This window comes from Amycolatopsis arida (genome assembly GCF_900115565.1).
In the GTDB taxonomy this organism is placed as follows: domain Bacteria; phylum Actinomycetota; class Actinomycetes; order Mycobacteriales; family Pseudonocardiaceae; genus Yuhushiella; species Yuhushiella arida.
In genome coordinates this window covers 369,074-423,447 of record NZ_FOWW01000001.1, presented here as the reverse complement: position 1 = coordinate 423,447, position 54,374 = coordinate 369,074, and the positions used below count along the sequence as shown (strand labels likewise).

Below are 54,374 nucleotides of genomic sequence, written 5' to 3'. Positions count from 1 at the left end.
GCGGCGACCGCGCTGGAGTGGGGCCTGGTGAACCGAGTCGTCCCGGACACCGAGCTGGACGACGCCGTCGCGGACCTGCTGGCCAGGGCCACCCGGGGCAGCCGGGCCAGCAAGGCCATGGGAAAGCAGACCCTGTACGCCCAGCTGGACCGGCCGGAGGAGGATGCCTACGCCATCGCGCTGGAGGTGATGGCCTCGGCCTCCCAGCTGCCCGGCGCGCGCGAGGGGATGGCCGCGTTCCTGGAGAAGCGCCGCCCGGAGTGGCCCGACTGAGCCCGCGCGCCGACTCGTGCCCGGGCGCGGCCGCCGGGCCGCGCCGAGTCCCTCGGCTCAGCGGCGCTCGTGGAGGAGCAGCAGGGTGTAGGCCGCGAGGGACTGCGCGTCGGTGAGCTCGCCGGCGGCGATCATCTTCTCGAACTCCACCCGGGAGAACCACGCCGACCGCATGTCCTGCTCCTCGGCCTCCCGCTCGGGCTCCCCCTCGGTCAGTTCCGTGGCGAGGAACACCCGGCCCCGCTGACTGGTCATCCCGGGTGCGGCGTCCAGTCCGCCGATGTCCACGATGGACCGAGCGGTCAGTCCGGTCTCCTCGCGCAGCTCCCGCGCGGCCAGCTCGGCCGGCGGCACGTCGGCCCGCTCCGGTGCGGTGCCCTGCGGGAACTCCCACCGCCGTGCGCCGACCGGGTAGCGGAACTGCTCCACCAGCCGGAGCCGGTCCCCGTCGAGCGGGATCACCAGGGCATAGGTCGGTTTGTCGACCACCGCGTAGATCCCGGGTGAGCCGTCCGGCCGGCGGATGCCGTCCTCGCGCAGGACCAGCCAGTCGTTGCGGTAGATCTCCCGGGAGCTGGTGCGTTCGATCGAGTGCATGAGGCCCAGTATGTCCGCCGGAGGCGCTCGCCTACGCTTCCCTGCGTGCGTCTCGTGATCGCTCGGTGTCAGGTCGACTACGCCGGCAGGCTCACCGCCCACCTGCCGATGGCTATCAGGTTGCTGCTCGTCAAGGCCGACGGCTCGGTGTCGGTGCACTCCGACGACCGCGCCTACAAGCCGCTGAACTGGATGAGCCCGCCCTGCTGGCTGATCGAGGACGGCGACCTCTGGATCGTGGAGAACAAGTCGGGCGAGAAGCTCGTCATCACCATCGAGGAGGTGCTCGACGACGTCTCGCACGACCTCGGTGCCGAGCCCGGCCTGGTGAAGGACGGCGTCGAGGCGCACCTGCAGGAGCTGCTGGCCGAGCACATCACCACGCTCGGCGAGGGGTACTCGCTGGTCCGCCGGGAGTTCCCGACCGCGATCGGGCCGGTCGACATCATGGCCCGCGACGCCGCCGGCGCCTCGGTGGCCGTGGAGATCAAGCGCCGCGGCGAGATCGACGGCGTCGAGCAGCTCACCCGCTACCTCGAGCTGCTCAACCGCGACCCGCTGCTCGCCCCGGTCAAGGGCGTGTTCGCCGCGCAGCAGATCCGGCCGCAGGCCCGCACCCTGGCCGAGGACCGGGGCATCCGCTGCGTGACCCTCGACTACGACGCGCTGCGCGGCATCGAGTCGGACGAGTTCCGCCTCTTCTGAGCCTGCTCAAGCCGTCAACCACCCCGACCAGTCGGGTGAGACCGCCGAACCGGACAGGATCACTCACTCGGATTCACCCCGCTGGACTGATCCAGTAGTGTGCGCTCCCAGCCGGTTGTTGGTCGGTGTTGTTGGATGGTGTTGACTCAGGAGGTGGGTCGGGTGCACGTGCTGGCCGAGGCGAACCTGCGCCTCGACGCGAACGCGATCGACTACGTCTTGCTCGCGTTCTACTTCACGCTGGTGCTGGGCATCGGCTACCTGGCTCGCCGGCAGGTGTCCACCAGCCTCGACTTCTTCCTCTCCGGCCGCTCACTGCCCGCCTGGGTGACCGGCCTGGCGTTCATCGCCGCCAACCTCGGCGCCATCGAGGTCATGGGCATGTCCGCCAACGGCGCGCAGTACGGCATGCCGACCGCGCACTACTTCTGGATCGGCGCCGTCCCGGCGATGCTCTTCCTCGGCGTCGTGATGATGCCCTTCTACTACGGCTCCAAGGTGCGCAGCGTCCCCGAGTTCATGCTGCGCCGCTTCAACCCCACCGCCCATTTGGTCAACGGCATCAGCTTCGCCACCGCCCAGATCCTCATCGCCGGCGCCAACCTGTTCCTGCTCGCCAGCGTGATCAACCTGCTGCTCGGCTGGCCCATCTGGGTGTCGGTGATCCTCGCCGCGGTGATCGTGCTGACCTACACCGCGCTCGGCGGGCTGTCCGCGGCCATCTACAACGAGGTGCTCCAGTTCTTCGTGATCGTGGCCGCGCTGCTGCCGCTGACGATCGTCGGTCTCCACAAGGTCGGCGGCTGGCAGGGGCTGGTCGACCGCGTCTCGGGCGGGCCCGGCGGCGCCGAGCAGCTGTCCACCTGGCCCGGCAACCAGCTCACCGGCTTCGGCAGCAACTTCCTCTCCGTCCTGGGGCTCGTCTTCGGCCTCGGCTTCGTGCTCTCCTTCGGCTACTGGACCACCAACTTCGTCGAGGTCCAGCGCGCGATGGCGTCGAAGAGCATGTCGGCGGCCCGGCGCACCCCGATCATCGGGGCGTTCCCGAAGATGTTCATCCCGTTCATCGTGATCATCCCCGGCATGATCGCCGGCGTCACGGTCACCGAGCTGATGGGCGAGAACAAGGCCGCGCTGCTGGCCGGGGAGGGCGCGCCGAGCGGGGCGACGTTCAACGACGCGCTGCTGCTGCTCATCCGCGACCTGCTGCCCAACGGCATGCTCGGCATCGCCATCGCCGGCCTGCTCGCGTCGTTCATGGCGGGCATGGCGGCCAACCTGAGCTCGTTCAACACCGTGTTCACCTACGACATCTGGCAGTCCTACATCAAGAAGGACCGCCCCGACGGCTACTACCTGCGGGTGGGCCGGGTGGTCACCGCCGTCGCGACCATCCTCGCGATCGGCACGGCGTTCATCGCCTCCACCTACGCCAACCTGATGGACTACCTGCAGCAGCTGTTCTCCTTCTTCAACGCGCCGCTGTTCGCCACGTTCATCCTCGGGATGTTCTGGAAGCGGATGACCCCGACCGCCGGCTGGACGGGCCTGGTCTCCGGCATCCTCGCGGCGGTTGGCGTGTTCGCCCTCGCCGAGACCGGGGTGTGGGACCTGCCCGGCCAGGGCGCGGCGTTCGTGGGCGCCGGCGCCGCCTTCGTGGTGGACATCGCGGTGAGCGTCGCCGTCACCTCCGTCACCGCACCGAAGCCGGACGCGCAGCTCGTCGGTCTGGTGTACTCGCTGACCCCGAAGGAGACGCGCCAGCACATCGGCAGGGGCGAGGACGCCGTCTGGTACCGCAGGCCGGTCCTGCTCGCCGGGATCGCGCTGGCGATCACGATCCTGCTCAACATCATCTTCTTCTAGGAGGGCCGAGCAATGGCGAGGAAAACCAGGACGCGCCGGGCCGGCGCCTTCGACATCCGCCTGGTCATCGCGCTGCTGATCGGCGTGTACGGCCTGGTGCTCACCGTGATGGGGATCGGGTTCACCAGCGACGAGGACATCGCGAAGGCCGCCGGGCTGAACATCAACCTCTGGGCCGGCATCGGGATGCTGATCTTCGCCGGGCTCTTCGTCGTCTGGGTGGTGCTGCGCCCGATCGCGGTGCCGGTGCCGGAGAGCGAGCAGGAGCAGCGGTACCGCCCGGAGTGACCCGCGGGTTCCGCGCACCCCGGCCGGACGATCCCGCTACCGTGCACCCGTGCTGACCTCCGCCCGACTTCGCCGTGCCGTGCCGGCCGTGCTGCTCGGACTGGCGCTGGCCGCGTGCGCCGGACCCGACCTCGGCAAGGCCAACTTCCCGCGCACCACCGTTCCCGTCGAGCCCGGCGCCGGCGGCCAGGGCAGGGCTCCCACCGGCCCGATCACCGACCCCGCCGTGGCCACCGAGGCCCTGCGGCTGGTGGACCCGTGCGCCCTCGTCGAGGCCGACGTGCTGCGGGAGCTGGGGCAGGCCGACGAACCGCGGCCCTCCGGCTGGGACCGGTGCGCCACCCGGATCCGCGACGCGGGCGGCAAGACGGCGCGGATCTCCCTGCAGCTCGGCGATCCCGTCGCCAACGCGCGCGACGCGACGGCCGCCATCGCCGGGCTGCCGCTGGTGGAGCGCGAGCAGGACGACGGGACGTGCTTCGCCAGCGCGGTCACCTCGCGCGACCCCAACCTCGGCATCAGCGCCCAGGTGACCTACGAGGGCGGTGACCCCTGCCGGGCCGGACGTACCGTGCTGGACAAGGTGATCGCCACGCTGGGCGACCAGCCACCCAGGCGATCCCCCGAACCGGGTTCGCTGCTCGGCGTCGACCCGTGCGCGGTGCTGGACGCCGGAGTGATGTCGGCCGTGGGGGTGAGCGAGAAGCACCAGGCCAGCGGCCTGCACGGTTGCTCGTGGCGGGACACCGGGCCGGCGGTGCTACTCGACCTCCGGCTCGGCGTCCCGCCACGGGGCGGCGACGGCAAGGAGCCGGTGGATCTCGGCGGCGGGGTCACCGGCTACCGGGAAAGGGGCGTCGCCGGCCTCGGCAAGTGCACGATCACCTGGCAGCACCGGCCGGCCGGGGACGACCTCGGCGAGCTGGTGGCGGTGGACTACTCGTGGCCCGGCGCCGAGGTCGACGACGTGGATCCCTGCGGCAAGGCCCGCACGCTGGTCGACGCCGTCCGCGCCGCCCTGCCCCGCGCCTGACGCCGACCCTCGCCCGCCATGGCGCGCGCGGCCGATCGGCGGTAGGAAGGGCAGGCGATCAGTCGTCGGCGAGCTGGAGGTCCGCGTGAAGAAGATCATCAACGATCCCGCGACGGTGGTCGCCGAGTCGCTGCGCGGCCTCGCCGCCGCGCACGGCGACATCCTCGACGTGCGCGACGAGCCCGCCGTCGTGCTGCGCGCCGGTGCGCCGGTCGGCGGCAAGGTGGCGGTGATCTCCGGCGGCGGATCCGGGCACGAGCCGCTGCACGGCGGGTTCGTCGGCCGGGGCATGCTCGACGCCGCGGTGCCGGGGGCGGTGTTCACCTCGCCCACGCCCGACGCCGTGCAGTCGGCGATCCAGGCGGTCACCGGTGACAAGGGCGCACTGCTGATCGTGAAGAACTACACCGGCGACGTGCTCAACTTCGAGACCGCGGCCGAGCTCGCCGCGGCTGAAGGGCGGGACGTGCGCAGCGTGGTGATCGACGACGACGTGGCGGTGGCCGACTCGACGTTCACCGCGGGCCGGCGCGGCGTGGGTGGGACCGTGCTGCTGGAGAAGCTGGTCGGCGCCGCGGCCGAGCGCGGGGACTCGCTCGACGAGCTGGAGTCGTTGGCCCGCAGGGTGGTCGGGCAGGTGCGGTCGATCGGCGTGGCGCTCACCGCGCCCACCGTGCCGCACGTCGGTGAGCCCAGCTTCGCGCTCGGCCCGGACGAGATCGAGTTCGGCATCGGCATCCACGGCGAGCCCGGCCGGGAGCGGATGACCGCCGAGCCGGCCGACGCGCTGGTCGAGCGGCTGGTCGCGGCGGTGGTCGAGGACCTGCCGTTCGAGCGCGGCGACGACGTGCTGCTGTTCACCAACTCGATGGGCGGCACGCCGATGCTCGAGCTCTACCTGGCGCACGGCATCGCCGAGCGACGGCTCGCCGAGCGCGGCATCGGCGTGCGTCGGCGGCTGGTCGGGCCCTACATCACCAGCCTGGAGATGCAGGGCATCAGCATCACGCTGCTGAAGCTGGACGACGAGCTGACCAGGCTGTGGGACGATCCGGTCCACACGGCCGCGTTGCGTTGGGGGGTGTGACATGGCCTGCACCGCGAAGGATGTCGCGGCCGCGCTGCGGACCGCGGCCGAGAAGGTCGCCGAGCACCGCGTCGAGCTGGTGGAGCTGGACCGGGCGATCGGCGACGGTGACCACGGGGAGAACCTGCACCGCGGCTTCACCGCCGTCGTGTCCACTCTGGACCAGGCTGTGCCGGAGACGCCGGGCGCGGTGCTGAAGCTGGCCGCCACCACACTCATCTCCAAGGTCGGCGGCGCGGCTGGGCCGCTGTACGGCACGGCGTTCCTCCGCGCGGCCACCGCGCTCGGCGACCGGGCCACCATGGACGGTGCCGGGGTGGCCGAGGCGTTGCGCGCGGCGGTCGACGGTGTGCGGGCGCGCGGCAAGGCGGAGGTGGGCGACGCCACGATGATCGACGCGCTGGAGCCCGCCGCGAAGGCCGCCGCGGACTCCGCACGGGACGGGGACGACGTCGCGGTGGTGCTGACCTCGGCCGCCGCGGCCGCCGACGGCGGCGCACAGTCCACCGTGGACATGGTGGCGCGCAAGGGAAGGGCGTCCTATCTCGGGGAGCGCGGCGTGGGGCACCTGGACCCGGGTGCCCGCTCGTCGGCGCTGCTGCTGCGCGCGTTCGCGGAGGCGGCCCGATGAGCGTGGGGCTCGTGCTGGTCTCGCACAGCGCCAAGCTGGCCGAGGGGGTGGCCGAGCTGGCCGCGCAGATGGCGCCGGACGTGACCGTGCGGCCGGCCGGCGGGTTGCCGGGCGGCGGGATCGGCACCGACCACGATTCGGTGGTCGACGCCGTGCGGGCGGCCGACACCGGCGACGGCGTGGTCCTGCTCTACGACCTCGGCAGCGCGCAGCTGACGGCGGAGATGGTGGTGGAGACGCTGGAGTCGGCGGCGATGGTCGCCGACGCGCCACTGGTGGAGGGCGCGGTGGCGGCCGCGGTCGCCGCGCAGGGCGGGGCCGACATGGCGGCCGTGGCCGAGGCCGCCGCGGGCGCGGCGGCGCCGGTCGACCTGGACCGGCCGGAGGCCGATGCCGGGGCCAGCACGCTGCGGCTGACCCTGCGCAACGACGTGGGCCTGCACGCGCGGCCGGCGGCGCTGCTGGCCCGCGGCATCGCCGGCATCGAGGCGGACGTCCGGGTGCGGCTGGGCGACGAGGAGGCCGACGGGCACAGCGTGCTGGCGTTGATGTCCCTCGGCGCCCGGCAGGGCGACACGATCGAGGTCAGGGCCAGTGGCAAGCGCGCGGACGAGGCGCTGGAACGGATCCGCGGCCTGGTGGAGCGCGACTTCGACGAGTAACGACTTACCCCACCGGGTGATACACGGCGCATGGGACGGATCGGGCGCGTGGCGCTCTGCGCACTGGTGGGCGCCGTGCTGCTGGCGGGGTGTGCGGTGGTGGAGCGGGGCACGGCGGTGCCCGACGCACGGGAGATGGAGCGGCTCGCCGAGCCGCTGACCGCGCGCGACGTGCTGGGGGAGCTCGCCACCATCGACTACTGCACCACGCTCGACCTCGCGGTCATGGAAGCCACCGGCGGGACGGTCAGGTGGACCCAGGAGAGCTTCGGCTGGTGCGAGTTCGGAGTGGTCGCCGAGGAGGGGCGGGTGGTGCTCCGCGTCGGTGACCTGGCGGAGGTGTCCACGAGCGTGCTCGGCGAGCCGGACGGGACGGTCGCGCAGCCGCACGGCTGGCGGATGGAGCGCTACGCCGACCTGGACCCGGAGGCGTGCTACCGGTTCCTGGTGTTCCCCGACGGGATCAGCCTGCAGGTCGAGGTCACGCGCACCGACGTCGACCCCGACGTTCCGGTCGCCGCGCTGTGCCGGGTCGCCGAGGTCGCCGTGGGGGCGGCCCGCGCATGGTTGGTCGAGAAGCCGCCCACCCGGCTGCCGCTCCGGGAGGGCTCGCTCGGCCACCTCGACGCGTGCGCGCTCGTGCCGCAGCCGGAGGTCGAGGCCGCGGTCGGCGGCCCCGCCCCGGCTCGGCCCACGCCTACCGGCCATTCCTGCCTGTGGGGGCGGTGGGATCTGCCGGGGCCGGCCGCGTTGGTGGCGTTCACGGTCCGGGTGGTCGAGTCGGAGGAGCGCGAGGATGAGTTCCCGGAGACCGTCGCCGGCCGGGCGGCGGCGGTGCTCCCGGCCGACGACACGTGCCTGGTGGAGACCCCGCACATCGACTTCGACCCGGACGTCCCCGGCGAGGTGGAGGTCGTCGGCGTCGAGGCGCGGCCGGCCGAGGGTGATGCCTGCGCGGCGGCCAGGGCGCTCGCCGAGCGGGTGTGGGCGGCGCTGCCGGCGGCGTAGCCCGGTAACGGCGTCGTGGATCAGCCGGATACACCGCGCATGGGACGGATCGGGCGCGCGGCGCTCTGCGCACTGGTGGGCGCCGTGCTGCTGGCGGGGTGTGCGGTGGTGGAGCCGGGGAAGGCCGTGCCGAACGCGCAGGAGGTGGAGCGGCTGGCCCGCCCGCTCACGTCGAAGGCCGTGCTCGGCGACCTCGCCACCGTCGACTACTGCACCCTGCTCGACCTCGGCGCGCTCGGTGACGTGCGGTTGGAGCGGGTGCGGCCGGACTTCGCCGCCTGCATGGCGGAGGTCACCGCGGCGGAGGGCCGGGTCCTGCTGGGCATCGGGCATCTCTCCGAAGCGCCGACCAGCGTGCTCGGCCAGCCACCGGACGAGACGGTCTCCCTGCCGCACGGTTGGAAGGTCGAGCGCTTCGACGGTCTCGAACCCGGCGTCTGTTATCGCTTCCTGGAGTTCTCGGACGGAGTGAGCCTGCAGGTGCACGCGACGTACCCGGAGGGCTATCCCGTCGTGCCGTCCGCCGCGCTGTGCCGGCTCGCCGACGCGACGATCGACGGGGTCCGGTCGTGGCTGACCACCAGGCGGGTAGGGCGGTTGACCTTTCGCGAGGAGTCCCTCGGCCGGCTCGACGCGTGCGTGCTCGTGCCGGAAGCGGAGGTCGAGGCGGCGCTCGGCGGGGCGGCGCCGGTGAGCCCCGAGCCGACCGGCCACCTGTGCGGGTGGGGCAGCCGATGGGACGAGCCAGGGCCGGCCGCGTTCCTCGAGTTCGCGATCCAGGAACTGGGCGATGCGGACGAGTTCGCCGAGACCATCGGCGGGCGCCCCTCCCGGGTGACCCCGCTCGACGGTGGTTCCTGCCTGGTCGAGACCCCACACGTCCACTTCTCGGCGACCAAGCCGTACGACCGGGAGTTCGCGAGGGTCGAAGTGCGGCCCGCCGGCGGCGATGCCTGCGCGGCGGCCAGGGCACTCGCCGAGCGAATCTGGCCGGCGCTGCCGGCGCGGCCCGAGTAGGGCTGCCGCGTCGTGGCTTGGCTCCCGCATCCGTGGATCACTAGTGGGGGATGGGGACAACCTGCTGCCGAGTACGCACCGCCTCAGGCGAGGAGCTCGCGACGCAACACCCCGCTCCACCATCGCTCGACCCGGTCGGCCGACCAGCCGCGCTCGACGGTGAGGGTGGTGTAGACGTCGATGTTGCACAGTCCGGCGTAGATGTCCACCGCGGACTCGACGTCAACCCCGGAGCGGAACGCCTCGGTGGGCCAGGCGGTGAACACCCGCACCCTGGTCTCGTCGGCGCGGCGGCGGGCGTCGGCGTAGGTCGTCGCCAACTCGGGCTCGGTGCGGCCCGCCTCGCGCACCAGCGCGATGACGTCACCCTCCCGCTCGAACAACCGTCGGTCGTAGGCCGCCATCGCCGCGAGCTGCCGCGCCGGGTCATCCGCCGCGTCCTCCAGGTCGGCGACCATCCGTGGCACGTCGGCGGCCAGGTCCGCCGCGTCGGCCAGCGCCATGGCGAGCCCGGCCTTGTTGGCGTAGGCGGAGTACACCGTCGGCACCGAGACGCCGGCCTCGCGTGCCACGTCGCGCACGGTCGTCGCCGCCCACCCCCGCTCGACGAAGCACCTCCGGGCGGCGCGTGCGATCTCGGCGCGCGTCTCGCGCGCCTGCGCGGCCCGGCGCAACGAGTCGTAGCGCCGCCGGCCGTCCTTCGCGCTCATCGGCTCCCCACCCTTCGGTCTTCTCCATGTTCGCCATCACTATATTGAATATATGTTGCGTAAAATGAATGCTGGATTCGGCCAGCTGGGTGGACTCGCCGCGGTCGGCTTCGCCCTCGTGATCGTCCTCGCCAACGTGGTCGCGGTGCCCGCCGGCCTGCCACCCACCGGTGCTGACCTCGGCCAGGTCATCACCTTCTTCGGCACGCGGGGCGACGTCGTCGCCGTGTCGTCCGCGCTCACCCCGCTCGCCTGGGTGCTGGCCACCCTCTTCGGCGCCGCCGCGGTCGCCGCCGCGCGCCGATCCGAGCGGGACCGAGGCGAGGCCTGGTCGCTGGTCGGGTTCGCCGGCGTGGCCCTGCAGAACGCCGCCTTCGCCGGGGTCGTCGCGATCCGGCTCGCCCTCGCGGCCGCCCCCGCGGACGCTGCCACCGGGCTCTGGGCGTTGCACGAGGCGCTGTTCACCCTCAACGGCACCTTCCTGGCCCTCGCCCTCGTCGGTTTGTCGGTCAGCGGGCGCCGGGCCGGTCTTCTCCACCCGTGGCACGGCATTGTGGGACTGGTGGCCGCCGCGCTGCTGTTCGGCTCGGCCACCCTCGCCCCGGTGGTCATGGACCACGGCGGGCCCTTCGGGCTGCTCGGCCTCGTCGGCTGGCTGCTGTGGGTGGTCTGGCTGGTGGCGTATGGGGCCGCGTTGATCCGCGGGGGAGGCCGGACCCCGGCGGCGGTCAGCTGAGGTCGCGGCGGGCAAGGACGCGGGGTCAGCCGCCGCAGCAGCCTCCGCCGCAGCAGCCGCCGCCAGCGGGTGCCGCGCCGCCACCGCTGGTCGTGCCGGTCAGCGCGACGGTGGTCAGCAGCTTGACCGTGTCGCGGTGGCCGTCCGGGCACGTCGCGGGCGCGCTCGACTCGCTCATCGGGCGGTTCAACTCGAAGGTCGTGGTGCACTCGCGGCAGCGGTAGGCGTAGGTCGGCATGGGGCGATTATCCCGGCCACCCGTTCGGGGTGAGAAGCTCGTGGCCGTGACTCCCACCGATCTCGCCGATCCCGTGCTCGACGACCGAGTGCCCCACCTGGCCCAGGTCGTGCCGTCCCTGCTGGCCACGCTCGGGGTGCCGACGTTCGTCGACACCCTCGACCTGCCCGAGGCCACCCGTGGCTGCGTGCTGCTGGTCGACGGCCTCGGCTGGGACCTGCTCGACGAGTACGCCGCCGACGCGCCCGTGCTGAGCGCGCTGCACCGCCGGCCGCTGAAGGTCGGTTACCCGTCCACCACGGCCGCCGGGCTGTCCGCAATCGGCACCGGCGTGCCCGCCGGCGAGCACGGGATGGTCGGGTACTCGTTTGAGGTTCCGGGCGCGGGCGTGCTCAACGCGTTGACCTGGTGCGCGCAGCCGGGCGGGGAGGATCTGCGCGGCGCGGCGCCACCCGAGCGGGTGCAACCACTGCCGACCACGTTCAGCCGGGCCGAGGCCGCCGGGCTGGCCGTCAGCGTGGTGTCCGCCGCCCGGTTCGCCGACACCCCGCTGACCCGCGCGGTGCTGCGCGGTGGCCGGTACGTGGGCGTGCACGCGCTCGGTGACCTTGCCGCGGGCGCCCTCGCCGCGCTCGCCGAGCCGAACAGCTTCTGCTGGGCCTACCACGGCGACCTGGACATGCTCGGTCACCTGCACGGCCCCGGCTCGCCGGCGTGGCGGCTGCAACTGCGCCAGGTCGACCGACTGGTGGAGTCCCTTGTGGACGGACTGCCGGCCGGAGCTCTGCTCGCCGTGGTCGCCGACCACGGCATGGTCGCCCTCGACGAGTCCGTCGTGGACATCGACGACACCCCGGAGCTGATCGCCGGCGTGCGGGCGCTGGCCGGGGAGGTGCGGGCCCGGCACGTCTACCCCGAGAAGGGTGCGGCCGCCGACGTGCTCGCCACGTGGCGGGCCGTGCTCGGTGACCGGGCGTGGGTGCTGCCGCGGGAGGAGGCGATCGCCGCCGGCTGGTTCGGCCCGCGGGTGGCCGACCACGTGCGGCCGCGGATCGGCGAGATCGTGGCGGCCGCCCGGGGCCGGTTCGGCGTGCTGCGCGGGCTCGCCGAGCCGGTCGAGTCGTCGCTGGTCGGCCAGCACGGCTCGCTCACCCGCGCCGAGCAGCTGGTGCCGCTGGCGCTGGCATCCGCCTGAGCGTCACGGCCGGCGCGCCCGGAACCGCTGCACCCGACCCTCGACCACGCTGGTGGTGACGTCGACGAAGCCGGCGGCGCGCAGCCGCGCGGGCAGCGTCTCCGGCGGCACCGGCTGGTAGGTGTCGCCGAGGTGCAGCAACCGGAACGGCCACCGGTCCACCCCGTCGGCGCCGGCGAAGGTCCCGCCGGGCCGCAGCACCCGCAGTGCCTCGGCGAACAGGGCGTCCTGCCGCGCCGGGGTGGGGACGTGGTGCAGCATCGTGAAGCACACCACCGCGTCGAACCGCGCGCCGTCCAGCGGCAGGTCCGCGCCGTCACCCTGGACGACCCGCACGCGGTCGCCGTGCTCGGCGCTCAGCCGGGCGGCCAGCGTCGGGTCGAGCTCCACGGCGGTCAGCTTCGGCGCCCTGGCGGCGAGCGGACGGAGCGTGGCGCCGTAGCCGGGGCCGATCTCCAGCACCCGGTCGCCGAGGTCCACGCCGTCGAGTGCCCACGGCAGCATGTCGCGCTCCACCTTCCGCGCCCAGCGGGCGGAGCCGCAGATCTTGCGGTGCAACCAGTTCATGGGCTTCGACGCTAGAAGCGAGCCGGCGTGTCCGAAAGACGTTAGGGTGCCACGTGATGTCGCCAGACGGACATGTCGTGGGGGTCGTGCCACCCGGGGTCGGCGCGATGGTGCTGGGGGAGTTCGCACTGCCGGTCAACGGCTGGACGCCCGCGCACGTGCACAACCATCACCAGCTGGCCTGGGCGGCCGGCGGGGTGGCGCTGGTCGAGGTGGGGGCCGTGCAGTGGGTGCTGCCGCCGAACCGGGCGCTGTGGCTGCCCGCCGGGGTCGTGCACCGCACCGGGGCGGCGGGGCGGGCGGCGCTGCGCGGGGTGTACCTCGACCCGGCCCGCTGCCCGGTGGACTGGCCGGCGCCGGCGATGGTGGCGGTCGGGCCGTTGCTGCGCGAGCTGCTGGAGTACCTGACCCACGGTGAGCTCACCCCGCCCGCGCGGCTACGGGCCGAGGCGGTGGTGTTCGACCTGCTCGAACCGGTCGCGGTGGCGCCGATCGGGGCGCCGCGGCCGGCCGACCCGCGGGCCCGCCGGGTGGCCGACGCGCTGCTGGCCGACCCCGCCGACCAGCGGGACCTGGCCGACTTCGGCCGGGAGGTGGGCGCCAGCCCGCGGCACCTGACCCGGATCTTCCGGGCGGAGACGGGGCTGACGTTCGGGCGATGGCGGACCCAGGCTCGGCTGCGAGCGGCGCTGCCGATGCTGGCGGAGGGAATGCCGCTGGCCGCGGTGGCACGCCGCGTCGGGTATGCCACGCCGAGCGCGTTCGCGGCCGCGTTCCGGAAGGGGGTGGGCCTGCCGCCCGCCGCCTATTTCGCGGGCTGACTCGCTTACCGTGGAGCCGTGCCCCGACGGAACCGACCCCGGCTCGACGTGCCCCGCGGCGTGGGCCCGTCGACGGGGTGGGCGCGCCCGGAGTCCGGGCCGGACGGCGACTGGGTGGTGCGCACCGTGCCCGGCGCGCAGGCCACGAAGTTCTACCGCTGTCCCGGCTGCGACCACGAGATCCGCCCGGGGACACCGCACCTGGTGGTGTGGCCGGCCGACGAGACCGGCTCGGTCGCCGACCGCCGCCACTGGCACCGCGGCTGCTGGCAGGCTCGCACCCGCCGCCGCTGACCCCCTACGGCTGTGTCCGCGCTCCCCGCACGCGTGTCCGCGTTCTGTGCACGCGTCTCCGCGCCCTGCGGCGCCGACACGTGATCACGACGCGCGGACACAGCAGTGTTCACGCAGGTCGTGCCGCATGGCACTGAACCCAACCGGCACCTCCGACAGAATGCGGACCATGATCCCTCTGGTACTGCTGCACGCCTTCCCGGTCGACGCCCGCATGTGGCACGGCGTCCGGGAGCCGCTGGCCGCCCGCACCCGGCTCATCACCCCCGACCAGCGCGGGCTCGGCCGTTCCCCGCTGCCGGACACCGATCGCGCGCCCACCCTCGACGACGCCGCCCGCGACGTCCTCGCCATGCTGGACAAGCTGGAGTTGGACCGCGTCGTGCTCGGCGGCTGCTCGATGGGCGGCTACGTCACCATGGCGGTGCTCCGCGCCGCGCCGGAGCGGGTCGCCGGGCTGGTGCTCGTCGACACCAAGTCCACCGTGGACGACGCCGCCGCCAGGGAGAACCGGCTCGCCGTCGCCGAGCGCGCCGAGCGCGAGGGCGTCGCGGGCTGGCTGGCCGACGCGATGCTGCCCAAGCTGCTCGGCCCCGACGCGGGGCCGGACGTCGTGGCCACGGCGCGCGAGATGGTCGACGACCAGCCACCGGCCGGCGTGGCGTGGGCCCAGCGCGCCATGGCCGACCGCCCGGACTCGACCGACCTCCTCCGCGCCGCGACCGTGCCCGCGCTGGTCGTCGTCGGCCGGCACGACACGCTCACTCCGCCCGACGCCGCCCGCGCGCTGGCCGGGAGCATGCCCGACGCCCGTTTCGTGGAGATCCCCGGCGCCGGCCACCTCAGCCCGCTGGAGGCCCCCGCTGCCGTGGCCGAGACGATCGGCGGCTGGCTGACCGAGCGCTGTGGGTGAGCACGCGCGGCACCAACCCGGCCGGACCCACGGCGATTGAGGCCCGGCACCCGCGGGTACCACGAGCACATGGACCCGACACGTGACCTCAAGCCGGACGCCGACGTGCAGGAGCAGCAGCAGCCGGTGGTCGACGACGGCACCGACCCCGACGAGATCCGGGTGCCGCTCGAGGCCAACCCGAGCGACCTGGCCGAGTCGACACCGTCGCAGGGCGAGCCGCCGTTCGAGGCCAACCCCGGCGACGTCGCCGACCAGGCCACCGTCGTCGAGTACGAAGTGGACGACCCCCGGGAGGTGTAGCCGCGATGCCGCACGAGCCCACCCGCATCGTCGTGATCGGCGGTGGCCACGTCGGGCTGACCGCCGCCACCCGGCTGCGCCGCGCGCTCACCGCCGACGAGGCGACCATCACCGTGGTGGACGCCCGCTCGTACATGACCTACCAACCGTTCCTCGCCGAGGCCGCGGCCGGCTCGGTGGAGCCGAGGCACGTGGTGGTGCCGCTGCGCGAGGTGCTCCCCGGCTGTGACGTGACGACGGCCGAGGTCACCGGGATCGACAGCGCCGCGCGCACGATCACCCTCCAGGTCGCCGGCGGCGACGTCCGCCGGCTCGGCTACGACCTCCTGGTGGTGGCCCCCGGCTCGGTGTCCAAGATCATCCCGATCCCGGGCGTGGCCGAGCACGCGATTGGCTTCAAGACCCTCGAGGAGGCCATCTACCTGCGCAACCACGTCCTGTCCCGGCTCGACGCGGCGGCCAGCACCGACGATCCCGAGCTGCGCGGCAAGCTGCTGACGTTCGTGTTCGTCGGCGGCGGCTACGCCGGCGTGGAGGCGCTCGCCGAGCTGGAGGACGCCACCCGTCAGGCCGCCGCGTTCTACGCCGGCATCGATCCGGACGACACCAGGTTCGTGCTGGTGGAGGCCATGAGCCGGATCATGCCCGAGGTGAGCGCCCCGCTCGCCCAGTACACCCTCGACCGGCTCACCGAGCGCGGCATCCGGGTCCACCTGGACACCACGCTCAAGTCGGCGGAGAACTGCCACATGGTGCTCAGCGACGGTACCGAGTACGACGCCGACACGCTGGTGTGGACCGCGGGCGTGAAGGCCAACCCGATGCTCGCCGAGACCGACCTGCCGCTCGACGAGCGCGGCCGGGTGAAGTGCGACGCCACCCTGCGGGTCGAGGGCGTGCCGGACGTGTTCGCCGCCGGCGACTGCGCCGCCGTTCCCGACCTCACCAGCGCCGACCCGAACGCCACCTGCGCACCGTCGGCCCAGCACGCCACCCGGCAGGCCAAGCAGCTGGTCCGCAACATCGTCGCCACCCTGCGCGGCGGGCGGCTCGGCAAGTACAAGCACCGCTACGCCGGCTCGGTGGCCAGCCTCGGCCTCTACCGTGGCGTCGCCGAGATCTACGGTGTCAAGATCAAGGGCGCGCCGGCATGGGTGCTGCACCGCACCTACCACCTCGCGAAGCTGCCCACGCTGCACCACAAGGCCAGGGTCGCCGCGGACTGGGCGCTGTCGCTGCCGTTCCCGCGGCAGGTCGTCGCCACCGGCCAGCAGCACGAGCCGCGCCGGGCGTTCGCCCGCGCGGGCGGCGAGCGTGGGTGAGAGCTGAGCCGCGGAGTGTGGATCGCCCCGCCACCGGGTACCTAACCCGGACAGCGCCAGCAACGCGGAGGTGACCAGGATGACCGACACGTCCCGGCTGCCCCCTCCCGTGGCGGAGATCTGGGAGTGGCAGCGGCGCGGCCACTGCCGCAACCTCGACGCCGCGTTGTTCTTCCACCCCGACGGGGAGCGGGGCTACGCCCGGTCGGACCGGGTCGCCAGGGCGAAGCGGATCTGCCGGAGCTGTCCGGTGATCGTGGAGTGCCGCCACCACGCGCTCACCGCGCAGGAGCCCTTCGGGGTGTGGGGCGGCCTCGACGAGGCCGAGCGGCGGGAGGCCATCCGACGTCGCCGCCACCTCCCGGTGGCCTGAGCACCGAGCACCGACGGGGACAAGGGGGAGCGCGATGCGCTTCGGCTACACACTATTGACCGAGCAGGCCGACCCGAAGTCGCTGGTGGACTTCGCCGGCGCGGCCGAGGAGGCCGGCTTCGACTTCGAGGTGATGAGCGACCACTACTTCCCGTGGCTCGACTCCCAGGGCCACGCCCCCTACGCCTGGAGCGTGCTGGGCGCGGTCGCGCACGTCACCAGCCGGGTCGAGCTGATGAGCTACGTGACCTGCCCGATCCTGCGCTATCACCCGGCCGTCGTGGCGCAGAAGGCCGCGACGGTGAACCTGCTCGCCGACGGCCGGTTCACCCTCGGCGTCGGGGCGGGGGAGAACCTGAACGAGCACGTGGTGGGCCGGGGCTGGCCGCCGGTCAACGTGCGGCACGAGATGCTCACCGAGGCGTTGATGATCATCGAGGAACTCTTCGACGGCGGCTACGTCAACTTCGCCGGGAAGCACTACCGGGTCGACTCCGCCAAGCTGTGGGACCTGCCCGAGCGGCGGACCCCGGTCGCGGTCGCGGTGTCCGGCATGCAGTCGGTGCGCAACTTCGCCCCGATGGCCGACGCGCTCATCGCCGTGGAGCCCAAGGGTGAGCTGTGCCGCGCCTGGGACGCCGAGCGGGCCGACCTCGAGCTGGAGCCCACCCGCAAGATCGGGCAGATGCCGATCGCCTGGGACCGCGACCCGGCCGCCGCCCGACGCCGCGCGCACGAGCAGTTCCGCTGGTTCGCCGGCGGCTGGAAGGTCAACTCCGAGCTGCCGGGGACGGCGGGGTTCGCCGCGGCCACCCAGTTCGTCACCGAGGACGACGTGGCGAAGAACATCCCGTGCGGGCCCGACGTCGGGTCGATCGTGGCGGCGGCCAAGCCGTTCCGGGAGGCCGGGTTCACCGATCTGGCGCTGGTGCAGATCGGCGGTGACCAGCAGGAGGGCTTCTTCGACTTCGCCAGGACCGAGCTGCTGCCGGCGCTGCGCGACGCCTCCACGTGAGCGGCTCGGAGAGTTCCGGCTAGGGGCGGACGCGCAGGGTGGCCAGTGTCTCGTACGGGGGCACCCAGCCCCGCTCGACCAGCAGCTCGTACAGGTCGGTGAGCGCCTCCCGCGCGTCGCCGTCCATGCCGTCCTTGTCCGCGTCCACCAGCCGGCGGGCGAGCGCGATCAGCGCGGAGTCGGGCTCCGCCGGCTCCGCGGCGGAGTCAACCGGCTCCAGTCCAGGACCGCCGGTCTGCGCGGCCCGCCGCAGCAGCGGCTCCAACCGGTCCGGCTCGACCCGAGCCGCCAGCCGCACCAGCACCTGGGCCACCCGGTACAGCTTGATGTTGTGTTGCTGGGACAGCCGTACCAGGATCCGGAACGCCTGCTGCGGCGTGCAGCGGTGCGACACGATCAGCACGCCCATCGCCTGCTCGATCGTCGCCCGGGTGTGCAGCGCCCTGCGCAGCCCGTTCAGCTCGTTCTGCAGGTCCGCGATTCGCGCTCGCAGCTCGTCGTCCCCGGCGTCGGGGTCGTGCCGACCGCTGTTCGTGGTGTAGCCCACGGCGCCGAACCGTCGCCCTCAGCTCGTCCGGGCACAGGCCGGCGACGGGTACGGCAACTGCTGGGACATCACGACTCCCCTCGATCGGCCAACGGAACGCACGCGAGGAGCGCCGCAGCGCCGACCACCGGCAGGGGACGACCCCGCGGGAGCGCAGCGGCAGCGTCTCGCTTCGCGCGAACGCCAGGCGAACCGCCGGTGGTTCGAGCGGTGGCCTGGCGCGCTGCGGCTGGTTGCTCAACCGCGTAGATCGTTCGTAAAGATAGCGAACACGTCCGCGAAGTCCGCAACGAGACCTGGCTACGGCGCGTCTCGCACTCGAAGGGGGTGAAGCTCAGCGCGGCCACCACGGCACGAGCGCCAGTGTGGCCGCGGCCGTGAGCAGCACCGCGCCGGCGGCCGCGGCGACCAGTGACCGGCCGGCCCGCCCCGGTCGCCGCCCGCGCAGCTCGCGGCCGCGGTACCAGCCGGCGACGGCCAGCAGCGTGGTCGTGCCGCCCGCCGCCACGACCGCGGGCACCACTCGAGTGCCGCCGGCGCCCGCCACCGCGTGCAGCAGCACCAGGGTGACCACGGCGGCGGCCAGCGCCGTGCGTTGCCAGGCCAGCCCGGTGCGCTGCGGCTGCAGCCCGTCGCCGCCCTTCACCCGACCAGCACCAGCACCGCGGCGAAGAGGGTGATCACCAGGACGCCCACCGCCAGCACGGGCACCAGCGGGCTGCTCGGGAGCGGCTCACCCCGGCGCATCGCGCGCTGCACCCGCCGCCAGCGCGGGTAGCTCGCCGCGGCGAGCACGGTGGCCAGCGCCAGGGCCAGCGCGGCCAGTGCCGTGCGAGCGCCCGGCACCGACCATCCCGGGACGAGCTGGTGCACCGCGACCCCGCCGGCCACCAGGCCCAGCGCGGTGCGGAGCCAGGCCAGGAAGGTGCGCTCGTTGGCGAGGGTGAACCGGTAGTCCGGCTCGGGCTCCGCCGTGTTGTCGGGCTCCGCCGTGTTCTCGGGCTCCGCCGTGGTCACGCAGGCCTCCCCGTTCCCGATCAGGCAGGGCCCGAGTCTAGGCGGGGGTGGCGCGCTCCGCCGGGGTCAGCCGGCTCCGGTCAGCACCACGTCCGCGGCGGCGTCGACCTCCGGGTACACCGGCACCGTCTCCAGGTGACCGGTGGCCGCGAGTGGCCGGAGCACCGCGCGCCCGGCCGCCGCGACGGCCCATGGCAGGTCGCGGCCCGCCGCGTTCTCGGCGAGCTCGAGGAGGACCGAAAGGCCGGCCGTGCCGAGGAAGGTGACTCCGGTGAGGTCCAGCACCAGCCCGGCCGCGGACTCGTCGGCGCACCGGCGCACCGCCTGCTCGACCCGGTCACGTAGCCCCGGGGCGGTGACGATGTCGACCTCGCCGGACACTCTGACGAGCATCAGGCCGTTCGGTAGCAGTGACGACTGGACGTCGAGATCGTGGATGGCCTGCTGCTCCGCGGGGAACAGGTCGAGCTCGTCGATGAGTGGCACGGCTGCACTCCTTCCACCGGCGCTCGTGGGGATCCGCCTGTCGGGGATCGGGGCCGTGGCTGTCTGCTCAACCGTGATCTCCACGTTACGTTCGCGGCGCGGCGACGGCAACCGCCCGACCGGTCCCTCACCGTTTGTTCCCGGATGCTCCGGGGTACCTCCTGGGCCAGGCACGACGGAATCGACGCTGGGAGCAACGGTGAACGACCCGATCGGCGACGCGGTTCCCCACGATCGCGACGACGCCCACGACCCGGACGCCGTCGAGACCGATCCGGCGGCGTTGAGCAGCAGCGAGGATCTCGACCAGGACCGGCTCCGGCTCGATCCACTCGAGGAAGGGGTGGAGCCGCCGGAGAACTACGCCGTCGGCGATCGCTGGGGCACCACGCACATGGAGCAGCAGTACCGCGAACCACTCGAGGAGCGGGTCGAGCAGGAGCAGCCGGACGTGCGCCCGCCGGACGTGCCGGAGCGGCCGATCGCCGCGACGCCCGCCGACCAGCTGGACCAGTCGGTGGACGACGCGCTGCCGGAGGAGCAGCGGATCGCGCCCGGTGAGGAGCCGTTGGACCTGCCCACCGCCGACGCCCGCGAGGAGGGCCGGCGGGCCGACGAGGCGGGCGGATCGGTCGCCGAGGCGCTCCGGACCCCGGACCGGGAGGCCGAGTGAGACCGGCGACCGTGCGAGGACGGAGGGCACCGTGAGCACCCGTGGGCAGACCGTGCAGGACCTCGCCGACCGCATGCTCGCGCTGGTCCGGGCGCGGGACCTGGACCGGCTCACCACGCTCGTCAGGAGGGTGGTGGGCAAGTGGTCGCCGGAGCGGCACCTGCTCCGGCCGCTGCTGAGCGCGTTGGTGGACGGCACCGCGGCGGCCGTGCGGCGGGCCGCCGCGCCGGTCCGGCCCGAGCACGTGTTCGTCCTCGACATCACCGACGAGCACGAGCACGAGGTGGGCATCGACGAGGTCCGGCCCCCGCTGCGCGCCATGCTGCGGGCCGTGCTGGCGCTGCTCAACGGCCGGCCCGAGGACGCCGACTACCACGTCGACCTCGTCGCCGAGGACCGTGACCCGGTGGCCCAGCTCGAGGCGGTGGTGCACACGCTGCGCTGGACGGCGTCGCTCTCCGGGGAGGGACCGGTGGGCGCGGAGCGGTGATCCCCGATCACGGAGTGGTGAGCGATGCCCGACTACGAAGGTGCCGAGCACTACCTGCCGGACGAGCTGGAGCTGCCCCGATTGCGCACGGCCGCGGCCACCTGCCAGGGCTGCGACCTGTACCGCAACGCCACCCAGACGGTGTTCGGCGCGGGGGGTGAGCAGGCGCGGATGGTGATGGTCGGCGAGCAACCGGGGGATCGGGAGGACCTCTCCGGGGAGCCGTTCGTCGGCCCCGCCGGCGCGCTGCTGGACAAGGCGCTGGTCGAGGCCGGGATCGACCGGGAGGAGGTGTACGTCACCAACGCCGTGAAGCACTTCCGGTTCGTGCCGCCGGAGCGCGGCAAGCGGCGGCTGCACCAGAAGCCGACCCGGGCGCAGATCGCCGCGTGTCGGCCGTGGTTGCTGGCCGAGCTGGAGGTGGTGCGGCCCGATCTCGTGGTGTTCCTCGGCGCCACCGCCGCGCAGTCGGTACTGGGCACGTCCTTCAAGGTGAGCGTGCGGCGCGGCGAGCTGCTCGACCTGGCGGAGGAGGCGGAGGTGTCGCTGGACCCGGTGCCGAGGGGGTTGGCGACGGTGCACCCGTCGTCGATCCTGCGCGCACGGGACGAGGCCCGCGCGGACGCCTACCGTGAGCTGGTCGAGGACCTGTGCGTAGCGGCGAAGGCACTCTGAGCAGGGGGTGCGTCCGTTCGGAGTAACCGGGGCGCGCGGTCCGCAGCGGCGCCCCCTACGGTGGGAATGGCAAGGCGCAACGACCGCGACCGAAGGGAAGGTCGACCACGATGCTTGCCATGACCGACGCCGCCGCCGAGGCGATCACCGCGCTGACCGCGCAGCAGGAGAACGCCGGGCTGCGGTTCGCGGTGCAGGAACAGCAGGACGCCGGGGCGCAGCTCGCGCTGTCCGTGGCGCCCGCCCCCGAGGAGGGCGACCAGGTTCTCGGCACCGAGAGCGGCGCCAGGGTCTTCCTGGAGCCGCAGGCCGCCGACTTCCTCGACGACAAGTTGCTCGACGTCCAGCAGGACGAGCAGGGCCAGCTCAGCTTCGCGGTGATGCAGCAGCCGGTCGACAACGTCGACCCGCAGCGGTAACCGACCTCGGGTGGGGTCGGCGGCGCTTCCGCCGACCCCACCCGAGGCCCCTGCGCCCACGCCGTGTCCGCGCCCCGCGCACGCGCGCCCGGCGTCCCCACACGTGTTCGCCGTTCCCGTCGCCGTGTTTGCCGCTCGCGTCGCCGTGTTTGCGGTTCCCGTGGCCGTGTTGCCTGTTTGCGTCGCCTTGTTGGCCGTCGGCGCCACATCGCCGCTGGCCGCCGTCCGGCTGTTCGGCCGCTCCCGGCGTTGTTCGCTCGGCCGTGGCGGCGAGTTGTTCACATCACCCATCAGTGATCCACAGATTTCCGCGATCCCCCTCGCGGTGCCCCCGAGGCGATAGGCTGGAACTGGGCGACCGCCCCCCAAGGGAGGGCGGGTTCTGAGGTGGCGGCGGTTGCTGCCATTCGTGCCGTGGTCAGCACTTCGTGTCATCGGCTTCGTGGAATCGCAGGGCGACGTGGGCGTGTGGCGTGGCGCTGGGGCAACGCCGTCGTGCCGTCGTCCCGTGCCGCGTTCTTGAGTCGGTGGCCCGGCGCCCGCGGTTGCCGGCCGCCCCCGGCGCTCGCGGTGGGCCACCCCCGGCGGTTGAGCCACGCGGGCCGATCCGCTCGGCGGGTGCGTAGGTGTGGCGTCAGCAGGCCAGCCACTCAGCGGGCCGAGGCGAGCCAGCCAGCCGAGCGAGCGGGCCAGGCAGCCAGTTGGGCCGAGCCAGTCAGCGGTGGGCCAGGCGGTCAGTGGGCCGGACAGTCAGCGGGCCAGACAAGCAAGGCAATCAGCGAGCCACAGCCAGCCAGCGGACCAGGCGGTCAGCGGGCCAGCCAGTGGCGGACCAGGGCGGCCGCCTGCTCCCGCAGCAACGGGTAGGCGTTGGCCTGCGCGTACTCCAGCGACGGGGCATGGTCGATCAACGCCCGCCCACCGGCGATGCCCGCCCCGGTCAGCGCACCCTCGTCGAGCTGGATGCGGCCGGCCACGGCGAGCACCGGGATGTCCCGCGCACCCGCCCGCGCCGCGATGCCGGCCGGCGCCTTGCCCGCCAGGCTCTGCGCGTCGAGCGACCCCTCACCCGTGATCACCAGGTCCGCGCCGGCCAGCGCCCTCGACACGCCGGTGAGCTCCACCACCAGGTCGAAGCCCGACTCGACCCCGGCGCCGAGGCCCGCGATCGCCCCGGCCGCGATCCCACCGCCGGCTCCCGCACCCGGCACGTCGGCCACCGGCTCCGCCCCGGCCTTCACCAGCGCGTCCGACCACGCCCCCAGCGCCTCCGCGAGCCGCTCCACCTCGCGCGGCCCCGCGCCCTTCTGCGGCCCGAACACCGGCGCCGCGCCGTCCGGCCCGAGCAGCGGGTTCGTGACGTCCGTGGCCACCCGCGCCCGCACACCCGCCAGCCGTGCCCGCACCGGCTCCAGGTCCACCTCGCGCACCGCGCCGAGCGCACCGCCGCCGAGCCCGACCGGCCGCCCGGCCTCGTCTCGCAACCGCGCCCCGAGCGCGGCCAGCATCCCCGCGCCGCCGTCGGTGCTCGCCGTGCCGCCCACGGTGAGCACGAGCGACCGCGCCCCACCGTCGAGCGCGTGCCCGACCAGCTCACCCACGCCGAAGGTGTGCGCGGCCAGCGCCACCTCCGGCGACGGCTCCACGTGCTCGATCCCGCACGCCCTGGCCGACTCCAGGTACGCCGTGCCGTCGAGCAGCACGTACCAGGCGTCCACCGGGGCGTCGAGCGGCCCCGGTACCCGCACGTCCACCCGCCGCCCACCGGCGGCCAGCAGCACGTCGAGCGTGCCCTCCCCGCCGTCGGCCACCGGGCAGGCCACCACCTCGGCGTCCGGCAGCACGTCCCGCACTCCGGCACCAATCGCCTCGGCGGCCTCCACCGCGGTGAGGCTGCCCTTGAACTTGTCCGGCGCGACGACCACCCTCATGGCGCCACCGGGGTCAGCGGGGCCTCGCCGGCGAGCACCGCGGCGGCGTTGCGCGCGGCGAGCATCGCCATCGCCGTGCGGGTCTCCACGGTCGCCGAGCCCAGGTGTGGCGTGAGCACGACGTTGTCCAGTTCCAGCAGGGCTGGGTGCACTTCGGGCTCCTTCTCGAAGACGTCCAGCGCGGCGCCGGCGATCGCCCGCTCGGTCAGCGCCCGCGCCAGCGCGGCCTCGTCGACCACCGGGCCGCGCGTGGTGTTCACCAGGTACGCGCTCGGCTTCATCGTGGCGAGCGCGTCGGTGTCGATCAGGTGCTCGGTCTCGGGCGTGAGCGGGCAGTGCAGCGACACCACGTCGGCGGTGCGCAGCAGGTCCGGCAGCTCCAGGAAGCGGGCGCCGAGCTCGGTGACCACCGCGGCGGGCGCGCGCCGCCGGCCGGTGTAGGCGATCTCCATGCCGAACGCCCTGGCCCGCCGCGCCACCGCCCTGCCGATCTGGCCGAGCCCGACGATGCCGAGCGTCTTGCCCTGCAGCCCGGTGCCCAGCATGAACGCGAGGTCGAACTTCCACGGCCGACGCTCGCGCAGCAACCGCTCGCCCTCGCCGATCCGCCGGGTGACGGCCAGCAGCAGCCCGAACGCCAGGTCTGCGGTGGCGTCGGTGAGCACGCCGGGCGTGTTGGTCACCACGACGCCGCGCTCGGTCAGCGCCGGCACGTCGATGTTGTCGTAGCCGACGGCCACGGTGGACACCACGCGCAGCCCCGGCCCGGCGGCGTCGGCGAACGCGCCGTCGATCCGGTCCTGCAGGGTGCTCACCACCGCGTCGGCGCCGGCGACCGCGGAGTGCACGTCCTCGGTGGTGGGCGGGTCGGCCGGGTCGAGCACGCGGACCTCGCCGGCGTCGGCGAGCAGCTTCACCGCGGGCTCGGCGATCGGGCGGGTGACGACGATCGTGGGCGGCTTGGTCACCCGCCGAACCTAACCATTCGGGGCGCCGGTTGACCAGGCCGGACACCACGTATCAGGGCATGACCAGCGGATATGCTGCCGCCATGGATAGTGCCGGAGGGCCGAGCGTGGCCGGGCTGCTGCTCGCGGCGGGGGCGGGCCGGCGGTTCGGCCGCCCGAAGGCGCTCGTGGTGGCCGGCGGCGAGCCGCTGCTGGTGCGGGCGCTGCGGGCGCTCACCGGCGGTGGCTGCGCCCCGGTGCGGGTGGTGCTCGGCGCGCGGGCGGAGGAGGTCGCGGCGCTGCTGCCCGACCCCGGGCTGGCGGTGGTCGCGCCGGACTGGGCCACCGGGATGGGGGCCTCGCTGCGCGCCGGGCTGACCGCGTTGAGTGAGCTGGACCCGGCGCCGGACGCCGCGTTGGTGCACCTGGTGGACCTGCCGGGAGTGCCGGCCGCCGTGGTGGCCCGGCTGGCCGCGCTGGCCGCGCCGGACGCCGTCGCGCGGGCCGGATACTCCGGAAGACCGGGGCATCCGGTGTTGCTCGGCCGACGGTGGTGGCCCGAGGTGGCGGACAGCGCGCGGGGTGACCGCGGCGCGCGGGAGTGGTTGGCCGGGCGGGCGGACCTGCGCCTGGTCGAGTGCGCCGACCTCGGCACCGGCGCCGACGTGGACACCCCCGACGACCTCAGCCCGTAAGCTCGACGTCGTGACAGGCGCCACCCCGGGTTCGCCGACGGAGCTGGCCCGGCTGCTCGACCGCACCGGCTACCTCGCCGACACCGGCGTGGCCACCGCCGCGTTCCTCGCCATCCGGCTCGGCAAGCCGCTGTTCTGCGAGGGCGAGCCGGGCGCCGGCAAGACGTCGCTCGCGGTGGCGCTGGCCGAGGCGTTGGAGCTGCCGCTGATCCGGTTGCAGTGCCACGAGGGCATCGACGCGGCGCAGGCGCTGTACGAATGGGACTTCCCCCGGCAGCTGCTGCACCTGCGGGCGCTGGAGGCGGCGGGGGAGGGGCGGCTCGACGTGGAGGCCGCCGAGCAGTCGCTCTACACCGAGCGGTTCCTGCTCGCCCGGCCGCTGCTGCGGGCGCTCACCTCGGTGCCCTGCGTGCTGCTGGTGGACGAGATCGACCGCGCGGACGACGAGTTCGAGGCGTTCCTGCTGGAGCTGCTCGGGGAGAACGCGGTGACCATACCCGAGCTCGGCGAGGTGCGCGCCGCGACGCCGCCGCTGGTGGTGCTCACGTCCAACCGCACCCGCGAGGTGCACGACGCGTTGAAGCGGCGCTGCCTGTACCACTGGTTGGAGCACCCGGATCTGGCGCGGGAGATCGCCATCCTGCGCCGGCGGGTGCCGGGCGTGTCGGAGCGGCTGGCCCTCCAGGTGGCCGGCGCGGTGCGCCGACTGCGCGAGCTGGAGCTGCTCAAGCCGCCGGGGGTCGCGGAGTCACTCGACTGGGCCCAGGCACTGCGCGCGCTGGACCGGACCGAGCTGGACGCCGAGGCCGCCGTCGCGACCCTGGGTGCGGTGCTCAAGTACAGCGAGGACCTGGACCGGGTACGCACGAAGCTGGACGCCCTGCTGGCCTGACACCAAGATCAACATCAACCGCCCGGTGACCCCCACCCCCACCCTGTCCCTTGGGGGCCGGCCCCGCTCCCAGTTTACCGGGGAACGGGGCCTGGGAAGGGGGGCGCGAAAATCTGTGGATCACTGATGGGTGATGTGGACAACTGCCCGGGGCGCTGTCAGTCTCACTCGCGCGGGTCCGTTGGTCTGGCTCGGGTTGGGCGTCGGCTTCGCGCGGGCCCGTCGGTCTGGCTCGGGTTGGGCGTCGGCTTCGCGCGGGCCCGTCGGTCTCGCTGGGGCTGGGAGTCGGCCTCGCCCCGGGCGCGGCGGTCTCGCTCGGGCGCGTTCAGCTCAAGCGTGGTCAGTTCGGGGCGGGCTTCCAGGTGAGGTGCTCGTCGACACCGGCAAGGGTGATCACCCGTTCGACGGCGCTGCTGGCGAGCACGGCCATCTCCACGCTGTTCTCCTGCGCGTGTCGCTGCACCTGCAGCAGGGCGTTCAGCGCGGAGGAGTCGAAGAAGGTGACCTCGGTGAGGTCGGCGAGCACCTTGGCCGGCCGCTCGTCCACGACCGACGTCAGCTTCTCCTGCAGTTGCGGGCTGGTGAGCAGGTCCAGCTCTCCTGACACGGCGACACGCCAAACGCCGTTCTCGGCGGTCGTGGTGATCCGGAAACCGGGTGTCTGGGCATCCAGACCAGGCACGCTCATCCAGGCTCTCCTCAGGCTTACCGATGCGAGTCCGGTACGCGCCTGTGGGCTCAAGCGCCGCCGCAGCATCGGGACGGTTCTCACACTGCCGTGTGCGCAGGGTCCGTGCAACGGGATCGCCTGAACTCTAGCCGAGCGTTGGATCGACCTCTCGATCACCCGGCGGTGCTCACCCGGCCAACTGCTGGCGCAGCGCCCTCCGCTGCCGTTTGAACATCTCGCGCCGCTCCATCTCGCCGAGGCCACCCCAGATGCCGTACGGCTCCTGCACCGTCAACGCGTGCTCCCGGCACTCGGCCAGCACCGGGCAGGTCTGGCAGATCGCCTTCGCCCGCTGCTCGCGCAGCTCCCTGGCCTGGCCGCGCTCGTTGTCCGTGTGGAAGAACAGGCTGCTGTCCACACCGCGGCACGCGCCGTGCAACTGCCAGTCCCACTCCTCGGCGACCACCACCGGCAGCCGACTCACGTCAGCCATTCCGACCGCCCTTCGCTCGATCACCTCGAACTCCCGACCGCCCGTTGCTACCCCGGCCCGGCTGGCGTCAAACGTCGGCGGTTTCATCTACCGTCGAACCGGGCATCAAGCGCGCACAGCCGGAGAAACGGCCGCGAGAACGGGAGGACGGACAGTGCCGGAAGAACGCTCCGTCGGCGACGGTGCCGAGCCGGGCCAACGGGTGATGACCGTGCGCACGCGGGCCGACGCCGAGGTGATCCCCACGCTGCGCACGATCGGGGCCGACCTGGCCATGCGTCTGGACTTCGACCTCGACGCCGTCGACGACCTCCGGATGGCCGTCGACGAGGCATGCTCGATGCTCCTGCCCTCGGCCGTGGACGGCGTGCTGACCTGCGAGTATCGCTGGGCGAAGGGGAGGGTGCAGGTCGCGGTGGAGGTCGTCGTGAGCACCCCTGACCGGGTGGCCGGCGACGGACTCGGGTGGCAGCTGCTCACCGCGCTGGCCACCTCGGTCGACCGCACGCTGACCCCCGTCGACGGTGGGCACCGGGCGCGGGTGGAGCTCGTCCGCGAGTGCGCGACGGTTGCGCGGTGACCTTGGCCGACGAAGACCAGGAGCTGCGTGAGGCCGACGTCATCGCGTTGTTCCGCGAGCTGCGGGCCCTGCCCGACGGGGATCCGCGTCGGGAGAGCATCCGGGAGCGCCTCGTCCGCCACCACCTCGGCCTGGTGCGCAACCTCGCCCGCAAGTACCGCTACCACGCCGAGCCGATGGACGACCTCGTCCAGGTCGGCACGCTGGGCTTGATCAACGCCATCGACCGGTTCGACCCCGACCACGGCACCGGCTTCCTCGGCTACGCCGTGCCGACCATCACCGGCGAGCTGCGCCGGCACTTCCGGGACGCCGGCTGGTCGGTGCGGGTGCCGCGACGGCTCAAGGACCTGCACGGCCGGCTGGCCACGGCCAGGGAGGAGCTCACCGCCCGGCTCAACCGCGCGCCCCGGCCCAGCGAGCTGGCCGACCACCTGGGGATCAGCCGCGAGGAGGTGCACGAGGGCCTGCTCGCCGAGCGCGGCCAGTACGGAACGTCACTCGACTCGTTGATGGAGGACGCGCCGCACGTGGCGTTCGGCACCGCCGACGAGAACCTCGACCAGGCCGAGCTGCGCGCGCTGCTGGAGCCGATGGTGCGCGAGCTGCCCGAGCGGTCGCGCAAGATCGTGCTGCTCCGGTTCGGTTTCGGGCTGAGCCAGGCCGACATCGCCCGTAGGGTTGGGGTCTCGCAGATGCAGGTGTCCCGGCTGCTGGCCAGCACGCTGCGGGAGCTGCGCGCACGACTCGGCGAGGAGGGCAGGGCGGTACGGTGATCGTGAGAGGCTGGGGGTGGACAGGACAGCGGATCGACCGACCGCGGAGAGGACGAGGATGTTGCGGATCACCAGCACCGGCGAGGTGAGCGTGGTGCTCACCGTCAGTGGCGAGGTGGATCTGGCGACGGCGGGCGAGGTCACCGACGCCATCGAGGCAGCGCTGCGGGCTCCCGGCACCGAGTCGGTGGAGGTGAACCTCACGGAGGTGTCGTTCCTGGACTCCTCGGGCCTGCGCGCGCTGGTCGCCGGACAGAAGCGGGCCGAGGAGGCCGGCAAGCGACTGGTGGTGTCCGACCCGCAGCCGCAGGTCCGCAAGGTCATGGAGATCACCGGGCTGAGTGAGGTGCTCACCGCCGAAGGATCCCCCTGACCGGTTGAGGGTATGGGCGTCTCCGTGGCTGACGAGTAATGTCGCGGTAGGCCGAACTCCGGTGAGGAGGCCAGCCATGGAGGCGCGGATCGCCGTACCCCGGACGTCCCCCGAGGACGCCGCGGCCCGCCGTGGTGGGAACCCGCCCGACGCCTACCGCGTGGCGCTGGAGCGCGCGGCCTTCATGCAGGAGGTGTCCCGGCAGCTCGCCGGCTCGCTCAACGTCCGCCGCACGGTGCTGCGGCTGCTCCATCTCGCCGTCCCTTACCTGGGGGACTGGGCCGTGCTCGCACTGCTCGACGACCGAGGCGCGACGCTCGCCGCGCACGGTGGCGGGGTCACCGAGCCGGTCCGGGTCGCCGAGCTGCCCGATGCGTGGGGCGGGCTCGGTCACCTGCGCGCCGGCGGCCGCACCGAGCTGCTGCACGTCGAGCCCGTGGTGGGGCCGGAGGGGGCCGAAGCCGGGTTCGTCGCGATGGTGCCCGACGCGGCGCTGCGTGCCGAGATCACCGCACTGGGCCCGGCCGACCTGCTGGGCGTGGCGCTCACCGCTCGTGGTGGCGTGCTGGGCGCGCTGGTGGTGGCCCGCAGGACGGTGCGCGGCTTCACCGCCGCCGACGTCGAGTTGGTCGAGGAGTTCGCCCACCGCGGCGCGGTCACCATCGACGCCGCCGCGCTCTACGAGGAGCGGGCGCACGTGGCCTCGGTGCTCCAGTCGGCGCTGCGCCCGCCGAGTCTGCCCGAGGTGCCGGGCATGCGGGTGGCCGCCCGGTTCCGCCCGGCGATCGAGCACATGACCATCGGCGGCGACTTCTACGACCTGCACGGCGCGGGCGACGACTGGTCGCTGGTCATCGGCGACGTGTGCGGCAAGGGCGTGCGGGCGGCCGTGCTCACCGGCAGGGCCCGGCAGACGATCCGCACGGCGGCGCACTTCGACCGTTCCCCGGCGACGATCCTCGCCGCGCTCAACGACGTGCTGTACGAGACCGACTCCGACCGGTTCGTCACGGTCGCCTGCGCGCGGTTGCGGCCGGACCCCGGGGCCGGCACGGCGGAGCTGACCCTGGCGGTGGCCGGGCACCCGCCGCCGCTCGTGCTGCGCGCCGACGGGAGGGTGGAGGAGCCGCACCTCGTCGGCACGCTGTCCGGCGTGCTGCCCGACCTCTCCTACGAGGAGCGGACCGTCGTGCTGCGCCGCGGCGACCTGGTGCTCTTCTACACCGACGGCATCTTCGAGGCGAGGCGGTGCGACGACCTGTTCGGCCTCGAGCGGCTGCGCGCGCTGCTGCCCGACTACGCGGGTGCCGAGCCGGCCGAGCTGTGCGCGGCCGTCGAGGAGCGGGTGATCGAGCACCTCGCCGGCGGCGCGCACGACGACATGGCACTGCTGGCCCTGCGCTGCGGCTGACCTCGCGTCGGGGTGCGGTGAGCGGGCTCGCGGCGGTCAGCCGGAGACGGCGCGGCGGGAGCGGGCCAGAGCCAGCCCGCCGACGATCACGCCGGCCAGCCCCAGCCGCGCGGCCACCACGGACCACAGACGCCCGACGGTCGCGGTGTCGGGGCTGACGGAGGTCGGTTGGGCCAGGACGCGCGCGGCCGCCGGTGTGGCAAGCCCGAGAACTCCGAGCGGGGCGGCCGTGGCGGCGGCAAGCAGGTGACGGACGGACATGAGGTGCTCCTTCTCCTACGGCTGATGTCGCCCGAATCATGTCCGCCGGCCCGACCGCCGGTCGTCCTGCCGACGCGGGCACTTCGCGCTGCCGTCGATGCCGTAGCCGGCTGCCGCGGACGCCGCAGGGACCGCGAAGGTACCGCGTGCGCGGTAGGCGACCGACCATCCGTGCGCAGGAGTTGCCCGCGAGTAGATCCGGTTAGGGTGCACGCTGTGGGCGAGGGGCGGGTCGGCGCCAGAGACTGGGGAATCGCCGTCGGCGTGGCGGCGGCACTGCTGGTCGCCGGGCTGTCCACGTGACACCCGTCCACGAGTCTCGACCCGCTGGGTTACGCGTTGTTGGCAGCCGGCGGTCTGGCGCTGCTCGCGCGCCGCCGGGCTCCGGTCGCCGTGCTGGCGGTGACCGGGTTGTGCGCGCTGGGTTACGTGAGGCGGCCAGGGAACTGCGCGTGACCCTGGAGGCGCTGCGCGACGACGACACGAGCCCGCCGCATGGGCTCGATGACGTTTCGGACCTGGTGCGACGGGCCCGGACGGCCGGCCTGGACGCGACGCTGACGATCGAGGGACGACGCGACGGCGTGCCGGTCGCGGTGGACCGGACCGCTTACCGGATCGTTCAGGAGTCGCTGACCAACATCGCTCGTCACGCCGCCGCCGCTACCGCGTCGGTTCGGATCGACTACCGTCCCGACGCCCTGGTCATCCAGGTCGATGACGACGGCGAGGCCACGCAGGACACCCCGCCGGTGCCCGGCGTCGGGCTGCTCGGGATGCGCGAACGGGTCACCGCCCTCGGAGGTCACCTACGGGCGGCACCGCGCGGCGAGGGCGGCTTCACCGTCCAGGCCGGACTTCCCGTGGGTCGAACGTCATGATCCGAGTCCTGCTGGTCGACGACCAGCCGCTCATTCGCAGCGGGTTCCGCGCGCTCCTCGACGTCGAGGACGACATCGAGGTGGTGGCCGAGGCCGCCGACGGCAGCGAGGCCGTGGCACTGGCCAGGGAACACGTGCCCGACATCGCGCTCATCGACATCCAGATGCCGGTCGTCGACGGCATCGAGGCGACCCGGCGCATCGCCGCGGACCCGGCCCTGGCCGCGGTGCACGTCGTCATCTTGACCAACTACGGCTTGGACGAGTACGTCTTCGACGCGCTGCGCGCCGGCGCGGCCGGGTTCCTCGTCAAGGACATCCAGCCGGAAGACTTCCTGCACGCCGTCCACGTCGCCGCGCGCGGCAACGCCCTGCTCGCACCGTCGATCACCCGCACGCTGATCAACCGGTACGTCACCCAGCGGCTGACCACCGGCACCGGCACGGAGCTGGGAGAGCTGGGAGAGCTGACCAACCGCGAACGCGAGGCCGTCGCCCTGGTCGCCTCGGGCCTGTCCAACAACGAGATCGCCGACCGGATGGTGATCAGCCCGCTGACCGCGAAAACCCACATCAACCGAGCCATGACCAAGCTCCACGCCCGCGACCGCGCCCAGCTCGTCGTTCTCGCCTACGAGTCCGGCCTGGTGACCCCGCGCAACTCCTGACATCGGCATTCGGTGGGACGATGAGGGGGTGGGCGCCGATCCGACGGTGGGGCTGGTGGGCTTCCCGGCCGTGCTGCGCGCGGCGGGGATGACCTGCGACGCGCACCGGGTGCGGGCGTTCGTCGCCGCCGTCGAGGAGCTCGACCTCGCCGACCCCGACCAGCTCTACTGGGCCGGCCGGGTCACCCTGTGCGGCGACCCCGACGACCTGCCGCGCTACGACGAGGCGTTCGCCGCGTGGTTCACCGGAACACCGCCACGGCCCCGGCGGGCCCCCGCGCCACGCCCGCGGCCACCGACGATCGCCGCGCTGACCCCGCCCGGTGAGCGGGGCGAGGGCGACCATGCGGTCGGCGAGGAGCTGCGCGTCGCGGCCAGCGGTGCCGAGGTGCTGCGCCACCGCGACCTCGCCGAGCTCACCGCCGCCGAGCGGGCCCACCTGCGGGAGTTGCTGGCGGTGCTGCGGCCCGCGCCGCCGCGCCGCGCCTCGCCGCGGCGGCGCCCGGCCCGGCGCGGCGGGCTGGACCCGCGGCGGACCTTGCGGGCGATGCTGGCCAGCGGCGAGCCGGTGCGGCTGGCCCGGCGCGCCCGTGCCCGGCGGCCGCGGCGGGTGGTGCTGCTGGTCGACGTGTCCGGCTCGATGGCCCCGTACGCCGACGCGCTGCTGCGGTTCGCCCACGTCGTGACCAGGGCCGCGCCGGCGGCGGTGGAGGTGTTCACCCTCGGCACCCGGCTCACCCGGGTGTCCCGGCAACTGCGGCAGCGCGACCCCGAGCGAGCGATGCTGGCCGCCGCGCGGGCGGTGCCGGACTTCGCCGGCGGCACCCGGCTCGGCGAGACGCTGCGCGGGTTCCTCGACCGGTGGGGCCAGCGGGGGCTGGCCCGGCGCGCGGTGGTCGTGGTGTTCTCCGACGGCTGGGAGCGCGGCGAGGCGAGCCTGCTCGGCGAGCAGATGGCCCGACTGCGCCGATTGGCCCACTCCGTGCTCTGGGTCAACCCGCACGCCGGGCATCGGGGTTACGCTCCCGTGCAGTCCGGCATGGCGGCCGCGCTCCCGCACGTGGATCGGCTGCTCGCCGGGCACAGCCTGGCCACGTTGGAACGACTGGTGGTGGAGATTCGGGATGCGTGACGTGCTGGACGAGCTGTACCGCCGCTGGTCGGCCGGCGAGGCCGTGGGCGTGGGCACGGTGGTGGCCACGTTCTCGTCCGCGCCGCGCGCGCCCGGCGCGGCGATGCTCGTCGGCGCCGATGGCTCGGTGACCGGCAGCGTGTCCGGCGGGTGTGTTGAGGGCGCGGTGTACGAGCTGGCCCAGCAGGTGGTGGCGGACGGCGGGCCGGTGCTGCAGCGGTACGGGGTCAGCGACGACGACGCGTTCGCCGTGGGGCTCACCTGCGGCGGGATCATCGACATCTTCGTGGAGCGGATCGACCGGGAGTCGCTGCCGGAGCTGCCGGAGATCGTGGCGGCGGTGCGGGAGAGCCGGCCGGTGGCGATCGCCACCGTGGTGGAGCACCCGGATCCGGAGCGGGTGGGCCGGCGGCTGGTGGTGTGGCCGGACCGGGTGTCCGGCGGGCTCGGCTCGGCGCGCAGCGACGACGCGGTGACCGACGACGCGCGCGGCCTGCTCGCCGGCGGGCGCAGCGCGACGCTGCGCTACGGGCCGGACGGACAGCGGCGCGGCGAGGGCATGGCGGTGTTCGTCAACTCGTTCGAGCCACGTCCCCGGCTGCTGGTGTTCGGCGCGATCGACTTCGCCGCCGCGATGTCCCGGATGGGTGGCTACCTCGGCTACCACGTCACAGTGTGCGACGCGCGGCCGGTGTTCGCGACGGCCACCCGGTTCCCCGACGCGGACGAGGTGGTGGTCGACTGGCCGCACCGGTACCTGGCCGCGGAGGCGGAGGCCGGCCGGGTGAACGAGCGGACGGCGATCACCGTGCTCACCCACGACCCGAAGTTCGACGTGCCGCTGCTGGAGGTCGCGCTGCGGCTGGACGTGGGCTACGTCGGGGCGATGGGGTCGCGGCGGACGCACGCCGACCGGATGGCCCGGCTGCGCGAGGCCGGGCTCGGCGAGGGTGAGCTGAAGAAGCTGTGCTCACCGATCGGGCTCGACCTCGGGGCGCGGACGCCGGAGGAGACCGCGGTGTCGATCGCGGCGGAGATCATCGCTCTGCGCTGGGGCGGCGGCGGCCGCCGGCTCAGCGAACTCGACGGCCGCATCCACGGCGCCCCCTGAGCTCGACGTTCGGGACGGCGAGATCGACGTTCGGGATGGCGGGTTCCATGCTCGGGACGGCGGGTTCGATGCTCGGGACGGCGGGTTCGAGTTCGGACCGCGAGCCGCGGTCGGGCCGTGGCTCCCGGCCCACACACGGGGTGGGAAGCGCGGACATCGCGCGAGTGACGTGTGTCCGCGAGTCGTGCGCGCGTGTCATGCGTCTGCGTACGCGTGTCCGGCGTCGCTGTACATGTGTCCGCGGTCCATGTACGGCATGCGCCCCGGTGTCAGCGGGCGGGCCGGGTGTCAGCCGGGCGGACCGGGCGACGGGCCGGGCGGAATGGGAGCTCCTGGCTCCGTCCGTGCACTGTTGAGCAAGCTCCGGCGGCGCCGTGGCGGACCATCCCTTGCTCCTCCCCGAACGGGCGAGAAACAACCCGACACGACCATTCGCGCCGCCTAAAACCCCGAAGTTGTCCACAGTTTCGCGCACCCCCTTCCCCATGCCCTGACCAGCGGTAAGCTGGAGGCGGGGCCGGCCCCCGGGAACGGGTGGGGGATGCTCAACTGGGGATTCTGGGCGGACGGGATTCGGTCCTGGTTCACCAGGTTAGTTCATTCAGCGGGGTTGGTAGCACCGTTTGCTGGCGCCGATCGTGGCATTGCCCCAGTCGAGCGCGAGGCGGGCAGGCCGGCGGGGATCGCGGTGCGACTCGACGTCGGCTTGGCGCTCCGGGAGCGGGTTCGCGGTGCGCGCCGGGGAGCTTGACCAACTGTGGTGCGTGTGCTCCACCGAGCGTGGACGCCTGTTCGGAGACCGGTCGTGGAGTCGGGCTCAGACGGCGCGGGTGAAGGCGCGCCAGGTGGTGGGGGAGAGGGTCAGGCGGCCGCCGTCGGGGTCCTTGGAGTCCCGCACGGCGATCAGCTCCGGGGTCACCGCCACCTCGACGCAGTTGCTGTGGTCGTGGCCGTCGCTGTGCCGGCTCTTCCGCCAGGTCAGCTCATCCGTCCGGCCGATCGTCATCGTCGTCTCCCGGGAGGTCGTACTCGCTTGCCAATGCGGCAAGCAGCTCCCGAGATTGTCCCTCACTCAGGGATACGGCTCCCAACCTGCCCAGAGCCTGGCGGTAAGTTGCGACGTCTTCCTTGCGTTCCAGGAAGACCGCGGCCGTCTTGATATCTACGTAGACGACCGGGTTGTGCTCCACGTACTCGAACAGCAGGAACGGCCCCACGAAGGTTCCGCGCGCTCCGGCCGAGACCGGCACCACCCGAATGGTGCAGAAGTCGAGGTTGCCCAGCAACAACAGGTGCAACATCTGGTCACGCATGACTTGGTGACTGCCCACGGGTAGGCGGAGTGCCTGCTCGTGGATGTAAAACAGCGTCCTCGGTCGATCCCGGCGACGATGACTGAACAGGTTCTGCCGTTCCATTCGGGTCTGGACGGCAGCCTCGATGGCGTCCTCGTCCAGCGTGCCAACCTCATGGAAGAGCGCGCGGGCGTAGTCCTCGGTCTGGGCCAGTCCGGGGATTACCTGCAGTTCGACGTTGGTCAACGCGCAGGCGGTGTTCTCCTGGGTTATGAGCGACCGCAGCGCCGGATTCATCACGCCCCCGACGGGCCGCACCCAGTAGCCGTTGTCGAGGTCGGCGTGCAGTTCCAGCAGGCGCCGGATGTCGTCCGGGTCCGCGTCGCACTTGGCGAGCAGCATCGCCAGGTCCACCTGCGACATGCCGCGCTGCCCGGTCTCCCCGCGGGACACCTTGCTGGTCGACCACCCCAGGTCTCGGGCCACGTCGCAGGCGAGCTTCCCCGAGGCGAGCCTGATCCGGCGCAGCTCGCCGCCGAGCTCCCGGCTGCGCGCCGTCGATGAGTCAATGCGCATGGATCGCAACGTAGGCCGCGAGGCTGGCGAGTGCCGCAGAACCGGCCGGTAGCCACCCCAAGGCAGCACGTCCGATCCGGTGTTGCCGAGGCAGCAATCCCGTCGGGGGACTTGTCCCGAACCCCCCAAAGTAGCACGCTGCAATGTGAGCCCGGTCACCGCCACCCGCCACTGGAGGCGCCATGCGCATCACCGTCACCGTCGACGGCACCACCTACACGGACGATGTCGAGCCTCGCCTGCTGCTGGTGCACTACCTGCGTGACCGGCTCGGCAAGGTCGGCACCGTGGTCGGCTGCGACACCAGCAACTGCGGGTCGTGCACCGTCCACCTCGGCGGCCACAGCGTGAAGTCCTGCTCGGTGCTCGCCGTGCAGGCCGACGGCTGCGATGTCACCACGATCGAGGGCCTCGCTCGTGACGGCCGGCTGCACCCGATCCAGCAGGCGTTCCACGACAACCACGCGCTGCAGTGCGGCTTCTGCACCCCCGGCATGATCATGCAGTCGCTCGACCTCCTGGCCGACAACCCCGCCCCGGACGAGCAGGCCGTCCGCGAGGGCCTGGAAGGCAACCTGTGCCGCTGCACCGGCTACCAGAACATCGTGCGCGCGGTCCGCGACGCCGCCGAGCACATGCGGCCGGGCGCCGGCCCCGAGGCCGAGCAGGTGGCCGACGAGACCGCCGAGACCACCACCCGGCGCACCGCCACGCACGTCGGCGGGGGTGGTGAATGATGACCTCCACCGTCGAGCCCGAGGTCGGCAAGGCCCGGCTGCGCAAGGAGGACGCCCGGCTGATCACCGGCCGCACCCGGTGGACCGACAACATCGCGCTGCCCGGGATGCTGCACGTGGCCGTGCTGCGCAGCCCGCTGGCGCACGCGCGGATCACCTCGATCGACACCTCGGCCGCGCGGGAGATGCCCGGCGTGGTGGCCGTCTACACCGCGGCCGACCTCGACCCGGAAGGGGCGATCGCGCTGCCGTGCGCGTGGCCGATCACCGAGGACATGAAGCACCCGCGGCGGCCGGTGCTGGCGGCGGACCGGGTCAACTTCGCCGGTGAGGGCGTGGCGGTCGTGGTGGCCCGCAGCGCGTACGAGGCCGCCGACGCGCTCGAGTCGATCGACGTCGACTACGAGGAGCTGCCGGTGGTGCTCGGCCTGGAGAACGCGCTGGCCGACGACGCGCCGCTGGTGCACGAGGAGCTGGGCACCAACCGCAACGCGCTGTGGGTGTTCGACTCGGCCGAGGCCGGCTCCGGCGGCGACGTCGAGGAGGCGATCCGCGCCGCGGACTCCGGCGACGGTGTCGTGCTGCGGCGCCGGTTCCGCCAGCAGCGGCTGGTGCCGGCGTTCATGGAGCCGCGGTCGTGCGTGGTCGACCCCACCGGCCCGCAGCTCACTCTGTGGTCGGCCACCCAGGTGCCGCACATCCTCAAGACGATGACGGCGCTGACGTTGGGCATCCCGGAGCACAAGCTGCGGGTGGTCGCACCGGACGTCGGGGGCGGCTTCGGTGGCAAGATCGCCGTGCTGCCCGAGGAGCTGATGACGCTGCTCATCGCGCGGAAGCTGGGCCGGCCGGTGAAGTGGACCGAGTCGCGCTCGGAGACGATGGTCGCCGCGCACCACGGGCGGGACCAGATCCAGGACATCACGATCACCGCGACCCGCGACGGGCAGGTCACCGGGCTGAAGGTCGAGCTGCTCGCCGACATGGGCGCCTACCTCGGCCTGGTCGGGCCGGGCGTGCCGATCCTGGGCGCGTTCATGTTCAACGCGATCTACAAGATCCCGGCGTACCACTTCGCCTGCACCAACGTGTTCACCAACACCACGCTCACCGACGCCTACCGCGGCGCCGGCCGGCCGGAGGCCACGTTCGCGATCGAGCGGATGATGGACGAGCTGGCCGTTGAGCTGGGCATGGATCCGTTGGCGTTGCGGGAGCGGAACTGGATCCGGCACGAGGAGTTCCCGTACACCACGGTGTCTACTTTGACCTACGACTCGGGCGACTACGAGGCCGCCACCGCGCGGGCCAGGGAGCTGTTCGACTACGAGGGGCTGCGCGCCGAGCAGCGGGAGCGCCGCGAGTCCGGCGACCCGGTGCAACTCGGCATCGGCGTGTCGACCTACACCGAGATGTGCGGGCTGGCGCCGTCGCGGGTGCTCGGCTCGCTGTCCTACGGCGCGGGCGGCTGGGAGCACGCGGCGATCCGGATGCTGCCCACCGGCACGGTCGAGGTGGTCACCGGGGTGTCGCCGCACGGGCAGGGACACGAGACGGCGTGGAGTCAGATCGTGGCCGACCAGCTCGGTGTGCCGTTCGAGGACGTCGAGGTGCTGCACGGCGACACCCAGTCGTCGTACCGGGGCCTGGACACCTACGGCTCGCGGTCGCTGACCGTGGGCGGGATCGCCGTGGTGAAGGCCGCGGAGAAGGTGGTCGCCAAGGCCCGGCCGATCGCCGCGCACATGCTGGAGTGCGCCGAGGACGACCTCGAGTTCACCGGCGGTCGGTTCACCGTGCGCGGCACCGACGCGTTCACCACGATCCAGGACGTGGCGCTGCGGGTGTTCACCGCGCACGACCTGCCGGACGGGGTGGAGCCGTCGCTGGACGCCGAGGCGACGTTCGACCCGGAGAACTTCTCGTTCCCGCACGGCACGCACCTGTGCGCGGTGGAGGTGGACACCGAGACCGGGCGGGTGCGGATCCGCCAGTACGTGTGCGTGGACGACGTCGGCAAGGTGGTGAACCCGCTGATCGTCGAGGGCCAGGTCCACGGCGGGCTGGCGCAGGGCATCGCGCAGGCGCTGTTCGAGGAGGCGGTGTTCGACGAGAGCGGCACGCTGACCACCGGGACGTTCGCCGACTACCTGGTGCCGTCGGCGGCCGACCTGCCGCCGTTCGTCACCGAGCGCACCGAGACGCCGGCGACGTCGAACCCGCTGGGCGTCAAGGGCGTCGGGGAGGCGGGGACGATCGCGTCCACGCCGGCCGTGGTGAACGCCGTGGTGGACGCGGTGCGCCACTTCGGGGTGAACGACGTGGAGATGCCGTGCTCGCCGATGCGCGTGTGGTCGGCGATCCACACCGGACGGTCGGCGGCCGGTGGCCCCGGCGGTGAGGCCGGTGGTGGCCTTGGTTCGATCGACGCTACCTCGGGAGGTGCCCGGTGATCCCCGCTTCCTTCGATTACGTCGCACCGACCACTGTGGACGACACGGTGCGGGCGCTCGCCGACGCCGGCGAGGACGCCAAGGTGATCGCCGGCGGGCAGAGCCTGCTGCCGGTGCTGCGGATGCGGTTGGCCGCGCCGACCAAGCTGGTCGACCTCGGCCGGATCGTCGAGCTGCGCGGGGTGCGCGAGGACGGCGACCGGCTGGTGATCGGCGCGATGACCACGCACTACGAGGTGCAGCGTGATCCGCTGGTCGCGTCGCACGCCGAGCTGCTGGCGCGGGCGACCGACACGGTGGCCGACCCGCAGGTGCGGCACCGCGGGACGTTCGGCGGGTCGCTGGCGCACGCTGACCCGGCGGGCGACCTGCTCGCGCCGGCGCTGGCGCTGGACGCGGAGATGGTGGTGTGCGGGATGGACGGCCGGCGGACGGTGCCGGCGGCGGAGTTCTTCCAGGGCCTGTTCACCACCGCGTTGCGCGACGGCGAGATCCTGGTGGAGGTGCGGGTGCCGAAGTACACCGGGTGGCACGCGCACTACGAGAAGTTCAACCGGGTGGCGCAGGCGTGGGCGATGGTGGCCGTGGCGGCCGCCGTGCGCGTCGAGGGCGACACGATCGCGGAGGCCCGGGTGGGGCTGACCAACATGGGGTCGGTGCCGGTGCGGGCGCGCGGGGTGGAGGAGGAGCTGGTCGGCCGGCCGGCGACGGCGGAGACGATCCGGGCCGCCGCCGCCCGCGCGGCCGACGGCACCAGCCCGGCGGTGGACGGCAACGCGGACGCCGAGTACCGGCGACACCTGGCGCGGGTGCTGACCGGCCGCGCCGTGACGGCGGCCGTCGGCGCGTGACCTGGACGCCCTGAAGGCCACCTTCACGGCGCTCACTGCCCTGAAGGTGGCCTTCAGGGCATGCATTGCCCGAGCGAGAGGAGATGAGGCGGGTGCGGCTGGACCACGAGTTCACCGTCGATGCGCCGGTCGACCGGGTGTGGGCGGCGGTGGTCGACCCGGAGCGGGTGGCGCCGTGTATGCCGGGTGCCACGCTGTCGGCGGTGGAGGGTGATGCCTTCCGCGGGTCGGTGAAGGTCAAGCTCGGCCCGGTGTCGATGGTGTACAAGGGGTCGGGCGAGTTCGTGGCCAAGGACGCGGCGGAGCGGCGGGTGGTGATCAAGGCGTCGGGCAAGGACGCCCGCGGCGCCGGCACGGCGTCGGCCACCGTCACCGTCACCCTCCACGACGAGGATGGTTCGACGCGTGGGTCGGTGGCGACGGACCTGACCGTCACGGGCCGACCCGCTCAGTTCGGCCGCGGCATGATCGCCGAGGTGGGCGGCAAGATCCTGGACACCTTCGCCGGCTGCCTGGGAAGGAAGCTCACCACCGAGCCCGCCGCCGATTCCACTGGTGAGCCCGCTGGCGAGCGCCCCAAGGCGTCCGTGGCCGGCGGAGCCACCGCTCGCCGCGCGACGCCCGCGGCTCCACCCGGTGAGGCCGAAGCCGCCGCTCGCCGTGCCAAGGCCGCCACCGACCCCGCCCCCTCGTCCGCCGATGGCGCGGCGGGCGTGCCCGTCACCGACACCCCGCCGGCCCCCGAACCCGTGCCGACCCACCGGGAGGACGAGCCCGCAGCACCGGCGCCAGCCGAGCCGGCGGCAGCCAAGGCCGGCACGCCTGGTGCCATCGCGGGGCCGACTGCCGCCGCCGAGCCTGCTGGCGCGCCTACCCGGAGGCGCGACCAGCACTCGCACCTGCGCGGCGTCCCCGATCACCCACCGGCGGAGCCCGAGACCGACGCCATCGACCTCATGCAGTACGCGGGCTCCTCGGCGGCCAAACGCCTGGCCCCGGTTCTCGCCGTCGCCGTGCTGGTGGCCCTCATCGCCACACTCCGCGCCCTCCGCCGCCGCTGACCTGCCGTTTCCACCCCGCCGGAACTGTGCCGCGTTACTTACTGCCCAGCGCTCGTGAGCTTTTGTATTTGATAAGGAAAGGCTTGGCCAGATAATTGCTCGAGGGTTTGGAAAAAATCAAGGCCGGCTTGTCGTAGTGTCTGGATTAATTGCCTCCTTTCAACGGATATTGCACTCTTTGTTTTCTGAGATTCGACCGTTACGATAATTCGTTCGCCCTTGGCTACTTCGAACGAGATTCTCGCGGGCTGGTCAGTAAACCACGAAGAGCCGCTTTGTCCTTTGTGTGCACTTGCAACCAGATCCGCAATCACTGACCAAAGGCCTTTTATGTCGGTTATCAGATTTCTGCCTAGGATGGTTTTATTGTTGATTACGAGCTCGAGAGATCCAGGGAGTTCTTCGGTTTTTCCTGCCTCTGGAAGGGCTTGACACGCGGCCAAGCTTACAGAGTTTCCGGTAAATCCTTCAGTGAAGTAAAGAAAGGTCTCCACTTCGATGGTTTCATAGTGTTCGCTGATTGCTTGGAATTTGCTCATGGTAGCGGATAGAACATCACTATTTTGCCATTTTCGATGGTTACTGTGTAACCTCTCCCATTTACTGTTCCTTCCATATTTTTCAGGGTCCCTTGAACACCTTCGTCGATTATTCTTCTTGAGTTTTGGTTGACGACCTGTGTGATAACATCTTCTATCTCCTGGATAGATGTCCTGCCGCCAAAAAAGCTCTGGTTTCCCTTCCAGGAGCCGTCCCAGTATCTAGGATGGTGTCGCTCGAGGATGTGTGTCATTCTTTCTCTGTTTAATACCACTGTTTCACGTCCAATTTGTAATGTCTTGGCCGACCAGCCGTGCAGTGCTGACGCCGACCGTCCAGGAAGAAGTTTAGTCTTTCCTGGAACTCCTAGCTTCAGTAGCCTCTCGGACTTCTTGAGGAGGTTTCTGAATATGGCTCCGCCGCCGCCCAGTTCCTGGGTAGGTAGGACCATTCCAGGGACCTGAGCGAGCTGCTTCAGAAGCTCCGGGCTGCACGCAGTTGTGCCGGAGTAGCAGTACGCCCGTAGGTAGAGCGCCGGTAGGTCGTGTGGGTTCGCAGGGCCGAACTGGTCGTAGTAACTTCCCTCGTCCGCGAGCCATGCGTCGAAGCCGTGTGCTAGCCGTTCGCATTGAGGAAGCCCGTAGCCCTGGAAGGGGAGTGGAACGCCGTTGATGAAGCATTCACCTTCGACGTAAAGTGCACGTGTGCCGTTCTCGTACTGTCGGACAACAGTGCTGGTCGGGTTGCCACCCGCTTCATCTTGGTTGCGTCGAGTTGCTTCTTCGTTGACCTTCCGCTGGAAGTGTTCCATTGCTTCGTTCGCGGCCTGCTCCGCTTCGGCGGCGTCCTTCCCGGCCGCGATGGCGGAAGCTCGCGCGGCGGCCGCGTGGGCGGCTGCTTGTGCGGCGTATACACGGGCGCGGGCGGCCGAGGTCTCCGCCTGTGCGGCGAAACCGGCAGCCTTGCGGGCGTCTTCTCGGGCTGAGGCCGCGGCAGTGCGGGCTAGGCGGGCCGACTCGGCGGCGCGCTCGGCATACGTCTGAGCCTGCTGCGCGGAGTTTCGGGCTTGGTCGGCGTAGCCGCGGGCCTCGTTAGCGGATTGTCGGGCGCGTTCGGCGTGTTGTGCGGCTTCGTCGGCGGCCTTCCGGGCGATGGCCGCGTTCTCTGCCGCGGTCGCGGCATTCTGGTTCGCCGTGGCCGCCGACTGGGCTGCCTGGGCGACGTAGCGCTGGACCGTGGCGACGTGCGAAGCGGTGGCCTGGTCACGCTGCTCGGCGCGGTGCTTGCCGACTCGCAGGAACTCGCTCAGCATCTCGGGTGGTCCGGCGAGCGCGATCTCGGCCTCGGCCTTGACCTCGGGACCTCCGGACGCGAGCGCCTGGGCAACCTTGATCCGCTCGTCGTGCTCGCGGGCGACGTACTGCCCGGTGCGCAGGAACTCTCGCTGGTCGGCCGGAGTGCCGTCGAGCGCCGCGTTCGCCGCGTCCCGGACGGCCGGTCCGGCGTTGGTGAGAATCTGGGCGATGGCGATCCGGTCGTCGTGCTCGCGGCCCTCGTAGTCCTGGGTCCGGAGAAACTCTCGCACCTGCTCGTAGCTGCCGGCCAGGGCTGCTTCGGCGGCCTCCCGCAGAGCGGCTGGCTCGCCCGTCGCGGCGATGTGCGCTACCCGGGCTCGATCATCCTGCTCGGTGGCCAGGCCCAGGCCTGTCCGTACGAACTGGACGACCTGCGCTTCGGTGCCGGCGAGCGTGGTCTCGGCGGCGGCCTGGCTCCACGGGCCCCCGGTGGTCAGGACGCGCATGGCGACCTTCCGGCCGTTGCTCACCACTACTGGCTGTGGAGCGTCGGGTTGCCTCGCTTCGGCGAGCAGCCGGTTCGCTTCCTCGTCACGGCGAGCGGCCTCTTCGGTGTCCCACGCGATGTCGGACTTGAGCCGGTCGTACTCGGCGCGGAGTTCTTGCGCGACTTCGACGGCTTCCTCTTTCTGGGTCGCCAGTCGTTCCGCCTCGGCCGCACGTGCGGCTTGCTCTACGTCGCGGGCCTGCGTGGCGGCTGCCGTGGCCTGATCCGCGGCCTGCTTGGCGGCGGCCGCGTGTGCCGCGGCCGCTTGCGCCGCGCGTTCGGCGTCACCAGCGTGCGCGGCGGCCTCGTCGGCTGCTCTAGCCGCTGCCTCGGCATTGTCCGCCGCCCGGTTGGCGGCGGCGTGTGCCTCGTTGGCGGCACGCCCCGCTTCTCGCGCGAGCGCATCCGCCGCGTTGGCGGCGCGCGTCGCCCGGGCGGCCGCCCGGTTCGCTCGCGCGGCGGCGACGCGGGCGCGCTCGGCCTGAGCCCCGGCCGCGGCGGAATGGCCACTGGCTTCGTGTGCCGCCTGTCCGGCGGCTGCTGCGTTGGCGCTAGCGCTGATAGCGGCGCGAGCGGCACCACTGGCGGCGTAGGCGGCATCGACGACAGCCTTCGCCGCCTCCGCGGCCCGTCGCGCATTGGCTGCCACGTTTCGCGCGTCCACGGCAGCTTGCCGGGCGGCCGCGGCCTGGGAGGCGTCGTTGGCCGCCGCTGAAGCCGCGCGGTAGGCGCGGGACGCGGCCTGGTTGGCCAGCGACGCGGCGGTCGCGGCACGGGCGGCGGCGTTCGCGGCCACTCGGGCGGCGTGGTTCGCGGCGTTGGCCGCGCTGATGGCATCCTGGGCGGCGTGGGCCGCCCGCTCGGCCGCGTTCGCCGCGCGTCCGGCCGCAGCGGCGGCCTGTGCCGCGTTGTCCTTGGCGGCGGCGGTTTCGGCTGCCGCCCGTTGCGCGGCCTCCTTGGCCAGCTGCGCGGCGTGCAGAGCTCGCTCGGTGGCCTGCTTCGCTGCCTCGGTTTCGGCCGCGGCACGTTGCCCCGCCTCCCTGGCGACCGCGGCCAGACCGGCGATCGTGGTGGTCTCCTCATCCCGTTCTCGGGCCACGTGCTGTCCGGTCTCGAGGAACTCCCGCAGGTCCTCGACGGTGCCGTCCAGGGCGATCTGCGCGGCCTTCTGGACTTCGGGACCGCCGGAGGACAGCAGTTGGGCCACCTTCACCCGGTCGTCATGCTCGCGGGCCTGGTGTTGCCCGAACTGCACGAATTGCCACAGGTCTTCGGTCGTCCCGTCCAGAGCCGCCTGTGCGGCCTCTCGCACCCCGCGATCACCCGCGGCCAGGATCTGTGCGACGCGTACCCGAAGATCGTGTTCCCACGGACCCTGCCAGCCGGACTCCAGGAACGCGGGCAGCTCCTCGACTGGTCCACTGAGCGCCTGTTGGGCGGCATCCTTGACTCCCCGGCCCCCAGTGGCCAACAGCCGAGCCACCCTGATCCGGTTGTCGTGCTCGGCGGCGACGTGACGTCCGGCGTCCAGAAACGCTCGAACGGCCTCGTCAGAACCGGTGAGCGCGTCCTCTGCGGCGGCTCGCATCGCCGGTCCGCCAGACTTCCACAACTCCAGTGCTTGTCCTCGGGCACTGAGCTGGCTGTCATCGTTCGTGCTGGACGTGCTCGCAACGGCCGTCGCGGACTGAGTCGTCCATGACGTGCTGAGCAGCCCGATGGTGAGCGCCACCGTCAGAACAAGCGCGAGAATTCCACGATTTCCGGCTCTATCAGCCGACATGATTCCCCCCGGTTGGGTCGCATGGGCAGGCCGTCCTCATTCCAGGACCGCCATGCTTGTGGCTCGCGTCGAGATGACCGTTCGTTACACACACGAGAGTAAAAGTGATATGGGCCACTTCGAAGCCTGATGTTCTTGGTGGTGTTTTACTTGGTTGTCTAGGGTCGTGTGTTCGAGTTGTCGACCGAGGAGCAAAGCACTGCTCCGAATGGCTCAGTCTAATGGTCGCGAAGGGGAAAAGGGGACCGAATTGCTACGCACCTGGTTGCGTCCCGCGCTCGCCGCTCTCGGTGCCGCATTGACTGCCGGCGTCGTCACTATGACGACAGGCTCGGCGGCTGGCAGCGTGAGTGGACCTGCCGCTCAACAGCAGCCGGCCGAGGAGCCGCCGTCCATCGTCGAGGACTACACGTATCCTGGCGCGAACAAGATCCTTCAGGAACGAGGGATTCTCCTGCGCAAGGGCGATGGGAATATCCTTCTGGTTGAGTGTGACAACAGTGGTCAGTTGATGGAGGTCTGGAGTCGGAGCAAGGGAAAGTTCTGCTTCCGGATCGCTCCTCGGGGCGGGTACCTGACGTTGGAGGTTCCCGAGGTTTACCTGGCCAAAGGTGACGATCACGCGATTCAGGTCGCGGTGGCGGAGAAGGGAAGCACCAAGCACTACGACGTGGCCAGAAACGGCTGGACCTCGATCGGCGAGGGTACTGATCCGGACAATGGCCCAGCGACGCTGCTGGAAATTCGGGCCGCCGCATGAAGACGTTGCCGACAGTGGGAAGATCGATGTCTACGAAATATCACCGAAAGGGCTGGTGTGCTGGTGCACTGGTCGCGGTTCTGGTGCCAGGAGCGCTGGTCAGTCCGCCGGCGCACGCTGTGGCGGGTGGTGGTGTCGCGCGGGCGGTGGACTACGGGTTCATCGCGAAGATCGAGGTTTCTGGAGCCCGCGGTTGTACCGGCGTCCTGATCGACCCGGAGTGGGTGCTCACCGCCAGGAGTTGCTTCAGCGGTAACGGGGTGCAGGCGGCAGCGGCTGGGTCGCCGATGGCGGAGGCGATCATTGGGAGGCCCGATCTGGCGACGAACGCGGGGAAGTCTGTCTCCGTGATGTCTGTGGTTTCGCACCCTGAGCGGGACGTTGCGCTGGGTAGGCTCGCCGAGCCCGTGTGGAACGTGGATCGGCCGGCGATCGCGCGTACTGCTCCTGGTCAGGGGGAGGTGTTGCGGGTCGCGGGGTTCGGGCGGACCGAGGACGTGTGGGTGCCGGACAAGCTGCAGCATGCTCGGTTCAGGGTTCAGTCCGTCGCGTCGACCACCGTTGAGGTGGTGGGGGAGGACGGCGCGAGCACGTGCAAGGGTGACGCGGGCGGGCCGGCGCTGCGCGAGCGGAACGGCGCGGTTGAGCTGGTCGCGATTAACAGCGCCTCCTGGCAGAAGGGCTGCCTGGAGGTGAGCGAGACTCGGCAGGGCGGCATTGAGACGCGGGTGGACGGGCTGGACCCGTGGTTGCGTCAGCACGTCCCCAACCTGTACATCGAATGCAAGTCGGCGGTGCCGATCTTCGCCGTGCACCCCGACGACACGATGTGGCTGGACCAGCACACCGCGCCCCGCTACGGCAACGACTCGTGGATCGACGGCTTCCGTATCGGCGGGCCGGGATGGCTGAACGGGCGTGCGTTCGCCAGCGTGGACGGCGTCGTCTACGGCGCGAAGGAAAATGGCGAACTCCGCCGGCTCCGATGGAATGGCACCGGGTGGGACCGACCGAACCCCGACCACTGGTACGACGTGATCGATTACGGCTGGGAGCGGTACACCACCGACGCCTACCGGAACCGGGTCACCGCGGACAGCAAGGGTCACATCTACACGATCGAGCCCGATGGCAACCTCCACTGGCGGTCCTATGACCACGCCACGAAACGGTGGGAGCACCGGGTGGTGGAGAGCGGTTGGGGGCAGTACGACCTCATCGTGGCGGCCGGTGACGGGGTGTTGTACGCCCGCACTCCGGACGGGAAGTTGTTCCGGCACCACTACGATGCCGAAGGTCAGCGCTGGATCTCCCGCTCCGGGCAGATCGGGGCCGCGTGGAACATGTACCACTCGATCACGTCCGCGGGCGCGGACATCCTGTACGGCATCCGCTCGAGTTGGTACAACGACGCCTCGTACTGGTACCGGTACCTGCCGGACGCGCAGAAGTGGGCGGAGACCGGGACCAGAGGAGGCAAGCTCCTCAGTAGGCGCTGGAACCGCACACACAACGTGGTCGCCGCACCGGACAGCTGCCGACTGCTGTGACCCACGCCGTCCGGGGCCGGGTACCACTCCGGCCCCGGACGGGATCAGCCGCGGGAGGTCTCCGGGGTGGATTCCTTGGGGGGCTGCTTGGGTTTGATCGTGGATTTGATCGGGCCGATGGCCAGCCAGGTGAGGACGAAGAACACCACGACGACGAGCCAGTAGTACAGCCAGAACGTCTTCTCCGGATCGGCCAGGAACAGGCCGATGACGAGAATCGTCGCGGCGAGCCGGCGGCGACGCACACCCGGGCGAACTCCCGCCACTGGTAACGGCGTTCCTCGTCGCCGTACAGCCGCCGCTTCTGGGGCTTGGGGCCTCCCGCCCACGTGTACGCCGCCCACCGGTCGGCCCACCTGATCGTGCGGGCCCCGTGCGTGAGCGAGAAGCCGATGTAGAACGCGGACAGCCCGTGCGCGAACTCGGACGCGCCACCCCGGGACAGGTCGACGAACGTGATGGTGATGAGCACCACGTCGATCAGCGGCGTCGACACCAGCAGGACGGTGGAGGTCCGCTTCCACTTCAGGACATAACGGGTGATCAGGCCCGACGCAAGGGCGACCCAGAACGCGATCTCGCAGAGGATGATGGCGATAATCATGCGTCGGCAGCGCCCCAGTTCGGCGTTGTTGTTGCCCGCTCTCCCATGGCCGAGAACTCAGCGTCACCATAGCGGACATCCCCCGCTCGTGGCGGCTGGCGAAGGCTGTGCTCGGGGATGCGGGCGCGATCAAGGCGGCGACCAGCGAAGCAGCCCGGCTCCTACGACTGGATCACGACCGCGGCCGCATCGAACCCGGCCTGCGTGCCGACCTCGTGCTCCTGGGCGGGGCCGGACTCGCCGTCGACGACCTGGCCGGCCGGATACGCGGTCGCCCATCTCCTGCGCGGATCGCCACTCGGCGCGCGCCCCGTGCTTGGCGGTGGTTGTGAGCACTGTTCCGGCCGGTGTGGAAATACCGGGGCTGGCCGGGGTGGTTGCAGCGGGTGTGGTGGAACAGGTGGACCACACCACCGACGTCGTGGTGATCGGGGCGGGGCAGGCGGGCCTGTCGGCCGCCTACCACCTGCGCCGAACCGACACTGACTTCGTGGTGCTCGACCATGCCAAGGGCCCGGGTGGCGCGTGGCAGCACCGGTGGCCCTCGCTGCGAATGGATCAGGTGCACGGCATCCACGACCTGCCCGGGATGGCCCTCGACCCAGCCGGCGGCACGGCCGCGGGCACAGCCCTCGACTCAGCTGGGGGAGCGAGCGTCGACACGGCCGAGAGCGACGACAGCAGGCCGGCGGCCGTCGTCATGGCCGAGTACTTCGACCGGTACGAACGCGCCTTCGAGCTTCCGGTGCTCCGCCCGGTCGACGTCATCGCCGTGCGGCGCGGCCAGGACGACCGGCTCCTCGTCGAGACGCCCACCGAGACGTGGGCCGCCCGGGCGGTCGTCAACGCCACGGGTACCTGGGACCGCCCCCACTGGCCCTACTATCCCGGCCGCGAGACGTTCGCCGGGCGGCAGCTGCACACCGCCGACTACACCGGCCCGGCCGGCTTCGCCGGGCAGCACGTGATCGTCGTCGGGGGCGGGACCTCCGCGGTGCAGCTCCTCACCGAGATCGCCACGCGGGGCAACCCCGCCAGCACCACCTGGGTGACCCGCCGCCCACCCGTCTTCGTCGACGGCCCCTTCACGGCCGAGCACGGCCGCGCCGCCGTCGCCGAGGTCGACCGCCGCGTCCGCGCCGGGCTGCCGCCGCAGAGCGTGGTCCGGGTCACCGGACTCACCCTCACCCCCGAGGTCGCCCGCGCCCGCGCCGCCGGCCTGCTCGACCGCGAGCCCATGTTCACCCGGATCACTCCGCACTCCGTCGTCTGGGCGGACGGCACCGAGCGACCGGCCGACGTCATCCTCTGGGCCACCGGCTTCCGCGCCGCGCTCGACCACCTCGCCCCGCTGCGGCTGCGCGCCCCCGGCGGCGGCATCACGATGGCCGGCACCCGCGTCGTCGCCGAGCCCCGGCTCCACCTCGTCGGCTACGGCCCCTCGGCGAGCACGGTCGGCGCCAACCGGGCCGGCCGCGCGGCGGCGCTCGAGATCCGCCGGCTCCTCGAGTCGCGCCCCGAGAGCGCGGCCCGCACGATGGGGGCGTGACCCGCGCGACCGCCATCCCCCTCGGCTACACCGTCCTCGTCCTCGGCACCACCGTCGTCGTGCTCGCCACCGGCGACGAGAGCCTGGCCGGCGTGTGGCTCATCGTGGTCACCCTGCCGGTGTCGCTGCTCCTGCAACTCCTGCCGATCAAGGGCGTCGGCCTCGCGCTCGTCCTCGCCGCCGGCGGCCTCGCCCAGGCCGGCCTGCTCCACCTGGCGCTGCGGATGCTCGCGCACAGGTCCCAGCGCGCCTAGGCCGTGTTCCAACGCTGGCCCGCCACCCAGGTCTCCTGCAGGTGCCGCCACCGCAGGCCGCCGCCGGGTGCCCTGACCAGCACGGCCGTGGCCCGGCGTGCCCGCCCGCCCGCGCCCTCGTGCCGCTCCAGGAACGTCACCACCAGCACCGGCCCCGCCTCCGCCACCAGCCGCACCTCCGACACCGCGATCCGCAGGTCCGGTGCGGCGCCGTACCCGCGCTCGACCGCGGCCAGCAACTCCTCCCGGCCCAGTACCACGCCGTCGGCGCCGACGAGCGTGAACTCCGGCTCGTGCGCGTCGGCGAACTCGCCGAACGCCGTCCGCGGCAGGCTGCCGGACAGCCACCCCTCCAGCACCCGGTGCTGCCGCTCGACCTCCGCCCGGGCCTCCGGCTCGCTCACGGCGCGAGGTAGCGCAGCTGCGCCGCCTTGTGCTCGGCGACGTCGGCGGATCCGGACAGCGTCTCCGGCACGCCGACCTCCCACCACGCGCCGGCCTCCGTCCACGTCGCCGGGTGGGTGCGGATCACCACCACCGCCGGCCGCCGCCGCTCCACCGCGGCCTTCCGCGCCTCGCGGTAGGCCGCAACCAGCTCGTCGATCGTCTTCGCGGCGAACACCACGCAACCGAGCGACCGGGCGTGCCCGGCGAAGTCCACCCGCGGTGGCTCCGCGTGCCGGCTCCGGCAGTCGGAGTACAGGTTGTTGAACGGCGCCGCGCCCTGCCCCTCCTGCAACCGCGCGATCACCGCGTACCCGTCGTTGTCGCACACCACCGCCACGAACGGGTGGCCGGCGAACGCCGCGGAGAACAGCTCCGAGTTCAGCATCAGGTACGACCCGTCCCCGAGCAGCGTCGTCACCACGCCCTCGGGCCGCGCCATCGCCGCGCCCCACGCGCCGGCCACCTCGTAGCCCATGCAGGAGAAGCCATACTCGACGTCCATCGTGGACACACCGGTGGCCCGCCAGCCGCCGATCAGCTCACCGGGCAGCCCGCCGGACGCGGTCATCACGTAGTCCTCCGGCCGGGACAGCTCGTTGACCACCCCGACCACCTGCGCATAGGTCGCCGGCTCGGTGCCCGGCGCGCGCAACGCGTCCACGTGCGCGTCCCACCGGCCCCGCTCCGCCACCGCCCGGTCCGACCACTCCGCGCCGGCCCGCCACCCTTCCAGCAGCTCGGTCAGCTCGGCCAACCCGGCGTCGGCGTCGCCGACCACGGCCAGCGCCCCGTGCTTCACCGCGTCGAACCGCGCCGCGTTCAGCGTCACCAGCCGCACGTCCGGGGAGAACACCGTCCACGACGCCGTGGTGAAGTCCTGCAGCCGGGTGCCCACCGCGAGCACCACGTCGGCCTCCGCGGCCAGCAGGTTCGCCGACGCCGACCCGGTGATCCCCAGTGGCCCCGCGTGCAGCGGGTGGTCGTGCGGTACCAGCGTGCGGCCCGCGGTGGTCTCGGTGACCGGCAGCCCGTGCTCCTCGGCGAACCGCAGCGCCCGCCCGGCCGCCCCGGCGTAGCGCACCCCGCCGCCGAGCAGCAGCAGCGGTCGCTCCGCGCCGCGCAGCACCGCCGCCGCGTCGGCCAGCGCCCTCGGGTCCGGCCGCGGCCGCGGCACCCGGTGCACGCGCGGCTCGAACAGTGCCTCCGGGAAGTCGAACGTCTCCGCCTGCACGTCCTGCGGCAGCGCCAGGGTGACCGGACCGCAGTCGGCCGGGTCGGTGAGCACCCTGGCCACCTGCGGCAGCGTGGCGAGCAGCTGCTCCGGCCGGGTGATCCGGTCGAAGTAGCGGCTCACCGCGCGGAACGCGTCGTTGACCGTCGCCGTCGCGTCGCCGAAGTGCTCCACCTGCTGCAGCACCGGATCCGGAGCGCGCCCGGCGAACGTGTCCCCCGGCAGCAGCAACACCGGCAGCCGGTTCGCGTGCGCAACCCCGGCCGCGGTCACCATGTTCAGCGCGCCCGGCCCGATCGACGACGTCACCACGCCGACCTGGCGCCGGTGCGTGGCCTTCGCGTACCCCACGGCCGCCAACGCCATGCCCTGCTCGGTGTGGCCCCGCCACACCGGCAGCTCGTGCCGGTGCTCCTCCAGCGCGCTGCCGAGGCCGAGCACGTTGCCGTGCCCGAAGATCGCGAACACACCGGGGAACAGCGGGACCTCCCGGCCGTCGAGCGCCTCCGACCGCTGCGCGAGCAGCCAGCGCACCAGCGCCTGCGCCGTGGTGAGTCTCATCGGCACACCCCTTCCGCACTCGTCACCGGGCAGCGCGAATCCTGCTCCTGCTCCCGCCAGGTGTCCCGCACCCAGCCGTGCGCGGGGTCGTCGCAGAACGCCATCGACCGCTCCTCGGCAGGACCCGCCAGCACGTTCAGGTAATACATCGGATACCCGGGCGCCGCGACACACGGTCCGTGGTAGCCCCGCGGGATCAGGAACACGTCACCGTCGCGCACGGCCACGTTCTCGTCCAGCGCGCCGTCGGCGGTGTAGGTCCGGTGCAGCCCGAAGCCGCCCTCCCCGGAGATCCGGAAGTAGTAGACCTCCTCGTTCACCACCTCGCACTCGCCTGCCTCGTCGTGCTTGTGCGGAGGGTAGGACGACCAGTTGCCGTCCGGGGTGATCAGCTCGCACGCGTTGAGCCTGTCGGCGTGCTCCCACACCCCGGGTACGCCGAAGTTGGTCACCTGCCGGGTGGCCCGCCCCGCGCCGCGCACCTCCACCGGCACGTCCTCGGCCGGGCCGTACCGGGGCGCGAGTCGCCGATCGCACCGTGCCATCGGCAGCGCCACCTCGGCGCCCTCCGCGGCGAACAGCTCCACCTCGGCGTCCCGCGGCACGTAGGCGAAGTCGGTGACCCTGCTGAACACCGAGTCCCGGCCGCGCAGCACGAAGTGGTCGCCGTCGACACTCACCGAGCAGCCGCCGGACAGCGGCAGCACGAACGCCTCGACCTCGCCGGTCGACACCGTCCTCGGCACGCCCGGCGCCAGCCGCAGCACCCGCAACCCGGTGTAGGTCCAGCCGGCCCGCTCGGGTGTCAGCAGCACCGGGTCGTCCCCGTCCGCCAACGTCCCCAGTGGATAGTGCAGATCACTCACGGACAGCCTCCAGAACCTTCGCCGCCGCGTCCACCGCGGCCCCCACGTCACCGTCCGGCGGGTACAGCAGCGCCCGCCCCACCACCAGCCCGCGCACCGCGGGATGCCGCAGCGCCCTTCCCCACGACGCGAGGTCGGCCGCCGGGTCCGGCGAGGGCATCCCGCCGAGCACCACGATCGGCAGCGTCGTGGCGTCCAGCGCCACGTCGTCGTCCGGCGCGGGCAGCTTGAGCCAGGTGTGCGCCGAGGTCTCGCCGAGCCCCGCCGTCACGGTGACCGCCCTGGCCAGCGCCGCGCCGTCCTTGCGCAACCGCAGCTCACCGTGTGGCTGCCGCTCGTACGGCAGCGGCTCCACCATCGCCATCAGCCCGTGCCCGGCCAGCTCCGACACCGCCCGCGCGCAGGACTCCAGCGTCGGCACCGTGCCGGGGTCGGTGTCCACCAGCCGCAGCAGCATCTTGCCGCCGTCCAGCCCGCGCTCGGCGATCGCCCGCGCCGTGTAGCCGGTGAACCGGTCGTCGATCTCCCAGTCCGCGCCGGCCAGCCCGCCGCGGTTCATCGACCCGATCACCACCTTGTCGTGCAACGCGTCGAGCAGCAGCAGCTCCTCCACCACGTCCGGGGTGCCGAGC

62 protein-coding genes and 1 pseudogene (2 of these 63 running past the window's edge) are annotated in these 54,374 nt (G+C 72.5%); 41 read left to right on the top strand and 22 right to left on the bottom strand.

All coding sequences use genetic code 11. The features are described 5' to 3' along the window. Positions 1 to 273, top strand: partial view of an enoyl-CoA hydratase-related protein gene (locus BM051_RS02030; protein WP_092526986.1) — the end only. 501 nt of this gene lie to the left of the window's left edge; only the last 273 of its 774 coding nucleotides appear in the window; its start codon lies off the left edge, out of view; its stop codon occupies positions 271 to 273. Positions 274 to 330: 57 nt separating this feature from the next. Here the strand turns inward: BM051_RS02030 and BM051_RS02025 are convergent, their stop codons facing one another. After that, on the bottom strand, positions 331 to 870 hold the full coding sequence (locus tag BM051_RS02025; protein WP_092526984.1) for an NUDIX domain-containing protein: 540 nt from the start codon (positions 868 to 870) through the stop codon (positions 331 to 333). Positions 871 to 915: 45 nt separating this feature from the next. Between BM051_RS02025 and nucS the strand changes: the two genes are divergently transcribed. From nucS to BM051_RS01980, 9 genes are all read left to right on the top strand, one after another. Further along, a complete protein-coding gene (nucS, locus tag BM051_RS02020) occupies positions 916 to 1,575 on the top strand; it encodes an endonuclease NucS (protein ID WP_166677691.1) in 660 nt (219 codons plus the stop codon). Positions 1,576 to 1,737: 162 nt separating this feature from the next. Next, positions 1,738 to 3,441 (top strand): sodium:solute symporter family protein, encoded by a 1,704-nt coding sequence (locus tag BM051_RS02015; protein ID WP_092526978.1) that lies wholly within the window; start codon positions 1,738 to 1,740, stop codon positions 3,439 to 3,441. A 12-nt stretch (positions 3,442 to 3,453) separates the two neighbouring features. Next, the gene (locus tag BM051_RS02010) at positions 3,454 to 3,729 is read left to right on the top strand and encodes a hypothetical protein (RefSeq protein ID WP_092526975.1); all 276 of its coding nucleotides are present in this window, start codon (positions 3,454 to 3,456) and stop codon (positions 3,727 to 3,729) included. A 49-nt stretch (positions 3,730 to 3,778) separates the two neighbouring features. Further along, a complete protein-coding gene (locus tag BM051_RS02005) occupies positions 3,779 to 4,762 on the top strand; it encodes a DUF3558 domain-containing protein (RefSeq protein WP_092526972.1) in 984 nt (327 codons plus the stop codon). 85 nt (positions 4,763 to 4,847) lie between these two features. Beyond that, positions 4,848 to 5,849, top strand: a complete 1,002-nt coding sequence (dhaK, locus tag BM051_RS02000; protein ID WP_092526969.1) for a dihydroxyacetone kinase subunit DhaK — start codon at positions 4,848 to 4,850, stop codon at positions 5,847 to 5,849. Between the two features lies 1 nt (position 5,850). Continuing rightward, a complete protein-coding gene (gene dhaL / locus BM051_RS01995; RefSeq protein ID WP_092526966.1) occupies positions 5,851 to 6,480 on the top strand; it encodes a dihydroxyacetone kinase subunit DhaL in 630 nt (209 codons plus the stop codon). Further along, on the top strand, positions 6,477 to 7,142 hold the full coding sequence (gene dhaM / locus BM051_RS01990) for a dihydroxyacetone kinase phosphoryl donor subunit DhaM (RefSeq protein ID WP_092526963.1): 666 nt from the start codon (positions 6,477 to 6,479) through the stop codon (positions 7,140 to 7,142). The genes dhaL and dhaM overlap by 4 nt, the downstream gene beginning before the upstream one ends. 30 nt (positions 7,143 to 7,172) lie before the next feature. Further along, positions 7,173 to 8,150 (top strand): DUF3558 family protein, encoded by a 978-nt coding sequence (locus BM051_RS01985; RefSeq protein WP_092526960.1) that lies wholly within the window; start codon positions 7,173 to 7,175, stop codon positions 8,148 to 8,150. 39 nt (positions 8,151 to 8,189) lie between these two features. Continuing rightward, positions 8,190 to 9,167, top strand: coding sequence for a hypothetical protein (locus tag BM051_RS01980; protein ID WP_092526957.1), 978 nt, complete (start codon positions 8,190 to 8,192; stop codon positions 9,165 to 9,167). Positions 9,168 to 9,250: 83 nt separating this feature from the next. Here the strand turns inward: BM051_RS01980 and BM051_RS01975 are convergent, their stop codons facing one another. Next, positions 9,251 to 9,877 (bottom strand): TetR/AcrR family transcriptional regulator, encoded by a 627-nt coding sequence (locus BM051_RS01975; protein ID WP_092526954.1) that lies wholly within the window; start codon positions 9,875 to 9,877, stop codon positions 9,251 to 9,253. Between the two features lie 64 nt (positions 9,878 to 9,941). Between BM051_RS01975 and BM051_RS01970 the strand changes: the two genes are divergently transcribed. Beyond that, positions 9,942 to 10,613 (top strand): hypothetical protein, encoded by a 672-nt coding sequence (locus BM051_RS01970; protein WP_208325923.1) that lies wholly within the window; start codon positions 9,942 to 9,944, stop codon positions 10,611 to 10,613. Between the two features lie 25 nt (positions 10,614 to 10,638). On the opposite strand, the gene BM051_RS01965 is transcribed toward BM051_RS01970, so the two are convergent. Further along, complete coding sequence (locus BM051_RS01965) at positions 10,639 to 10,851, bottom strand: FmdB family zinc ribbon protein (RefSeq protein ID WP_092526951.1); 213 nt, start codon at positions 10,849 to 10,851, stop codon at positions 10,639 to 10,641. Between the two features lie 46 nt (positions 10,852 to 10,897). On the opposite strand from BM051_RS01965, the gene BM051_RS01960 reads away from it, so the two are divergent. Beyond that, positions 10,898 to 12,046: an alkaline phosphatase family protein gene (locus BM051_RS01960; protein WP_243859501.1), complete on the top strand. Its 1,149-nt coding sequence runs from the start codon at positions 10,898 to 10,900 to the stop codon at positions 12,044 to 12,046. Positions 12,047 to 12,049: 3 nt separating this feature from the next. On the opposite strand, the gene BM051_RS01955 is transcribed toward BM051_RS01960, so the two are convergent. Beyond that, on the bottom strand, positions 12,050 to 12,613 hold the full coding sequence (locus tag BM051_RS01955) for a class I SAM-dependent methyltransferase (RefSeq protein WP_092526945.1): 564 nt from the start codon (positions 12,611 to 12,613) through the stop codon (positions 12,050 to 12,052). Positions 12,614 to 12,720: 107 nt separating this feature from the next. On the opposite strand from BM051_RS01955, the gene BM051_RS01950 reads away from it, so the two are divergent. The 7 genes from BM051_RS01950 to BM051_RS01920 all read left to right on the top strand — a co-directional run bounded on the left by BM051_RS01950 (position 12,721) and on the right by BM051_RS01920 (position 17,654). Further along, positions 12,721 to 13,434: an AraC family transcriptional regulator gene (locus BM051_RS01950; RefSeq protein WP_092528399.1), complete on the top strand. Its 714-nt coding sequence runs from the start codon at positions 12,721 to 12,723 to the stop codon at positions 13,432 to 13,434. A gap of 18 nt (positions 13,435 to 13,452) precedes the next feature. Further along, positions 13,453 to 13,728: a hypothetical protein gene (locus tag BM051_RS01945; protein WP_092526942.1), complete on the top strand. Its 276-nt coding sequence runs from the start codon at positions 13,453 to 13,455 to the stop codon at positions 13,726 to 13,728. 169 nt (positions 13,729 to 13,897) lie between these two features. After that, entirely contained in the window at positions 13,898 to 14,641 is a 744-nt protein-coding gene (locus tag BM051_RS01940) for an alpha/beta fold hydrolase (RefSeq protein WP_424923274.1), read from the top strand. A 69-nt stretch (positions 14,642 to 14,710) separates the two neighbouring features. Next, the gene (locus BM051_RS01935; RefSeq protein ID WP_092526939.1) at positions 14,711 to 14,944 is read left to right on the top strand and encodes a hypothetical protein; all 234 of its coding nucleotides are present in this window, start codon (positions 14,711 to 14,713) and stop codon (positions 14,942 to 14,944) included. Between the two features lie 5 nt (positions 14,945 to 14,949). Then, positions 14,950 to 16,266: an NAD(P)/FAD-dependent oxidoreductase gene (locus tag BM051_RS01930; RefSeq protein ID WP_092526936.1), complete on the top strand. Its 1,317-nt coding sequence runs from the start codon at positions 14,950 to 14,952 to the stop codon at positions 16,264 to 16,266. Positions 16,267 to 16,345: 79 nt separating this feature from the next. Further along, positions 16,346 to 16,639: a WhiB family transcriptional regulator gene (locus BM051_RS01925; RefSeq protein ID WP_092526933.1), complete on the top strand. Its 294-nt coding sequence runs from the start codon at positions 16,346 to 16,348 to the stop codon at positions 16,637 to 16,639. Positions 16,640 to 16,673: 34 nt separating this feature from the next. Beyond that, positions 16,674 to 17,654 (top strand): TIGR03557 family F420-dependent LLM class oxidoreductase, encoded by a 981-nt coding sequence (locus BM051_RS01920; protein WP_092526930.1) that lies wholly within the window; start codon positions 16,674 to 16,676, stop codon positions 17,652 to 17,654. A 19-nt stretch (positions 17,655 to 17,673) separates the two neighbouring features. Here BM051_RS01920 and BM051_RS01915 read toward each other — a convergent pair whose 3' ends face one another. The 4 genes from BM051_RS01915 to BM051_RS01900 form a co-directional block, all read right to left on the bottom strand. After that, positions 17,674 to 18,201 carry an ANTAR domain-containing protein gene (locus tag BM051_RS01915; RefSeq protein WP_092526927.1) on the bottom strand — a complete coding sequence of 176 codons (528 nt, stop codon included), beginning with the start codon at positions 18,199 to 18,201 and terminating at the stop codon, positions 17,674 to 17,676. A 334-nt stretch (positions 18,202 to 18,535) separates the two neighbouring features. Continuing rightward, the gene (locus tag BM051_RS01910) at positions 18,536 to 18,847 is read right to left on the bottom strand and encodes a DUF202 domain-containing protein (RefSeq protein WP_092526924.1); all 312 of its coding nucleotides are present in this window, start codon (positions 18,845 to 18,847) and stop codon (positions 18,536 to 18,538) included. Continuing rightward, positions 18,844 to 19,218 carry a YidH family protein gene (locus tag BM051_RS01905; RefSeq protein ID WP_092526922.1) on the bottom strand — a complete coding sequence of 125 codons (375 nt, stop codon included), beginning with the start codon at positions 19,216 to 19,218 and terminating at the stop codon, positions 18,844 to 18,846. The genes BM051_RS01910 and BM051_RS01905 overlap by 4 nt, the downstream gene beginning before the upstream one ends. 66 nt (positions 19,219 to 19,284) lie before the next feature. After that, positions 19,285 to 19,704, bottom strand: a complete 420-nt coding sequence (locus BM051_RS01900) for an STAS domain-containing protein (protein ID WP_243859500.1) — start codon at positions 19,702 to 19,704, stop codon at positions 19,285 to 19,287. A 199-nt stretch (positions 19,705 to 19,903) separates the two neighbouring features. Between BM051_RS01900 and BM051_RS01895 the strand changes: the two genes are divergently transcribed. The 4 genes from BM051_RS01895 (at position 19,904) to BM051_RS01880 (ending at position 21,961) form a co-directional block, all read left to right on the top strand. Then, on the top strand, positions 19,904 to 20,377 hold the full coding sequence (locus BM051_RS01895; RefSeq protein ID WP_243859499.1) for a hypothetical protein: 474 nt from the start codon (positions 19,904 to 19,906) through the stop codon (positions 20,375 to 20,377). A gap of 31 nt (positions 20,378 to 20,408) precedes the next feature. Then, on the top strand, positions 20,409 to 20,867 hold the full coding sequence (locus tag BM051_RS01890) for a hypothetical protein (RefSeq protein WP_092526918.1): 459 nt from the start codon (positions 20,409 to 20,411) through the stop codon (positions 20,865 to 20,867). A 24-nt stretch (positions 20,868 to 20,891) separates the two neighbouring features. Then, entirely contained in the window at positions 20,892 to 21,542 is a 651-nt protein-coding gene (locus tag BM051_RS01885) for a UdgX family uracil-DNA binding protein (protein WP_092526915.1), read from the top strand. A gap of 110 nt (positions 21,543 to 21,652) precedes the next feature. Beyond that, the gene (locus BM051_RS01880; RefSeq protein ID WP_092526912.1) at positions 21,653 to 21,961 is read left to right on the top strand and encodes an iron-sulfur cluster biosynthesis family protein; all 309 of its coding nucleotides are present in this window, start codon (positions 21,653 to 21,655) and stop codon (positions 21,959 to 21,961) included. A gap of 809 nt (positions 21,962 to 22,770) precedes the next feature. Here the strand turns inward: BM051_RS01880 and BM051_RS01875 are convergent. Both BM051_RS01875 and BM051_RS01870 read right to left on the bottom strand, forming a co-directional pair. Beyond that, on the bottom strand, positions 22,771 to 23,892 hold the full coding sequence (locus BM051_RS01875) for a glycerate kinase (protein ID WP_092526909.1): 1,122 nt from the start codon (positions 23,890 to 23,892) through the stop codon (positions 22,771 to 22,773). Beyond that, positions 23,889 to 24,860 carry a 2-hydroxyacid dehydrogenase gene (locus tag BM051_RS01870; protein WP_092526906.1) on the bottom strand — a complete coding sequence of 324 codons (972 nt, stop codon included), beginning with the start codon at positions 24,858 to 24,860 and terminating at the stop codon, positions 23,889 to 23,891. Before BM051_RS01870 ends, BM051_RS01875 begins: the two co-directional genes overlap by 4 nt. A gap of 83 nt (positions 24,861 to 24,943) precedes the next feature. Between BM051_RS01870 and BM051_RS01865 the strand changes: the two genes are divergently transcribed. Continuing rightward, positions 24,944 to 25,534 (top strand): nucleotidyltransferase family protein, encoded by a 591-nt coding sequence (locus tag BM051_RS01865; RefSeq protein WP_092526903.1) that lies wholly within the window; start codon positions 24,944 to 24,946, stop codon positions 25,532 to 25,534. A gap of 10 nt (positions 25,535 to 25,544) precedes the next feature. Continuing rightward, entirely contained in the window at positions 25,545 to 26,426 is an 882-nt protein-coding gene (locus tag BM051_RS01860; protein WP_092526900.1) for an AAA family ATPase, read from the top strand. A 340-nt stretch (positions 26,427 to 26,766) separates the two neighbouring features. On the opposite strand, the gene BM051_RS01855 is transcribed toward BM051_RS01860, so the two are convergent. Next, on the bottom strand, positions 26,767 to 27,114 hold the full coding sequence (locus tag BM051_RS01855) for an STAS domain-containing protein (RefSeq protein ID WP_092526897.1): 348 nt from the start codon (positions 27,112 to 27,114) through the stop codon (positions 26,767 to 26,769). A gap of 169 nt (positions 27,115 to 27,283) precedes the next feature. After that, on the bottom strand, positions 27,284 to 27,589 hold the full coding sequence (locus tag BM051_RS01850; protein WP_092526894.1) for a WhiB family transcriptional regulator: 306 nt from the start codon (positions 27,587 to 27,589) through the stop codon (positions 27,284 to 27,286). A 154-nt stretch (positions 27,590 to 27,743) separates the two neighbouring features. Here BM051_RS01850 and BM051_RS01845 point away from each other — a divergent pair, with 154 nt between their 5' ends. The 4 genes from BM051_RS01845 to BM051_RS01830 all read left to right on the top strand — a co-directional run bounded on the left by BM051_RS01845 (position 27,744) and on the right by BM051_RS01830 (position 30,729). Continuing rightward, complete coding sequence (locus tag BM051_RS01845) at positions 27,744 to 28,169, top strand: anti-sigma factor (protein WP_425319707.1); 426 nt, start codon at positions 27,744 to 27,746, stop codon at positions 28,167 to 28,169. 2 nt (positions 28,170 to 28,171) lie between these two features. Continuing rightward, a complete protein-coding gene (locus BM051_RS01840) occupies positions 28,172 to 28,945 on the top strand; it encodes a SigB/SigF/SigG family RNA polymerase sigma factor (RefSeq protein ID WP_092528389.1) in 774 nt (257 codons plus the stop codon). 58 nt (positions 28,946 to 29,003) lie between these two features. Continuing rightward, entirely contained in the window at positions 29,004 to 29,318 is a 315-nt protein-coding gene (locus BM051_RS01835) for an STAS domain-containing protein (RefSeq protein ID WP_092526891.1), read from the top strand. A gap of 76 nt (positions 29,319 to 29,394) precedes the next feature. After that, entirely contained in the window at positions 29,395 to 30,729 is a 1,335-nt protein-coding gene (locus tag BM051_RS01830; protein WP_208325922.1) for a PP2C family protein-serine/threonine phosphatase, read from the top strand. Positions 30,730 to 30,765: 36 nt separating this feature from the next. On the opposite strand, the gene BM051_RS28290 is transcribed toward BM051_RS01830, so the two are convergent. Continuing rightward, positions 30,766 to 30,990, bottom strand: a complete 225-nt coding sequence (locus BM051_RS28290; RefSeq protein ID WP_134046126.1) for a DUF6223 family protein — start codon at positions 30,988 to 30,990, stop codon at positions 30,766 to 30,768. A gap of 422 nt (positions 30,991 to 31,412) precedes the next feature. Here BM051_RS28290 and BM051_RS01820 point away from each other — a divergent pair. From BM051_RS01820 to BM051_RS01805, 4 genes and pseudogenes are all read left to right on the top strand, one after another. Continuing rightward, a pseudogene (locus tag BM051_RS01820) lies at positions 31,413 to 31,871 on the top strand (sensor histidine kinase); the annotation flags it as partial. After that, on the top strand, positions 31,868 to 32,539 hold the full coding sequence (locus BM051_RS01815) for a response regulator (RefSeq protein WP_092526888.1): 672 nt from the start codon (positions 31,868 to 31,870) through the stop codon (positions 32,537 to 32,539). The pseudogene BM051_RS01820 and the gene BM051_RS01815, both read left to right, overlap by 4 nt. 88 nt (positions 32,540 to 32,627) lie before the next feature. After that, positions 32,628 to 33,671: a vWA domain-containing protein gene (locus tag BM051_RS01810; RefSeq protein WP_092528385.1), complete on the top strand. Its 1,044-nt coding sequence runs from the start codon at positions 32,628 to 32,630 to the stop codon at positions 33,669 to 33,671. Continuing rightward, positions 33,664 to 34,782: an XdhC family protein gene (locus BM051_RS01805; RefSeq protein ID WP_092526885.1), complete on the top strand. Its 1,119-nt coding sequence runs from the start codon at positions 33,664 to 33,666 to the stop codon at positions 34,780 to 34,782. Before BM051_RS01810 ends, BM051_RS01805 begins: the two co-directional genes overlap by 8 nt. Before the next feature lie 817 nt (positions 34,783 to 35,599). On the opposite strand, the gene BM051_RS01800 is transcribed toward BM051_RS01805, so the two are convergent. Further along, positions 35,600 to 35,788, bottom strand: a complete 189-nt coding sequence (locus tag BM051_RS01800; protein ID WP_092526882.1) for a DUF397 domain-containing protein — start codon at positions 35,786 to 35,788, stop codon at positions 35,600 to 35,602. Next, the gene (locus tag BM051_RS01795) at positions 35,766 to 36,653 is read right to left on the bottom strand and encodes a helix-turn-helix domain-containing protein (protein WP_092526879.1); all 888 of its coding nucleotides are present in this window, start codon (positions 36,651 to 36,653) and stop codon (positions 35,766 to 35,768) included. The genes BM051_RS01800 and BM051_RS01795 overlap by 23 nt, the downstream gene beginning before the upstream one ends. A gap of 182 nt (positions 36,654 to 36,835) precedes the next feature. Here BM051_RS01795 and BM051_RS01790 point away from each other — a divergent pair, with 182 nt between their 5' ends. The 4 genes from BM051_RS01790 (at position 36,836) to BM051_RS01775 (ending at position 41,755) form a co-directional block, all read left to right on the top strand. After that, entirely contained in the window at positions 36,836 to 37,390 is a 555-nt protein-coding gene (locus BM051_RS01790; RefSeq protein WP_092526876.1) for a (2Fe-2S)-binding protein, read from the top strand. After that, positions 37,390 to 39,843: a xanthine dehydrogenase family protein molybdopterin-binding subunit gene (locus BM051_RS01785; RefSeq protein WP_092526873.1), complete on the top strand. Its 2,454-nt coding sequence runs from the start codon at positions 37,390 to 37,392 to the stop codon at positions 39,841 to 39,843. The genes BM051_RS01790 and BM051_RS01785 overlap by 1 nt, the downstream gene beginning before the upstream one ends. Next, positions 39,840 to 40,694 carry an FAD binding domain-containing protein gene (locus BM051_RS01780; RefSeq protein ID WP_092526870.1) on the top strand — a complete coding sequence of 285 codons (855 nt, stop codon included), beginning with the start codon at positions 39,840 to 39,842 and terminating at the stop codon, positions 40,692 to 40,694. Before BM051_RS01785 ends, BM051_RS01780 begins: the two co-directional genes overlap by 4 nt. 92 nt (positions 40,695 to 40,786) lie before the next feature. Continuing rightward, complete coding sequence (locus BM051_RS01775) at positions 40,787 to 41,755, top strand: SRPBCC family protein (protein ID WP_092528383.1); 969 nt, start codon at positions 40,787 to 40,789, stop codon at positions 41,753 to 41,755. A 38-nt stretch (positions 41,756 to 41,793) separates the two neighbouring features. Here BM051_RS01775 and BM051_RS28285 read toward each other — a convergent pair whose 3' ends face one another. Both BM051_RS28285 and BM051_RS01770 read right to left on the bottom strand, forming a co-directional pair. After that, on the bottom strand, positions 41,794 to 42,294 hold the full coding sequence (locus BM051_RS28285; RefSeq protein WP_134046124.1) for a hypothetical protein: 501 nt from the start codon (positions 42,292 to 42,294) through the stop codon (positions 41,794 to 41,796). After that, entirely contained in the window at positions 42,291 to 45,920 is a 3,630-nt protein-coding gene (locus tag BM051_RS01770; protein ID WP_092526867.1) for a hypothetical protein, read from the bottom strand. The genes BM051_RS28285 and BM051_RS01770 overlap by 4 nt, the downstream gene beginning before the upstream one ends. Positions 45,921 to 46,128: 208 nt before the next feature. Between BM051_RS01770 and BM051_RS01765 the strand changes: the two genes are divergently transcribed. Beyond that, complete coding sequence (locus tag BM051_RS01765; protein ID WP_134046122.1) at positions 46,129 to 46,680, top strand: hypothetical protein; 552 nt, start codon at positions 46,129 to 46,131, stop codon at positions 46,678 to 46,680. Beyond that, entirely contained in the window at positions 46,677 to 48,230 is a 1,554-nt protein-coding gene (locus BM051_RS01760; RefSeq protein WP_342351644.1) for a tachylectin-related carbohydrate-binding protein, read from the top strand. Before BM051_RS01765 ends, BM051_RS01760 begins: the two co-directional genes overlap by 4 nt. Positions 48,231 to 48,274: 44 nt before the next feature. On the opposite strand, the gene BM051_RS01755 is transcribed toward BM051_RS01760, so the two are convergent. Continuing rightward, positions 48,275 to 48,475 carry a hypothetical protein gene (locus tag BM051_RS01755; RefSeq protein ID WP_092526861.1) on the bottom strand — a complete coding sequence of 67 codons (201 nt, stop codon included), beginning with the start codon at positions 48,473 to 48,475 and terminating at the stop codon, positions 48,275 to 48,277. A 750-nt stretch (positions 48,476 to 49,225) separates the two neighbouring features. On the opposite strand from BM051_RS01755, the gene BM051_RS01750 reads away from it, so the two are divergent. Further along, positions 49,226 to 50,383 (top strand): NAD(P)-binding domain-containing protein, encoded by a 1,158-nt coding sequence (locus BM051_RS01750; protein ID WP_134046410.1) that lies wholly within the window; start codon positions 49,226 to 49,228, stop codon positions 50,381 to 50,383. Beyond that, a complete protein-coding gene (locus BM051_RS01745) occupies positions 50,380 to 50,637 on the top strand; it encodes an SCO4225 family membrane protein (protein WP_092526858.1) in 258 nt (85 codons plus the stop codon). Before BM051_RS01750 ends, BM051_RS01745 begins: the two co-directional genes overlap by 4 nt. On the opposite strand, the gene BM051_RS01740 is transcribed toward BM051_RS01745, so the two are convergent. The 4 genes in view from BM051_RS01740 to BM051_RS01725 are tightly spaced (each overlapping or abutting the next) and all read right to left on the bottom strand, a layout consistent with a single transcriptional unit that may run on beyond the window. Continuing rightward, a complete protein-coding gene (locus BM051_RS01740; protein ID WP_166677872.1) occupies positions 50,634 to 51,041 on the bottom strand; it encodes a DUF4440 domain-containing protein in 408 nt (135 codons plus the stop codon). The genes BM051_RS01745 and BM051_RS01740 overlap by 4 nt on opposite strands. Beyond that, positions 51,038 to 52,876, bottom strand: a complete 1,839-nt coding sequence (gene iolD, locus BM051_RS01735) for a 3D-(3,5/4)-trihydroxycyclohexane-1,2-dione acylhydrolase (decyclizing) (RefSeq protein WP_092528377.1) — start codon at positions 52,874 to 52,876, stop codon at positions 51,038 to 51,040. The genes BM051_RS01740 and iolD overlap by 4 nt, the downstream gene beginning before the upstream one ends. Further along, positions 52,873 to 53,742 (bottom strand): 5-deoxy-glucuronate isomerase, encoded by an 870-nt coding sequence (iolB, locus tag BM051_RS01730; RefSeq protein WP_092526852.1) that lies wholly within the window; start codon positions 53,740 to 53,742, stop codon positions 52,873 to 52,875. Before iolB ends, iolD begins: the two co-directional genes overlap by 4 nt. Further along, positions 53,735 to 54,374, bottom strand: the 3' portion of a protein-coding gene (locus BM051_RS01725) for a Cgl0159 family (beta/alpha)8-fold protein (RefSeq protein ID WP_092526849.1). The gene runs 254 nt beyond the window's last position; only the last 640 of its 894 coding nucleotides appear in the window; its start codon lies off the right edge, out of view; it ends in the stop codon at positions 53,735 to 53,737. The genes iolB and BM051_RS01725 overlap by 8 nt, the downstream gene beginning before the upstream one ends.

Coding starts and splice junctions, on each gene's coding strand:
- BM051_RS02025 (WP_092526984.1), bottom strand. CDS start 870: ATGCACTCGATCGAACGCACCAGCTCCCGGGAGATCTACCGCAACGAC.
- BM051_RS02010 (WP_092526975.1), top strand. CDS start 3,454: ATGGCGAGGAAAACCAGGACGCGCCGGGCCGGCGCCTTCGACATCCGC.
- dhaL (WP_092526966.1), top strand. CDS start 5,851: ATGGCCTGCACCGCGAAGGATGTCGCGGCCGCGCTGCGGACCGCGGCC.
- dhaM (WP_092526963.1), top strand. CDS start 6,477: ATGAGCGTGGGGCTCGTGCTGGTCTCGCACAGCGCCAAGCTGGCCGAG.
- BM051_RS01985 (WP_092526960.1), top strand. CDS start 7,173: ATGGGACGGATCGGGCGCGTGGCGCTCTGCGCACTGGTGGGCGCCGTG.
- BM051_RS01980 (WP_092526957.1), top strand. CDS start 8,190: ATGGGACGGATCGGGCGCGCGGCGCTCTGCGCACTGGTGGGCGCCGTG.
- BM051_RS01975 (WP_092526954.1), bottom strand. CDS start 9,877: ATGAGCGCGAAGGACGGCCGGCGGCGCTACGACTCGTTGCGCCGGGCC.
- BM051_RS01970 (WP_208325923.1), top strand. CDS start 9,942: ATGAATGCTGGATTCGGCCAGCTGGGTGGACTCGCCGCGGTCGGCTTC.
- BM051_RS01965 (WP_092526951.1), bottom strand. CDS start 10,851: ATGCCGACCTACGCCTACCGCTGCCGCGAGTGCACCACGACCTTCGAG.
- BM051_RS01955 (WP_092526945.1), bottom strand. CDS start 12,613: ATGAACTGGTTGCACCGCAAGATCTGCGGCTCCGCCCGCTGGGCGCGG.
- BM051_RS01950 (WP_092528399.1), top strand. CDS start 12,721: ATGGTGCTGGGGGAGTTCGCACTGCCGGTCAACGGCTGGACGCCCGCG.
- BM051_RS01940 (WP_424923274.1), top strand. CDS start 13,898: ATGATCCCTCTGGTACTGCTGCACGCCTTCCCGGTCGACGCCCGCATG.
- BM051_RS01935 (WP_092526939.1), top strand. CDS start 14,711: ATGGACCCGACACGTGACCTCAAGCCGGACGCCGACGTGCAGGAGCAG.
- BM051_RS01930 (WP_092526936.1), top strand. CDS start 14,950: ATGCCGCACGAGCCCACCCGCATCGTCGTGATCGGCGGTGGCCACGTC.
- BM051_RS01925 (WP_092526933.1), top strand. CDS start 16,346: ATGACCGACACGTCCCGGCTGCCCCCTCCCGTGGCGGAGATCTGGGAG.
- BM051_RS01920 (WP_092526930.1), top strand. CDS start 16,674: ATGCGCTTCGGCTACACACTATTGACCGAGCAGGCCGACCCGAAGTCG.
- BM051_RS01885 (WP_092526915.1), top strand. CDS start 20,892: ATGCCCGACTACGAAGGTGCCGAGCACTACCTGCCGGACGAGCTGGAG.
- BM051_RS01880 (WP_092526912.1), top strand. CDS start 21,653: ATGCTTGCCATGACCGACGCCGCCGCCGAGGCGATCACCGCGCTGACC.
- BM051_RS01875 (WP_092526909.1), bottom strand. CDS start 23,892: ATGAGGGTGGTCGTCGCGCCGGACAAGTTCAAGGGCAGCCTCACCGCG.
- BM051_RS01865 (WP_092526903.1), top strand. CDS start 24,944: ATGGATAGTGCCGGAGGGCCGAGCGTGGCCGGGCTGCTGCTCGCGGCG.
- BM051_RS01855 (WP_092526897.1), bottom strand. CDS start 27,114: ATGAGCGTGCCTGGTCTGGATGCCCAGACACCCGGTTTCCGGATCACC.
- BM051_RS01850 (WP_092526894.1), bottom strand. CDS start 27,589: ATGGCTGACGTGAGTCGGCTGCCGGTGGTGGTCGCCGAGGAGTGGGAC.
- BM051_RS01835 (WP_092526891.1), top strand. CDS start 29,004: ATGTTGCGGATCACCAGCACCGGCGAGGTGAGCGTGGTGCTCACCGTC.
- BM051_RS01830 (WP_208325922.1), top strand. CDS start 29,395: ATGGAGGCGCGGATCGCCGTACCCCGGACGTCCCCCGAGGACGCCGCG.
- BM051_RS28290 (WP_134046126.1), bottom strand. CDS start 30,990: ATGTCCGTCCGTCACCTGCTTGCCGCCGCCACGGCCGCCCCGCTCGGA.
- BM051_RS01815 (WP_092526888.1), top strand. CDS start 31,868: ATGATCCGAGTCCTGCTGGTCGACGACCAGCCGCTCATTCGCAGCGGG.
- BM051_RS01810 (WP_092528385.1), top strand. CDS start 32,628: ATGACCTGCGACGCGCACCGGGTGCGGGCGTTCGTCGCCGCCGTCGAG.
- BM051_RS01805 (WP_092526885.1), top strand. CDS start 33,664: ATGCGTGACGTGCTGGACGAGCTGTACCGCCGCTGGTCGGCCGGCGAG.
- BM051_RS01800 (WP_092526882.1), bottom strand. CDS start 35,788: ATGACGATCGGCCGGACGGATGAGCTGACCTGGCGGAAGAGCCGGCAC.
- BM051_RS01795 (WP_092526879.1), bottom strand. CDS start 36,653: ATGCGCATTGACTCATCGACGGCGCGCAGCCGGGAGCTCGGCGGCGAG.
- BM051_RS01790 (WP_092526876.1), top strand. CDS start 36,836: ATGCGCATCACCGTCACCGTCGACGGCACCACCTACACGGACGATGTC.
- BM051_RS01785 (WP_092526873.1), top strand. CDS start 37,390: ATGACCTCCACCGTCGAGCCCGAGGTCGGCAAGGCCCGGCTGCGCAAG.
- BM051_RS28285 (WP_134046124.1), bottom strand. CDS start 42,294: ATGAGCAAATTCCAAGCAATCAGCGAACACTATGAAACCATCGAAGTG.
- BM051_RS01770 (WP_092526867.1), bottom strand. CDS start 45,920: ATGTCGGCTGATAGAGCCGGAAATCGTGGAATTCTCGCGCTTGTTCTG.
- BM051_RS01765 (WP_134046122.1), top strand. CDS start 46,129: ATGGCTCAGTCTAATGGTCGCGAAGGGGAAAAGGGGACCGAATTGCTA.
- BM051_RS01760 (WP_342351644.1), top strand. CDS start 46,677: ATGAAGACGTTGCCGACAGTGGGAAGATCGATGTCTACGAAATATCAC.
- iolD (WP_092528377.1), bottom strand. CDS start 52,876: ATGAGACTCACCACGGCGCAGGCGCTGGTGCGCTGGCTGCTCGCGCAG.